General features: G+C 30.8%; 37 protein-coding genes and 3 tRNA genes. 18 read left to right on the top strand and 22 right to left on the bottom strand.

The window, feature by feature from the left end:
- The 6 genes from B0A78_RS15040 to metG form a co-directional block, all read right to left on the bottom strand.
- Nucleotides 1-169: hypothetical protein (locus B0A78_RS15040; RefSeq protein ID WP_133065775.1), on the bottom strand; the 169-nt coding region annotated here is incomplete at its 3' end.
- 4 nt (nucleotides 170-173) lie between these two features.
- Nucleotides 174-716: a heme NO-binding domain-containing protein gene (locus tag B0A78_RS00935; protein WP_014165762.1), complete on the bottom strand. Its 543-nt coding sequence runs from the start codon at nucleotides 714-716 to the stop codon at nucleotides 174-176.
- 5 nt (nucleotides 717-721) lie between these two features.
- Complete coding sequence (locus B0A78_RS00930) at nucleotides 722-1,135, bottom strand: response regulator (RefSeq protein ID WP_014165761.1); 414 nt, start codon at nucleotides 1,133-1,135, stop codon at nucleotides 722-724.
- 349 nt (nucleotides 1,136-1,484) lie between these two features.
- The gene (locus B0A78_RS00925) at nucleotides 1,485-2,171 is read right to left on the bottom strand and encodes an HAD family hydrolase (protein WP_014165760.1); all 687 of its coding nucleotides are present in this window, start codon (nucleotides 2,169-2,171) and stop codon (nucleotides 1,485-1,487) included.
- 249 nt (nucleotides 2,172-2,420) lie between these two features.
- Nucleotides 2,421-2,930, bottom strand: a complete 510-nt coding sequence (locus B0A78_RS00915) for a ferritin (protein WP_014165758.1) — start codon at nucleotides 2,928-2,930, stop codon at nucleotides 2,421-2,423.
- A 527-nt stretch (nucleotides 2,931-3,457) separates the two neighbouring features.
- Nucleotides 3,458-5,533, bottom strand: a complete 2,076-nt coding sequence (gene metG / locus B0A78_RS00910; RefSeq protein ID WP_014165757.1) for a methionine--tRNA ligase — start codon at nucleotides 5,531-5,533, stop codon at nucleotides 3,458-3,460.
- A gap of 609 nt (nucleotides 5,534-6,142) precedes the next feature.
- Here metG and B0A78_RS00900 point away from each other — a divergent pair.
- The 3 genes from B0A78_RS00900 (at nucleotide 6,143) to B0A78_RS00890 (ending at nucleotide 8,298) form a co-directional block, all read left to right on the top strand.
- On the top strand, nucleotides 6,143-7,045 hold the full coding sequence (locus B0A78_RS00900; protein WP_041253439.1) for a S66 peptidase family protein: 903 nt from the start codon (nucleotides 6,143-6,145) through the stop codon (nucleotides 7,043-7,045).
- Between the two features lie 67 nt (nucleotides 7,046-7,112).
- Complete coding sequence (locus B0A78_RS00895; RefSeq protein WP_014165755.1) at nucleotides 7,113-7,472, top strand: YraN family protein; 360 nt, start codon at nucleotides 7,113-7,115, stop codon at nucleotides 7,470-7,472.
- Nucleotides 7,473-7,635: 163 nt separating this feature from the next.
- On the top strand, nucleotides 7,636-8,298 hold the full coding sequence (locus B0A78_RS00890; RefSeq protein WP_014165754.1) for a hypothetical protein: 663 nt from the start codon (nucleotides 7,636-7,638) through the stop codon (nucleotides 8,296-8,298).
- 104 nt (nucleotides 8,299-8,402) lie between these two features.
- On the opposite strand, the gene mfd is transcribed toward B0A78_RS00890, so the two are convergent.
- Both mfd and B0A78_RS00880 read right to left on the bottom strand, forming a co-directional pair.
- Nucleotides 8,403-11,756: a transcription-repair coupling factor gene (gene mfd, locus B0A78_RS00885; protein ID WP_014165753.1), complete on the bottom strand. Its 3,354-nt coding sequence runs from the start codon at nucleotides 11,754-11,756 to the stop codon at nucleotides 8,403-8,405.
- Between the two features lie 5 nt (nucleotides 11,757-11,761).
- The gene (locus tag B0A78_RS00880) at nucleotides 11,762-12,391 is read right to left on the bottom strand and encodes a hypothetical protein (protein ID WP_065213875.1); all 630 of its coding nucleotides are present in this window, start codon (nucleotides 12,389-12,391) and stop codon (nucleotides 11,762-11,764) included.
- A gap of 117 nt (nucleotides 12,392-12,508) precedes the next feature.
- Here B0A78_RS00880 and B0A78_RS00875 point away from each other — a divergent pair, with 117 nt between their 5' ends.
- Nucleotides 12,509-13,462: an L-threonine 3-dehydrogenase gene (locus B0A78_RS00875; protein ID WP_014165751.1), complete on the top strand. Its 954-nt coding sequence runs from the start codon at nucleotides 12,509-12,511 to the stop codon at nucleotides 13,460-13,462.
- A 10-nt stretch (nucleotides 13,463-13,472) separates the two neighbouring features.
- Here the strand turns inward: B0A78_RS00875 and B0A78_RS00870 are convergent, their stop codons facing one another.
- Together B0A78_RS00870 and B0A78_RS00865 are read right to left on the bottom strand one after the other, a co-directional pair.
- Nucleotides 13,473-13,961, bottom strand: coding sequence for a nuclear transport factor 2 family protein (locus B0A78_RS00870; RefSeq protein ID WP_065213874.1), 489 nt, complete (start codon nucleotides 13,959-13,961; stop codon nucleotides 13,473-13,475).
- A 193-nt stretch (nucleotides 13,962-14,154) separates the two neighbouring features.
- A tRNA-Asp gene (locus B0A78_RS00865) sits at nucleotides 14,155-14,228 on the bottom strand.
- Between the two features lie 158 nt (nucleotides 14,229-14,386).
- On the opposite strand from B0A78_RS00865, the gene B0A78_RS00860 reads away from it, so the two are divergent.
- Nucleotides 14,387-14,767 (top strand): transposase, encoded by a 381-nt coding sequence (locus B0A78_RS00860; protein WP_077225528.1) that lies wholly within the window; start codon nucleotides 14,387-14,389, stop codon nucleotides 14,765-14,767.
- 85 nt (nucleotides 14,768-14,852) lie between these two features.
- Here B0A78_RS00860 and B0A78_RS00855 read toward each other — a convergent pair.
- From B0A78_RS00855 to B0A78_RS00825, 7 genes are all read right to left on the bottom strand, one after another.
- Nucleotides 14,853-14,926: transfer RNA gene (locus tag B0A78_RS00855), tRNA-Asn, on the bottom strand.
- Nucleotides 14,927-14,963: 37 nt separating this feature from the next.
- Nucleotides 14,964-15,037: transfer RNA gene (locus B0A78_RS00850), tRNA-Asn, on the bottom strand.
- A 71-nt stretch (nucleotides 15,038-15,108) separates the two neighbouring features.
- Complete coding sequence (gene rseP, locus B0A78_RS00845) at nucleotides 15,109-16,458, bottom strand: RIP metalloprotease RseP (protein ID WP_014165748.1); 1,350 nt, start codon at nucleotides 16,456-16,458, stop codon at nucleotides 15,109-15,111.
- Nucleotides 16,459-16,533: 75 nt separating this feature from the next.
- Entirely contained in the window at nucleotides 16,534-18,489 is a 1,956-nt protein-coding gene (locus B0A78_RS00840; RefSeq protein ID WP_014165747.1) for a M1 family aminopeptidase, read from the bottom strand.
- 82 nt (nucleotides 18,490-18,571) lie between these two features.
- Nucleotides 18,572-20,173, bottom strand: a complete 1,602-nt coding sequence (locus B0A78_RS00835; protein ID WP_065213872.1) for a fumarate hydratase — start codon at nucleotides 20,171-20,173, stop codon at nucleotides 18,572-18,574.
- A gap of 53 nt (nucleotides 20,174-20,226) precedes the next feature.
- Nucleotides 20,227-21,168, bottom strand: a complete 942-nt coding sequence (locus tag B0A78_RS00830; RefSeq protein ID WP_014165745.1) for a leucine-rich repeat domain-containing protein — start codon at nucleotides 21,166-21,168, stop codon at nucleotides 20,227-20,229.
- A 29-nt stretch (nucleotides 21,169-21,197) separates the two neighbouring features.
- Nucleotides 21,198-21,872 carry an SCO family protein gene (locus B0A78_RS00825; RefSeq protein ID WP_014165744.1) on the bottom strand — a complete coding sequence of 225 codons (675 nt, stop codon included), beginning with the start codon at nucleotides 21,870-21,872 and terminating at the stop codon, nucleotides 21,198-21,200.
- Between the two features lie 191 nt (nucleotides 21,873-22,063).
- Between B0A78_RS00825 and B0A78_RS00820 the strand changes: the two genes are divergently transcribed.
- From B0A78_RS00820 to B0A78_RS00785, 8 genes are all read left to right on the top strand, one after another.
- On the top strand, nucleotides 22,064-24,076 hold the full coding sequence (locus B0A78_RS00820; RefSeq protein WP_014165743.1) for a M13 family metallopeptidase: 2,013 nt from the start codon (nucleotides 22,064-22,066) through the stop codon (nucleotides 24,074-24,076).
- A gap of 180 nt (nucleotides 24,077-24,256) precedes the next feature.
- Complete coding sequence (locus B0A78_RS00815) at nucleotides 24,257-25,942, top strand: DUF6909 family protein (protein WP_097609292.1); 1,686 nt, start codon at nucleotides 24,257-24,259, stop codon at nucleotides 25,940-25,942.
- 244 nt (nucleotides 25,943-26,186) lie between these two features.
- On the top strand, nucleotides 26,187-28,472 hold the full coding sequence (locus tag B0A78_RS00810; protein ID WP_014165741.1) for a polysaccharide lyase family 8 super-sandwich domain-containing protein: 2,286 nt from the start codon (nucleotides 26,187-26,189) through the stop codon (nucleotides 28,470-28,472).
- 2 nt (nucleotides 28,473-28,474) lie between these two features.
- Nucleotides 28,475-29,026, top strand: coding sequence for a dTDP-4-dehydrorhamnose 3,5-epimerase (gene rfbC, locus B0A78_RS00805; RefSeq protein WP_014165740.1), 552 nt, complete (start codon nucleotides 28,475-28,477; stop codon nucleotides 29,024-29,026).
- Nucleotides 29,020-29,874 carry a dTDP-4-dehydrorhamnose reductase gene (rfbD, locus tag B0A78_RS00800; RefSeq protein ID WP_014165739.1) on the top strand — a complete coding sequence of 285 codons (855 nt, stop codon included), beginning with the start codon at nucleotides 29,020-29,022 and terminating at the stop codon, nucleotides 29,872-29,874. Before rfbC ends, rfbD begins: the two co-directional genes overlap by 7 nt.
- Complete coding sequence (locus B0A78_RS00795; RefSeq protein WP_014165738.1) at nucleotides 29,871-30,854, top strand: UDP-glucuronic acid decarboxylase family protein; 984 nt, start codon at nucleotides 29,871-29,873, stop codon at nucleotides 30,852-30,854. The genes rfbD and B0A78_RS00795 overlap by 4 nt, the downstream gene beginning before the upstream one ends.
- A gap of 3 nt (nucleotides 30,855-30,857) precedes the next feature.
- A complete protein-coding gene (locus B0A78_RS00790) occupies nucleotides 30,858-32,186 on the top strand; it encodes an exopolysaccharide biosynthesis polyprenyl glycosylphosphotransferase (RefSeq protein ID WP_014165737.1) in 1,329 nt (442 codons plus the stop codon).
- A complete protein-coding gene (locus tag B0A78_RS00785) occupies nucleotides 32,187-32,939 on the top strand; it encodes a glycosyltransferase family 2 protein (RefSeq protein WP_014165736.1) in 753 nt (250 codons plus the stop codon).
- Here the strand turns inward: B0A78_RS00785 and B0A78_RS00780 are convergent.
- A complete protein-coding gene (locus tag B0A78_RS00780) occupies nucleotides 32,936-34,246 on the bottom strand; it encodes a phenylacetate--CoA ligase family protein (protein ID WP_014165735.1) in 1,311 nt (436 codons plus the stop codon). The genes B0A78_RS00785 and B0A78_RS00780 overlap by 4 nt on opposite strands.
- A 90-nt stretch (nucleotides 34,247-34,336) precedes the next feature.
- On the opposite strand from B0A78_RS00780, the gene purD reads away from it, so the two are divergent.
- Complete coding sequence (gene purD, locus B0A78_RS00775) at nucleotides 34,337-35,617, top strand: phosphoribosylamine--glycine ligase (RefSeq protein ID WP_014165734.1); 1,281 nt, start codon at nucleotides 34,337-34,339, stop codon at nucleotides 35,615-35,617.
- A gap of 74 nt (nucleotides 35,618-35,691) precedes the next feature.
- Here the strand turns inward: purD and B0A78_RS00770 are convergent, their stop codons facing one another.
- Nucleotides 35,692-35,922, bottom strand: coding sequence for a DUF6341 family protein (locus B0A78_RS00770; protein ID WP_014165733.1), 231 nt, complete (start codon nucleotides 35,920-35,922; stop codon nucleotides 35,692-35,694).
- A 47-nt stretch (nucleotides 35,923-35,969) separates the two neighbouring features.
- Here B0A78_RS00770 and B0A78_RS00765 point away from each other — a divergent pair, with 47 nt between their 5' ends.
- Nucleotides 35,970-36,902, top strand: a complete 933-nt coding sequence (locus B0A78_RS00765; protein WP_014165732.1) for a DUF6427 family protein — start codon at nucleotides 35,970-35,972, stop codon at nucleotides 36,900-36,902.
- On the opposite strand, the gene upp is transcribed toward B0A78_RS00765, so the two are convergent.
- A complete protein-coding gene (gene upp / locus B0A78_RS00760) occupies nucleotides 36,897-37,550 on the bottom strand; it encodes a uracil phosphoribosyltransferase (RefSeq protein WP_014165731.1) in 654 nt (217 codons plus the stop codon). The two genes, B0A78_RS00765 and upp, sit on opposite strands and share 6 nt — an antisense overlap.
- A gap of 3 nt (nucleotides 37,551-37,553) precedes the next feature.
- Nucleotides 37,554-38,549 (bottom strand): glycosyltransferase, encoded by a 996-nt coding sequence (locus B0A78_RS00755; protein ID WP_225556526.1) that lies wholly within the window; start codon nucleotides 38,547-38,549, stop codon nucleotides 37,554-37,556.
- 30 nt (nucleotides 38,550-38,579) lie between these two features.
- Here B0A78_RS00755 and B0A78_RS00750 point away from each other — a divergent pair, with 30 nt between their 5' ends.
- Both B0A78_RS00750 and B0A78_RS00745 read left to right on the top strand, forming a co-directional pair.
- Entirely contained in the window at nucleotides 38,580-39,182 is a 603-nt protein-coding gene (locus B0A78_RS00750) for a DUF4254 domain-containing protein (RefSeq protein WP_065213868.1), read from the top strand.
- 81 nt (nucleotides 39,183-39,263) lie between these two features.
- A complete protein-coding gene (locus tag B0A78_RS00745; RefSeq protein ID WP_060381341.1) occupies nucleotides 39,264-40,292 on the top strand; it encodes a glycosyltransferase family 9 protein in 1,029 nt (342 codons plus the stop codon).
- Between the two features lie 30 nt (nucleotides 40,293-40,322).
- Here the strand turns inward: B0A78_RS00745 and B0A78_RS00740 are convergent, their stop codons facing one another.
- Entirely contained in the window at nucleotides 40,323-41,378 is a 1,056-nt protein-coding gene (locus B0A78_RS00740) for a ferredoxin--NADP reductase (RefSeq protein WP_065213867.1), read from the bottom strand.
- Nucleotides 41,379-41,551: 173 nt separating this feature from the next.
- Here B0A78_RS00740 and B0A78_RS00735 point away from each other — a divergent pair, with 173 nt between their 5' ends.
- Nucleotides 41,552-43,165 carry a galactose-binding domain-containing protein gene (locus B0A78_RS00735; protein ID WP_014165726.1) on the top strand — a complete coding sequence of 538 codons (1,614 nt, stop codon included), beginning with the start codon at nucleotides 41,552-41,554 and terminating at the stop codon, nucleotides 43,163-43,165.
- Nucleotides 43,166-43,195: the final 30 nt, after the last annotated feature.

The raw sequence follows: 43,195 nt of genomic DNA, 5'->3' as shown, positions 1-43,195 counted from the left end.
TTTGAAAATTAAATGATTTTATAAAATATGTGTTTAACTCAATTTCAGGCAGTAATTTATTTAATGTTTTTCCTAAACTTATGATTTTTAATTGGTCATCAATTAAAATATGAAAAGGAAAAATAGAATTAAACTCATCTACGTTAAAATTGAATTGAATATTATTCATAATTCTACCAACTTATATTAAAAATCTCGTGAGTATCCCCTTTATTACGGCTTTTGATGATTTTGATTTCAACAGGGGTTTTAAATAAAATACTTAAACCTTGAATCAGCCCTTTTACAAAAGCCTGTAAACCTTCTCTTATGGAGAAGTAGTGTAAGTTAAGACTTTTTTCGGAAATATCAGAGACTTTAAATTCAGGAGGAGTTAAATTGGGATAAATAAGCATAACTCTATTGTGAAATAAAGGAAGACTAATCAAAAAATCTTTTAAAGAAGTACCTCCTGACTCCATTAAACCCTGATACTTTTCCTGAGTTGTTTTTAAAATCCACCACTCTCCAAAAGTCGTGAGAACATCATCAACTGTGAGGTTTAACTCTTGAGCGGTTGTATTTGCTAATTTGTATGTTACATCGTCATCATAAGACTGTCCACTTATAAAATAGTCATGATTTATACCGCTCTTATTTCGGATTTCATTCCATTTTTGTTCTCCAAAATTGGATATAATTAAGTCCTGAATAGCTTTATTTACAATTCCATACATAAAAATCAATGTGAAATTAATTCATTACGACTCCAATACTCAAAAAGAGATTGAACTTTTTCAACATATTCATCATATTTTAGAGGCTTAATAATATAGCCTGCTATTCCTATTTTGTAACATTCTAATAAATCTTTGTGGTTACTAGAGGTAGAAAGGATTATAGATGGTATATATTTTAACCTTTCGTCTTCTTTCAAGATTTTTAGAAATTCAATCCCATTTAATTTTGGCATATTTAAATCTAACACGATTATATCGGGTAAAATGTCTTTGTTTTTTAAAATATCTAGGGCTTCGACACCATTATTTGCTTCAATAACTTTATGGACTAGATTTAATGAGTTAATTACCCTGTTGAATTTCATAACCTCAATTTTATCATCTTCTAAAAGAAGAATGTTTAGTAATTTTTTCATTCCCAAAAATTTATTTAATAAAAATTATTGTAGTAAACATTCAAAAATAATGATTTGATGAAGGTTGTGGAATCTTATTAGTTGATTGGTTATCATAAAAAGATTAATAACACGAATGTATCGACGAAGATTAAACTATATGTATTGTTTTTTTAGATACATAAAAAACTTTTCTTTTTTAATATAAGGAATACTATTGTTTAGTTGTATACGCAATGAGTGAGGGCACAATAAATTTGTGTATTTTAATGTACGGGAATAGCTAAAGGACAGTTGCTTACAGATTATAAGGTTTCAAATTTACTAATTCTAAGGAGGAATAAGTTGTGTCTTTATCTATCAAAATATTTTATTGAAGTAGGAGCAATATGTCTTTAATAGATTCAACAGCGCTAAAGTTTTTATGCTTAATTTCAAAGTCAATTCGTTCATAAGCCCAAGTAGTGTGATAAGGGATATGTATACCATGACCTCCTATGTTTAATACAGGTAGTATATCAGATTTTAAAGAATTACCTATCATCATAAAATTTTGAGCTTGTATATCCAATCTGCCTAGCATTTTAGTATAGTCAATCTCTGTTTTATCTGTCATTACTTCAATATGATGAAAATAATGACCTAATCCTGAATCATGTAGTTTGCGATGTTGGTCTTTTAAATCACCTTTTGTGGCTACAATTAATTTGTATTTATCTTTTAATTGTTTTAGTACCTCTTCTACTTCTGGAAGCAATTCTACAGGTTTTAGTAATAAATCTTTCCCTATCTGTAGGATTTTATTTATAATATTTCCAGAAATTTGATTTTGAGTTAATTGTAAGGCTGACTCAATCATAGAAAGAGTGAACCCCTTAATTCCAAAACCATATAGAGACAAATTTTTAATTTGATTGTTTAGTATTAATTGTAAAATTTCCTGATGTGAGGCATAGCTATGAAATAAGGTACAAAATTTTTCTTGGGCTTCGTCAAAGTAAGGTTCATTGTGCCATAAAGTATCATCTGCATCAAAAGCGATTATTTTGGAAGTCATGTTTAATGAGTTTAAGTATTTTTTTCAAAAATAGGTTATTTAAAATAAAAAGACTCCCTCATTTTGAGGGAGTCTTTATTTTTTCAATCAAATCAAACATAGGGCATCTTTTGCACCTTTTTGATTCTTTTTTTTTGTATTTTTCGCAGCATTTTGATTTACACTTTTCAGCTTTTTTGTGCAATCTTTCTAAAGCTTTTTCGTGACTATCTTTGCTTTTATTTTTTTCTTTTTTGCTCAAAACAAGCGTTATTTTGCTTCATTATTTTTATTTGTTATCTGAAGTATATCCCTATCAAATAAATACAATCCACCTTTATCATCACCGATCATATTTATTTTATCTAGAATAGATTTAGCTTGAGCTTCTTCCTCTATTTGTTCTGCTACATACCATTGTAAGAAATTATGTGTAGCATAATCTTTTCCTTCAAAAGTAATGTGAACTAATTCATTGATTGAATCGGATACAAATAATTCATGTTTGTATAATTCTTCAAACATTTCTTGAAAAGTACTGAAAGATGTTTTTGGCATTTTTAAATCGGTTATTAAGGCATGCCCTCCTCGCTCATTTACGTATTTTACTAATTTAAGCATGTGCATACGCTCTTCATCAGATTGTAAATACATAAAACGGGCAATTCCTTCAAAACCATGTATCTCTGCCCAACAAGCCATAGATAAATATACCTGTGAGGATTCAGCCTCTATTCTAATTTGTTTGTTTAACGCGTCTTCAATATTTTTTTGTAACATAAAAATAGGTTTGTTTACTTGGCAAAGGTATGAAAAAATGTGGTTTTATTGGTAGGTTACTTAATTATTTCCTTTAGATGACGGAGTATTTTGAAGGAAGAAAGGATTGTAAAGTAATAAATTACTTGTGTAGTTTAGTGTTATTGAATCCTATTGGATGTTTATACATTACCCGTTAAATCCAGATTATGTGTTAGACTTTGTGATGAAGATGAAAAGGCAAAGAAGACAAAAAGGCCTAGGAATTTCTTATGGTAGAATGGGTTTTGCTTCATTTAGGATAAAAAAGAAGTGCTTTTTTTAGATTCAAAGTTGTTTGATCTGTAATAAATTTCTAATGCGTAATTAAGGGTAAATGTGTTTTTCTAAAAGAGGGTATCCCAAAAGATTATAACTATAAGATGTTTGATGACAATAAAAAACGACACAGTCTTGATAACGTCATTTTTCTTATTATTTAAGACCAAACGGAATAGTTTAATTATACTTTTTGGAAACCCTCTATAATGTTTTAAAAAAAATATGTATTAAGCTATAGTAGCTCCATTTTCAACGCCTTCATTTTCAGGATTTACAAAAACTAATTTGCCTTCGGTATTTTGAGTTAGCAAAAGCATTCCTTGGCTTTCTACGCCGCGTAAAGCGCGTGGCGCTAGATTTACTAAAACGGTTACACGCTTACCAACCACTTCTTCTGGAGTAAAATGTTCTGCAATTCCTGAAACAATCGTACGAACATCAATTCCTGTATCTACTTTTAAAACCAACAACTTATCAGCTTTTGGCATTTTTTCAGCTTCGATAATGGTTCCTACACGTAAATCTATTTTTGAAAAATCATCAAATGTTGCAGTTTCTTTTTGAGGCATAATAGTATTTTTTGTTGAAGCTTTTTGAGCAGCATTAGCCGTTTTGGTTGCTTCTAATTTATCAATTTGTTTTTGTATTTCAGCATCTTCGATTTGGGCAAATAAAACATCTGTTTTTTCAGTTAAGATGAGGTGCCCTGCGGGTAATAAATCCGATATTTCAGCCACTTTGTTCCAATCTAGTTGCTCTAGATTTAATATTTTGGCTAATTTATTAGCTGTAAAAGGTAAAAAGGGTTCCGTTAATACACGTAAAGCAGCTGCTATTTGTAGAGCTACATACATTTGTGTTTTTACACGTTCTGGATCTGTTTTGACCATTTTCCAAGGCTCCTCATCAGCTAAATATTTGTTGCCTAAACGAGCTACATTCATCATTTCACCTAATGCTTCTCTGAATCTATAACGCTCAATAGAAGAAGCGATTACTGCTGGATAGGCTTTTAACTCTGTTAATGTTTGTTCATCAACTTCTGTAAAAGTATTTGGAGTGGGAACAATTCCGTGGTAGTATTTGTTAGTTAATACAACTACTCGATTGATAAAATTCCCAAAGATGGCTGCCAACTCATTATTGTTTCTTGCTTGAAAATCTTTCCAAGTAAAATCATTATCCTTTGTTTCTGGAGCATTAGCTGTTAGAGCATAACGCAATACATCTTGTTTTTCTGGAAAGTCAGATAAATACTCATGCAGCCATACCGCCCAGTTTTTAGAAGTAGATAATTTATTTCCTTCTAAATTTAAGAACTCATTAGCGGGTACATTATCGGGTAAAATATAATCTCCATGTGCTTTTAGCATGGCAGGAAAAATTACGCAATGGAAAACAATATTGTCTTTTCCGATAAAGTGAACCAATTTGGTATCTTGATCTTTCCAATAAGGTTCCCAATCTTTACCTTCCTTTTTTGCCCATTCTTTAGTAGAAGAAATATAGCCAATAGGGGCATCAAACCAAACGTATAGTTTTTTACCTTCGGCACCTTTTACAGGGACATCAATCCCCCAGTCTAGGTCGCGTGTTACTGCGCGAGGTTTTAACCCGTCATTTAACCATGAACTTACTTGGCCGTATACGTTTGATTTCCAATCGTTTTTATGACCTTCAATAATCCATTCTTTCAAGAAAGCATCGTATTGATCTAAAGGTAAAAACCAGTGTTTTGTTGATTTTAGAATAGGTGTTGTTCCTGTTATGGTTGATTTAGGATTAATTAAATCCGTTGCATTTAAAGAAGTTCCACATTTTTCGCACTGATCCCCATAAGCTTCTTCATTAGCACATTTAGGACAAGTTCCCATTACAAATCGGTCTGCCAAAAATTGTTGTGCTTGCTCATCAAATAATTGATCTGTAGTTTCCTCAATAAATTGATCCTCTTCATACATTTTTTTAAAAAAAGCAGAAGCCGTTTCATGATGTATCTTTGCTGAAGTTCTTGAATAATTATCAAAAGAAATGCCAAAGTCTTCAAATGATTTACGAATGATTCCGTCGTATTTATCAATTACCTCTTGCGGTGTAATACCTTCTTTTTTAGCTTTCATAGAAATAGCTACACCGTGTTCATCACTTCCACAAATGAAAGCCACATCTCTACCTTGTAAGCGTAAGTAGCGAGCATAGATATCAGATGGTACATATACCCCAGCTAAATGACCAATATGAATGGGTCCGTTAGTATAAGGTAAAGCTGCTGTAATTGTATATCTTTTAGGATTCGTTATCATAGTAAATCAATTTTTTAAAAACGATCTGAAACAAGTATAAGTTTAAGGTTGCAAAAATACTATTCTATTTTGTATTGAGATAAAAAAAGCATGAGATAAAAAAAAAAACTAAAAATTAAACATGAAAAGGTGTAAAAAGTACCAAATTAAAAGATTATTTTCTACCCAAAATTTTAAACTAAAATTTTTGTAGAGACATACCTTGCAGAGTTTGACTCATACTACAAAGCACAGGCGATTTCTGTGTGTTTATTACTTATTTCATTTAGAGTAGAACTATTTATAAAAGAATTCCTCCTTAATTCATTCTATACAAAGAAGAAATTGGTTGATTTATTGAGCCATAAGATAAGTTCTATTTCATTTTGGTTTTCAATGGTTTTCGAACCTATTTAGAAGAACTTAAATTTAGAAATAGCTGTAATTCTATGGTTTCTTTAAAACAAAAAATTAATCAAATTAGAAATATTAGTGTAAGTAAATATCTTTTCATACGTATTTGTTTTGGTTTATTATTTAGTTTTGTGATATGTAAGTGTTTTTTCAAAAAATATGAAATTTTACCTTTTATTTAGTTTAATCTTTAGTTATTCTTACTCACAAAAAAAAATGATTACACCACCGTATTTAAAAAAAGGAGATACTGTAGCTATTGTGGCTACAGCTCGTAAAAACCTAGATGATAATTTAAAACCAGCAATAGATTTACTAAAAAGTTGGGGATTGGAAGTGAAAATAGGTAGTACGATTGGTTTAGATTTAAATCAGTTAGCAGGAACTGATGAACAGCGTGCAAAAGATTTTCAAGAGCAACTAGATAATCCTAATATTAAAATGATTTGGTGTGTACGTGGAGGTTATGGAACTGTACGAATGATTGACTTATTAGATTTTACGAAGTTTAAACAAAATCCAAAATGGATTGTCGGTTTTAGTGATGTAACCGTTTTACATAGCCATTTGAATACAATGGGGTACAAAACCATTCATGGTATTATGCCTGTAACGGTAGCTAAAGCCACTAAAGAGGCAAAAGAATCTATGCGAATAGCATTATTTAACGATGAACAATTGGAGTACACTATTTTACCACATTTTATGAATCGTTTAGGAACAGCAAAAGGCGAATTAGTAGGAGGAAATTTGTCTATTTTGTATAGTTTGTTTGGTTCATCATCTGCTATTGACTGTACGGATAAAATTTTGTTTATAGAAGATTTAGACGAATATTTATATCATATTGATAGAATGATGATGAATCTGAAGCGAAATGGATGTTTAGAAAGCATTAAGGGAATTTTAGTGGGAGGAATGACTAAAATGAAGGATAATGAAATTCCTTGGGGTAAAGATGCACTTCAAATTGTAGACGATGTAACTAAAAAATACAATATTCCCATTGTTTTTGAGTTTCCAGCTGGACACATTAGGGATAATAGAGCTTTAACTTTAGGAGCTCAAATTGTGTTAGATGTAAATACAGAATGTTCTAAGGTTGTTTTTGAACGATAAAAAAGGAGTTGAATATAGATTGCAATGGTTCAAAAAGAATTATCGTTAATAAAAAACAAGAGCAGGTATGGCAGAACATAACGAAATAGGAAAGCAAGGAGAACAAATAGCGGTAGACTATTTATTAAAAAACGGGTATGAAATTCTACAGCAAAATTATCAAGCTAGAAAAGCTGAAATAGATATCATTGCTCGAAAAGATAATTGGTTAATTGTAGTAGAAGTAAAAACAAGAACTTCCGTTGACTACGGTAACCCTGAAGATTTTGTTGATAAAAAGAAAATAAAATTATTAGTAAAAGCTATAGATGAGTACGTTCAAGAAACAGATTTGGACCTTGAAATTCGTTTTGATATTATAGCAATAATAAAAAAAAATGAAATTCACACAATAGAACACTTAGTTGATGCGTTTTATTATTTTTAATAAAATACAAATAAATAAAACAATAAATTATATTTAACAAAAAAATATATTTATTTAGTCAATTATAAATATATTTGCAAGCCGTGAGGTTATTTATTTTATATTACACATTCTAAAAAACGAACTAACAATGAGTGAAAATTAAAATTTAAATTCCCCAGAGATGAAAACAATTTCTTCTGTAGTAGAAAACTACATCAAGTCCAAGCCATTTTTATTAAATGCGTTATCGCAAGGTATCATCAATCTTACTTCGTTAGCAAGATTAATCACTGAAGAGCTCGAAGCTGAATTAGGAAAAGATGTAAAACAAGGCGCTATTATTATGGCTCTCAAGAGACTGTCGGAAGATTTAAGCTTTCAGGTAAACCATAAAATCACGAAGGTTTTAAGGGAAATCGGTGAAATAACAGTTCGATCTTCTTTGAATGATTATACGTATTTAGTTTCTGATACCATTTTTCAGAAACAAGCCGAATTGATAACTGAGCTAAATAAACGTCAAGATGTGTTTTTTACTTCCTCGAGAGGTGTTAATGAAACGAACATAGTTGTTAGTGATTCTGTAAGTGAGCTTATAGATAAGTATTTCAAGGATGAAAGGTTAACTCAAAAATTAGAAAATCTTTCTTCTATAACTGTTAAACTTCCTAAGGAAAATACGGTTACTCCAGGTATTTATTATTTTATTTTCCAGCGTCTTGCTTGGGAAGGTATTGTGATATATGAAGTAATTTCTACCTCTAACGAATTCACGGTATTAGTAGATGATAATGTGGTGGATAAAGCTTTTAAAATAATTAAGGACTTAAAGTTAACAAAATAGAATTTTTTTCAACTAAGTAAGTGATTTTATCCAAACTCATCAAGAAAATTAATTTTCTTGATGAGTTTTTTTTAACTTAAACACTTTGTGGGATAGTGTGGTTTTTAAATCATTTCAATTAATTCCAATGCTTTTTTAATTGATTTTACATGTTCAAAAGTCAATAGCAAACGAAGTCCATTTTTAGTTTCTTTCTCTTTCATCTTGCAAAGATTTGCGTTTTGCTGTACAAATTGTAATACCTTGTGAAAACGAGAAGATTGGTAGTAATCACTTTGTTGGTCACCTACAAAATAACAAACCAGTTTACCTTGTTTTAATACTAATTTTTCAATTCCTAAATGCGTTGCTTTCCATTTTAAACGTAAGCTATCTAATAAGGCTAAACCGGATTTAGGTAATTTGCCAAAACGGTCTTCCAGTTGTTTTTGGTATTCTTGTAGTTTTTCTTCGGTTTTAATAATAGCCAATTCATTATACAAGCTTAAACGCTCAGTTACGCTGTTTATGTATTCATCTGGAAAAAGTAACTCAAAATCAGTATCAATTTGAAGATCTTTTACATATTCTTTCGTTTCAATATTGCTTTCTTCGGGATATAAATCTTTAAATTCGTTTTCTTTTAATTCCTCTATGGCTTCTTGCATGATTTTTTGATAGGTTTCAAAACCAATTTCATTGATGAAACCGCTTTGTTCACCACCTAATAAATCGCCAGCACCTCGAATTTCTAAGTCTTTCATTGCAATATTAAAACCACTGCCTAATTCGCTAAACTGTGTCAATGCCTGAATGCGTTTACGAGCTTCTTCAGTCATTACGGAATAAGGAGGTGTTATAAAATAACAGAAGGCTTTTTTGTTACTTCGTCCTACACGCCCACGCATTTGATGTAGATCAGATAACCCAAAGTTATTGGCATTGTTGATGAAAATTGTGTTCGCATTTGGTACATCTAGACCACTTTCAATTATGGTGGTAGCAACTAAAACATCAAATTCGCCTTCCATAAATGAAAGCATAATTTCTTCTAATTGTTTTCCTTCCATTTGTCCATGACCAATACCAACCTTGGCATTAGGTACTAAACGTTGGATCATTCCAGCAATTTCCTTGATATTTTCGAGACGATTGTTGATAAAGTATATTTGACCTCCTCTTTCAATTTCGTACGAAATAGCATCTCGAATGATTTCTTCATTAAATCCTATTACCTGTGTTTCAATAGGATATCGATTGGGAGGTGGGGTGTTAATTACTGATAAATCCCTTGCCGCCATTAATGAAAACTGTAATGTTCTAGGAATAGGTGTTGCTGTTAGTGTTAATGTATCTACATTGGTAGCAATCGTTTTTAACCTATCTTTTACGTTTACACCAAACTTTTGTTCCTCATCAATGATGAGCAAACCTAAATCTTTAAACTTAACATTTTTGTTTACTAATTGATGAGTTCCAATTATAATATCCAGTTTACCAGATTCTAAATCTTTTAGAATTTCAGATTTTTGTTTAGCTGTTCTAAAACGATTTAGATAACTAATATTTACAGGTAAGTCTTTCAAACGAGATTTAAATGTTCTAAAGTGTTGATATGCCAAGATTGTAGTTGGAACTAAAATAGCTACTTGTTTACTATTATCTACTGCTTTAAAAGCGGCACGAATAGCAACTTCAGTTTTACCAAATCCCACATCGCCACAAACTAAACGATCCATTGGACGTTCGTTTTCCATATCCGCTTTTACATCTTGAGTTGCTTTTAGTTGGTCGGGTGTATCTTCATAAATGAAAGAACTTTCTAGTTCGTGTTGTAAATAACTATCAGGCGCAAAAGCATATCCTTTATCTAAACGGCGTTTAGCATATAGTTGAATTAAGTTAAATGCAATGTGTTTAACACGGGCTTTTGTTTTTTGTTTTAAAGCTTTCCAAGCACCTGAACCTAATTTATATATTTTGGGTGGAGTACCATCTTTGCCATTGTATTTAGATATTTTATGTAATGAATGAATGCTTACATATACAATATCATTATCAGCATAAATTAGCTTAATAGCTTCTTGTGTTTTGCCTTCAACCTGAATTTTTTGTAAACCACCAAATTTTCCGATACCATGATCTATGTGTGTTACATAGTCACCTACCGTTAAAGAATTTAATTCTTTTAATGTAATATTTTGTTTTTTAGCATAGCCATTCTTAATAGAAAATTTATGGTAACGCTCAAAAATTTGATGGTCAGTATAACAGGCTATTTGATTTTCTTCATCAATAAACCCTTGGTATAAAGGGAGTACAATGGTTTCATAATCTTTTACAAAATGCTCATGTTGTTCTTCATCCATCGACTCAAAAATATCGTGGAAACGTTTCGCTTGTTGTTCATTAGCACAAAATAGATAATTTTTTAAATTATTTTGGCGATTATTTTTTAAATCCTCCATCAATAAATCAAATTGTTTATTAAAAGAAGGTTGTGGTTTTATATAAAATTCAAAAGTATTTTGAATTTTAAAAGTAGCTTTAGTGGATATTTCTACTACTGAAAAGTGTAATGCTTGTTTGATAAATGTTTCTTGATTTACAAACAATTCATTAGGAGTAGCGTGTTTAAGATCTTTAGATAATTTTTCAAAACTTTCTTCTGCTTTTGCAAAAAGTTTATCCAAATTGTTTAATAATAAATCCGTATTTTGTATAAAAATAGAAGTTTTAGGATTAATGTATTCTAAAAAGCTTTCGCGTTTTTCTTCTAATAATTTATTTTCAAAATTAGGAATTATTGTAATTTTAGTTTTAGTTTCAATAGATAATTGCGTACTTACATCAAAGGTTCTTATGCTGTCTACTTCGTTGCCAAAAAATTCAATTCGATACGGATTATCATTGGAAAAAGAAAATACATCTAAAATACCTCCACGAACCGAAAATTCACCAGGTTCTGTAATGAAATCAACGCGTTTAAAATCGTATTCAAAGAGTACTTCGTTAATAAAATCAATTGAAACCTTATCGCCTGTTGCAATTTTTAAAGTGTTTTTATCCAACTCTTTTTTGGTAACCACTTTCTCAAAAATAGCTTCAGGGTAGGAAACGATGACACAAGGTTTTTTCCTAGAATTAATTCGGTTTAACACTTCTGATCGAAGCAATACATTTGCATTATCAGTTTCTTCAATTTGATAAGGTCTTCTGTATGAGCTGGGATAAAATAGCACATCTTTTGCGCCAATTAATTGTTCTAAATCGTTTAATAAATAAGCAGCTTCTTCTTTTTCATTAGCTAATAATAAAAAAGTTTTATCTGCTTTTTCAAATAAGGCTTCTATAATAAATGATAGGGATGAGCCTAACAAACCTTTAAGATGAATCTTGTTGTCGCCACTTAGTAAAGCGGATATTTGATTGATCTTAGATTGATTGGAAAATAGCTGTTTTATATAATCGGTACTCAAAATAATTACTTTATTTCTTCAAATGATGGAACTTCTTCTACTTGTGGATTTTGAATGTCAGGTTTAACTAACGGCTCTAATTTTTTTCCACCAACGTGTTTAATCATATCTTCTTCACCTTCTTCCATTTGGATGTGATTACGACGTACAATTTCTTCGATTTGATCATTAAAAGCATTTACTTCTAAATTCAGGTCTGAAACCAGTTTTATTACCCGTTTTTCAGGAATTCGATCAATATTTAAGAACATATTTAGAGCCTTAACTTTTGTAATGATGGCCGAGAGCCTTACATTAATTTGAGGCTTTTGAAGTTTTATAGGAATTGTATTAGGCAAAAGATCTACTTTTTGTACTAAATTTTTAGTTTTTAGTTTAAAAGCACTAATAGAACTTTTAGGCTTTTGTTTTAATTCGTTGATAAACAAACGCCATTCATTCCAGTTTAAAGCGATAAATTCTGATTCTGGGGTTAATTTTCTTTCAGAAAAAAACCATGCTTTATCTAAAGAATTAAAAACCAATTCTTTTTGTTTAATTGATTTTTGAATTTCAATAGAGTTGTCTTGTTCTTCATTTTTACAAGAAAGAAGCAATAAGATCAATCCTAAATTATAGAGAAAAAAAGATTTCATTTTTTAAATTTATAGATTACAAAAGTACAATTTTTGTCTAATGGAAACTAAATGTATCACAGATCTTGAAAAGGCATACCTAATAAATGCTTATATTTGCCGACTAACTATTTATAAATGGACACGAAAATCTTGATTATTGGAGCTTGTGGACAAATAGGCACCGAACTGACACAAAAATTACGTCAAGTGTATGGCGTAGAAAATGTAATTGCTTCTGACATTAGAAAATTAGATATCGATGTAGTAAATAATGGAATTTTTGAAGTTGTAAATGCACTGGATTACAACCAAATAGAATTTTTAGTTGAAAAATACAAAATTACAGATGTTTATCTGATGGCTGCATTACTTTCAGCTACTGCTGAAAAAAATCCTGCTTTTGCTTGGGATTTGAATATGAATTCTCTTTTTCATGTTTTAAATTTAGCTAAGGCTGGAAAAATTAAAAAAATATACTGGCCATCCAGTATAGCAGTCTTTGGTCCTACAACTCCAAGAGAAAACACTCCTCAATACACCATTATGGAGCCTTCAACAGTTTACGGAATTAGTAAGCAAACAGGAGAAAGATGGTGTGAGTATTACCACAAACAATACGGAGTTGATGTACGTAGTTTGCGTTATCCAGGACTCATTTCGTGGAGTACACCTCCAGGAGGAGGAACTACTGACTATGCAGTAGATATTTATCATAAGGCAATTACAGAAGGTAAATTTACCTCGTTTTTATCTGAAAATTCAGGGTTACCTATGATGTATATGGATGATGCTATAAAAGCTACTATAGGTATTATGGAAGCACCTGCTGAAGATATAAAAATCAGATCGTCTTATAATTTAGCCGCTATGAGTTTTACCCCAGCAGAAATAGCAGAGGAAATAAAAAAGCACTATCCTGATTTTACGATTGATTATGCTCCTGATTTTCGTCAACAAATAGCAGATAGCTGGCCTGCGAGTATTGATGATTCTTGCGCAAGAAAAGATTGGAATTGGCAAAATGATTTCGATTTAGAATCAATGACAGTTGAAATGATCAAACAATTAAAAGAAAATATTTACAAATAGTTTTTGGTAATTATTTTTTTAACTTTTCAATTAAAGCGTCTTCTATAGGCGCTTTAATTTTGATTACTTCAGAAGTATTATCATTTGGTATTGTCATAGATAATACATAGTGTTTGATTTTCCAATTTTTACCCTCTTTAATAAGGACACCGCTACCTCTGCAAATTTTCATTTGAGTTTCTAGTAGTTCGTCAAACCAAGCTGTTTTTTTATCGGAAGACAAATAAATGGTTCTTTTTAAGGTTGAAAAACTCCATGCTTTTCCTTTGTCAAAATAAGGTTTAGCAAAATTCATAAAAGCTTTTTTATTCCAATTTTCTGTGGCATCAGTACCAATAAAAACGGATTGGTCTGACAGATCCTTGAAATAGAGGTCAAATTTTGCTTCTGAGGCAGCTTTATGCCAATTGTTTAGCAAAGTATTGATTTCGGTATTTTCTCTTGCTTGAGCTAAATATAAATAGGGTGTAAGTAGTAATAATAAAAAAGTTTTACTCATGTTAGTTGTTTTTATTCTAAAGAATCATAAATTTTGTATTCAAATAATTATTCTGATAAGAAGGATTCAGGCGGCAAGGGGGGTAATCAACGGGAATTAATTTGCTTAATCCCACAAGTTTTTGACTTGATCCACTAAATGAGTAGTGTAAAGTATTTAAAAAAAGAAAAGCCCTTCTAAAGAAGGGCTTTTGCGGTCTGGACGGGACTCGAACCCGCGACCCCATGCGTGACAGGCATGTATTCTAACCAACTGAACTACCAAACCTTTTGTAACAGTAACAGTGTTTCTGTTTTGTGAGTGCAAATATACGACTGTTTTTTAGATCTGCAAGCAAAAAAAGATATTTTTTTAAAAAAACTAAACCTGGAAAATGTAAATTGCTGATTGTTATTGTTTTGTTTTATTCATAATTTTGTTGTTTTATAAATAAAGGCTCTAAGTGGATAGCTAATCAACAAGAAAGAGCTGAAATTCTATTTGAACTATATCCAGAGATAAAAACAGCATACCATTTATCTCAACAATTAAGAAATATCTACAACACCAATAACGATAAAAATGTTGCAATGTTAAAATTAGCCCATTGGTATAGAACAGTAGAAGAATCAGGATTTAAAAACTTCAATATTGTTCTAAATACAATAACACTCAATTATCAATCAATACTAAACTACTTTGATAATAGAAGTACTAATGCAGCTGCTGAATCTTTTAATGCTAAAATAAAAGCCTTTAGAAGTCACTTTAGAGGGGTAAGAAAGATAGATTTCTTCTTATTCAGATTATCCAATCTTTTTGCATAATCCCCAACTTTTGTTCTTGATCCGATTTTGTTTTAATTTGTGATAGGTATAAATGAAAAAGTCGATACTTTTGTACCGACTTTTGCTCCCCCTCTTGGGCTCGAACCAAGGACCCTCTGATTAACAGTCAGATGCTCTAACCAACTGAGCTAAGGAGGAATCACCTCATGGGTTATGTATTTTTCGCTAAAACTTGCTCCCCCTCTTGGGCTCGAACCAAGGACCCTCTGATTAACAGTCAGATGCTCTAACCAACTGAGCTAAGGAGGAAGATTATTACCGTTTAGCGAGTGCAAATATAAGACAGATTTTTGATTATACAAGCACTTTTTGAAAAAAAATTAGAAAAATTTTTGAGCAATTATTTCAAAGATATCCTTTCCAAATGTTAATGCCATCAAACTCAATAATATAACCATTCCGATGGTTTGAACAACTTCTGCGGCTTTATCATTTAGTTTTTTTCCAGTAATCATTTCTGCTAAGGTAAAAAGGGCATGTCCCCCATCTAGACCTGGTATAGGAAGCAAGTTCATAAAAGCTAACCCAATTGAAAACATAGCGGTAAAATTCCATATAAATTCCCAATCCCATACAGTTGGCAGCATTTTAGTAATGCCAATTGGACTTTTTACTTTTTTGTAAGCACCTGTTTTAGGAGATAATAATAACTTGAATTCTTTTATTTTATATTTAATCTGGCTATATGATTCTTTGATTGCTTCTGGAATAGCCTGTAAAAAATTAAGCTGATTTGTTACTAAGTATTTTGCTTTCATTTCTTCTTCTGATGGCATTTTATTAGTAAAACCTAAATTTCCTTCCAGACTAACTTGAGCTTCTAAAGTAAGGATATTGCCACTACGTAGTATACCTAACTGTATTTTTTGATTTTTATAACTTTGTAAAGCATCTTTTAACTCATCAAAATATTTAATTGTATGGTTATTAATAGATACAATTTGGTCTGCTTTTTGCAATTTGGCTTTTTCTGCTGGTAATCCAGGAATGATAGAATCTACGACAACGGATTCTAATCTAGGAGAAATAAAGTTTTTACCTTCTGAAGAAATGATTTCTCTTCTATGTGTATCATTTATAGGTAAATCTAATTTGGTATTAGCTCTTTCTACTGTTACTTTATTTGCAAATAATACATCAATACCTGCTTTTCTAAGGTTTTCATTTACTGGTTCTCCATCAATAGCTATGATTTTATCACCATTTTTGAAACCAATTTGTTTACCAACTTCGCTAAATGCCAATCCACTTTGTTGTATTTTATTTGTTGCAATATATTTTTGACCATAATTGGTAAAGAGCATGATATAAATGAACCAAGCTAATACGACATTAACAGTTACTCCTCCAAGCATAACAATTAAGCGTTGCCAAGCGGGTTTTGAACGAAATTCCCAAGGTTGAGCGGGTTGAGCCATTTGTTCTTTATCCATACTTTCGTCCATCATTCCAGCAAGTTTTACATAGCCTCCAATTGGCAACCATCCAATTCCCCATTCAGTATCACCTATTTTCTTTTTTAATAAGGAGAACCAAGGATCCATAAATAGATAGAATTTTTCAACTCGTATTTTAAATAATTTAGCAGGTAGATAATGTCCAAACTCATGTAAAATAACGAGAACGGAAAGAATAAATAGAATTTGTGCGATTTGAATAAGTGTATCCATTTTTACTTTTTAGTGTTTCTATAAAAGCAAAAGTAAGACGAAAGTCTTACTTTTTTAAAAATATCTAATTGAGTATTATTTTTTTAAGAATTTTTTATGAGCTCTACCTTCTGTTGTTTCTATTAACACTTGGTAAACTCCGTTGTTTAGATGATGAATATTAATTTCTTTTTCTTGTGTTTTAAGTACTTCTTGTCCTAAATGATTTAAAAATCTAATTTTTTGCAATTGAATTGTATTGGGTATTTCAATTTGTACTTGATCATAACTTGGATTTGGAAATAAATTTATGCTTGTGGATAATTCAAAATTTTCATTTGATAAAGTAGCAGTGCTCCCTTTGGAAATAATATCATTATTTGGATCAAAAATTATGTTGGTTACAGAAGTTCCTATTGGCAAATCTACGGTATAGAACTGACCATTGAAAATATTGTTTAATTTTAAATCTAAATGCGTACCATTATTTAGTATTAATCTTATGGGTACAGGCATTTCAAAATAAGAAACATACCCAATTTGAGAAATATTAGTGATAGATTGTATTTGATTAATTTTTATTGTAGCTTGATTTGTTCCTGAATTATAAGCTTCTATGGTGTAAATAGGATACCCTTCCTTATATACCCAATCATCAAAAAATTCTTGTAAACTACTACCGTGAATTGCTTCTAAATGAGCTTGGAATTGAGGGGTGAGTGCATATTTATAAGCTAATATAGGATCATTTAAATAATTACGTAATGCTTGAAAGAAATTCGTGTCTCCCATTATATAACGCAGCATATGAGAAACCATAGAACCTTTGTTATAGGTGATTTGGTAGCTAAATATTCTGTTTACATCACTTAATTGGTAGTCGTATAAATATAAATTACCTTTTGTATTGGAAGTGATGCTATTAATTTTTGAAGATTTCCAGGCATCGAAATTTGCGGTACCATCTAAATTTTCTACTACACAACCTGACATATATTCGGTTAGTCCTTCATTTAACCATATATCTTTCCAAGAGCCACAGGTTACTTTGTCACCAAACCATTGATGTGCCATTTCGTGAGCGATTAAATTTCTGTCAAAATTCCCCATGAATGAAACAGTCGTATGTTCCATTCCTCCTGCCCAACTAAATTGTGCGTGACCATATTTTTCAGTATGAAAGGGATAGGCTCCTAACTTTGTTTCCAGGAAATTTATAATAGGTATTGTGTTTGCTAATGAATGAGTTGTATTTATATTATCAAATTCAGGATATATGTAATCTATTATTGGAAAAGTAGGGGTAGGAGGAATGTTATTACCTCCTGCTGTTCCTGTATTTTTAATAGAATAATTGGTTACCGCAAGGGCAACTAAATAAGCAGCAATAGGGTAATTATGATGGAAATGAGTGGTAGCATTTGGACCGTTAATGGTTCTAGATATTTGAATGCCGTTTGAAACACTAGTATATTGTAATGGTGCTGTTATGTATACATCAATACGTTCTAATTTATCATTTAAATCCTGTTTGCATGGCCACCAATCAGCTGATCCGTAAGGTTCCGAAAGCGTATATATAATAGGGACGCCATTGTGTGTAGACGCTGTAAAAGCATTGTTTTGAGAAGAAGGAAGGCCCGAATAATTTATTTCAATTGTTTCGTCATTTCCAATAGTAATAATTGAGGGAAGTGTAATTATGAGTTCACCATTTATGTTATGAATAAATGGCAAATCAGTATTTCCTTTTTTTACAGAGGATACAACCAAAGGTTTAGAAAGTTCTAAAGTAACAGTATTAAGGTTCTCTAACGCTTTAAATGTTAAAGTAACTTTACCGGTAATATTATAAATACTAGGATTAATATTAAACTCCAATTTTCCATAGATTAAATCATAATTTTGAGTATTAGGATTTATCTTTAGATTCATTTTTTTTGTTGCTGCTTTCATTTCAGATGCAGCTATTTGTTCTGTTTTATGTTCCTCATAATTTTGAGAAAAACCTAGAGCAGATAATAGTAAAAACAAGTAGGTTGCTTTTTTCATTTATTAAAGGTTTAGCGGACAAATTTAGGCAAAAATTAGTCCGCTAAATATAAATGATAAAAACGCTAATAAAGCTTATTTCTTACAAATTTGTAAAAAAATCATTTCCTTTATCATCTGTAATAATAAAAGCTGGGAAATTTTTTATTTCAATTTTTCTAACAGCTTCCATTCCTAATTCTTCAAAATCAACTATTTCTACAGAAAGGATATTTTCTTTGGCTAAAATAGCAGCAGGACCACCTATTGAACCTAAATAAAAGCCTCCATATTTATGACAAGCATTCATTACATCTTTGCTACGATTACCTTTAGCTAACATAATCATACTACCGCCTGCTGCTTGAAATTCATCTACATATACATCCATACGACCTGCAGTAGTAGGACCAAAACTACCAGAAGGCATTCCTTGTGGAGTTTTAGCAGGGCCTGCATAATATATCGGATGGTTTTTGAAATATTCAGGCATTGGTTTGCCTGCATCTAATAATTCTTTGATCTTAGCATGTGCAATATCGCGCGCTACAATTAGAGTACCATTTAATTTTAGACGAGTTTTTATAGGGTATTTAGATAATTCGGCCAAAACTTCTTTCATTGGGCGATTTAAATCTATTGTTATAGGGTCTTCTAAATGAGGAGCTGTTTCGGGCAAGAAGCGTTTTGGATTGGTTTCTAATTGTTCTAAGAAAATCCCTTCTTTTGTTATTTTTCCTTTAATGTTTCGATCAGCCGAACAAGAAACGCCCATACCAACAGGACAAGAAGCTGCGTGACGAGGCAAACGAATTACGCGCACATCATGTGCTAGATATTTCCCCCCAAATTGTGCACCAATAGCGCTTTCCTGACAAATTTTAAGAATCTTTGCTTCCCATTCTAAGTCGCGAAAAGCTTGACCTGACATATTACCCGAAGTAGGTAAGTTGTCATAATAACCTGCTGATGCCTTTTTAACAGCTGCTAAATTAGCTTCTGCCGAAGTTCCTCCAATTACAATGGCTAGATGATAGGGAGGACAAGCAGCTGTTCCTAAATCCATTATTTTTTCTCGAATGAACTCATCCATTGATTTTTCATTTAAGAGCGATTTTGTTTTTTGGTATAGGAAGGTTTTGTTTGCGGAACCACCACCTTTAGCTAAAAATAAAAACTCATACGAGTTTCCTTTTTTGGCATAAATATCGATTTGAGCGGGCAGGTTAGAACCTGAGTTTTTTTCCTCAAACATTGATATGGGCACAATTTGTGAATAACGTAAATTTTTATTTTGGTAAGTGTTAAAAATACCTTTTGATAACCATTTAGCATCATCAGCACCTGTAAAGATATTTTCCCCTTTTTTAGCCATTATAATAGCAGTTCCTGTATCTTGGCAAGAAGGTAATTCACCCTCCACTGCAACAACAGCGTTTTGTAATAAATTGTAAGCAACAAAACGATCATTGTCTGTTGCTTCAGGATCGTCAATTATTCTACGAAGTTTTTCTAAATGAGAAGAACGTAACATAAAGGAAACATCTTTCATTGCTTCTTCAGCTAATAATTCTAGACCTTTAGGATCTATACTAAGGATTTCACGATCTCCTAATTGTTCTACTTTTACGTAATCAGAAGTCAGTTTTTTATATTGCGTATCATCCTTTAAAATAGGATACGGATCTTGGTATAAAAAGTCCATTATATATGTTTTTGAAGGGTAAATATACTAATTTCTATAAAAATAGACGATATTTAGTCGGCTGTAGGTTTTTTTTGAGTTACTATTTTTTTTACTTCATCGGATTGTCCATAAAGCATTTTTTCTAGTAAAGGTTTTAATGATTCAGGAAAAGAAAACCACGGATTAGTGCCTAAATAAAGTTCCTTTAATAAGGATAATTGATTTAATTCTTCAGGCAGCGTACGTAATTGATTTTCATCTAAATCTAAATAGGATATCATAAGACATTTACCCATTGAAGTGGGTATTTTTTTTATCATATTTTTTTCTAAATTCAAATAACTTAATTTAGATAGGTTGCCTATTTCTTCAGGTAATACAGTTATTTTGTTTTGATTTAGATTGAGTGTTGTGAGGTTCATAAGCAGACCTATTTCCACGGGACATACTTCTATTTTATTTTTTTCTGCGTTTAGGATTTTTAAATTTCTCAAATTTTCAATGCCTGGGAAAAAAGTTTTAACAGTATTATTAGAAAAATTTAATTCTGTAAGATTAATCATACCTGCCATTTCTGCAGGTAAATCAGAAATTTTATTACAACTAATATCTAATTTTTTTAGCTTGCTTAGCTTAGCAACGGATGGTGAAATATATTCCATTTTATTTTTATTCAATTCTAGCTTTTCCAAACAAGTTAATTTGCATATTTCAATAGGAAAACGTTGAATAAGGTTATTGGTTAGATAAAGCTCTTTTAATTTAGTTAAATTGGCTATTTCAATTGGTAGAGAAACAATGGTATTGTTTTTTAAATATAATTTTTCTACATTCACGAAATTGCCAATTTCGGGTGGGATTTTGGTCATTTGTTTATTAGATAAATCTAATATTTTAACAGTAGCAGGGTTTTCACAAAATAAATCATTTTCTACACGTTGATTACTTTGTGCTTTTGTTAAAAAGCTAAAAAGTAGGAGTAAGCTTATTACTCCATGTAATGTTTTGGTCATAGTTTATAATTTGGGGGCTGTTTAAATTACTATTTTTTTTCTTCAGTACATAAAAATTCTATATCTATTAATAATTTTTCTACTTCTTCTCTTTTGGTGCCATCATAAAAACCTCGTACTCGTTTTTTTTGATCTATTAAAACAAAGTTTTCTGTGTGTACCATATCATAAAGCTCTTCTGGTTTACCTGTTTTAACTGCTAAATAGGATTTTCTAGCGATATAATAAATATCTTTTTTATTACCTGTTACCAAATTCCATTTGCCGCTAATTGCACCTTTTTCCAATGCGTATTTTTTTAAAACAGGAACACTATCTATATCAGGTGTTACAGAATGAGAAAGTAACATAACTTTTGGGTTGTTTTTAATTTTATCTTGTAACCAAGACATATTATTAGTCATTAAAGGACAGATAGTTTGACAACTCGTAAAGAAGAAATCTGCTACATAAATTTTGCCTTCATAATCTTTTTGAGTTACCGTTTTTCCATCTTGATTGGTAAAAGAAAAAGGGGGAATTAAATGCTTATTAGCAATGTGTTGTACTGTTGTATCTACTAGTTCAGGATTAACCATTGAGGGGGTATAAATAGGCAATGTTTTCTTAGGTTTTAAAACCATATAAAAAAGGGAAATACATAATACAGAAATTACACCTAATGTAATTAAAAAAATACGGTACTTTTTTATTCTATCAATCATAACTTAACTTTATACAAAGGTATAAATCCTAATTAAGGAGCAAATACTAATTTGTTCTTAAATTAGTTTTTTAGAACACAATCAAGTGATATTTTTGAGTATACTTTGTAACTTTTTTCTACAAAGTATACTAATCATTATTAAATAATATAGAAGAAACCAGAAATATGAGAAGAACTGTATGGAGCGTTATGACACTATTATCGTTGACTTCGGTAAGTGCTATCGCGCAAGAAAAACCAGGGATTAACCTGAATTACATGGATAAGAATGTAAAACCAGGAGATGATTTCTTTCGTTATGTAAACGGAGCTTGGTATGATAAAACAGAAATTCCCGCAGATAAAACACGTTGGGGAAGTTTTGATGAGTTACGTTTTAACACAGATAAAGACGTTTTAGCAATCCTTAAGGAAGCGGTATCTAAAAATCTAGAGGCAAAATCAGATCAAGGAAAGGCAGTAAATGTCTATAAAACCTATATGGATACCATTACAAGAAACAAAAGAGGAATCAAACCTTTACAGCCTTACTTAGCAAAAATTAATGCTATTAGAAATGTACAAGATCTCAATAAATTAATTACCGAACTAACACCAGAAGGAGGTATAGGATTTTATAGTGCAGGTATTGGTCCTGATGCTAAGGATTCTAATAAAAACGTAGTTTACATTAGTTTAGGTAGTTTAGGTTTGCCAGATCGTGATTATTATATTTCAGATGATAAAGATTCTAAAGAAAAACGCGAAAAATATGTTTTACACGTAACACGTATGTTGCAATTTTTAGGTGAAAAACCAGAATTAGCAAAACAAAACGCAGAGAAAATTTTAGCTCTAGAAATAGAAATGGCTAGACCTAGACTAGATAGAGTACAACGTCGTGATAGAAGGAATACATACAACCCAATGAGCGTTGCTGATTTACAAAAATTAACACCATCAGTAAATTGGGATGCTTATTTACAAGGAATAGGACTTGGTAAAATAGAACAAGTTATTGTTTCACAACCTAAATACATGGAAGCTTTAGAAACTATTTTTAAAGCTAATAAAATAGAAGATTGGAAGGCCTATTTACGTTGGATTTTATTAGATGAATCATCAAACGAATTAACTACTGAAATAGAAAAAGCAAACTGGGATTTTTACAGCAAAACCTTACAAGGTGCTTTAAAACAAAGACCCCGTGAAGAAAGAGCTTTACAAGTTGTAAATGCCACTGTAGGTGAGGCATTGGGAAAATTATATGTTGAAAAAAAATTCCCAGCAGAAGCAAAAGCAAAAGCAAAAGCAATGATTGAAAATGTATTTCTAGCTTTTGAAAATCGTATAAATAAACTTCCTTGGATGACTCCAGAAACACGTAAAGGAGCGATTGATAAATTACGTAAGTCAACCATTAAAATTGGATACCCTGATAAGTGGAAAGATTATTCTAAACTAGAAATTGTAGCCAAGGAAGCTGGTGGAAATTATTTTGAAAACATGAAAAATGTTGCAAAATGGGCCTATCAAGAGGATATAGAAAAATTAAATAAACCTGTTGATAAAACAGAATGGGGTATGTCTCCGCAAACAGTTAATGCGTATTTTAACCCTACCTATAATGAAATTGTATTTCCAGCGGCTATCTTACAACCGCCATTTTATGACTATAAAGCAGATGAAGCAGTAAATTACGGTGGAATTGGAGCCGTAATAGGACATGAAATTTCACATGGTTTTGACGATTCAGGTTCTCGTTATGACGCTGATGGAAATTTAAAAAACTGGTGGACAGATGAAGATTTAAAACAATTTACAGGCTTAGGAAATGCCTTAGCATCGCAATACAGCGCTTTACAACCACTACCAGGTATTTTTGTTGATGGAAAATTTACTCTAGGTGAAAACATTGGCGATCTAGGAGGGGTTAATGCTGCTTATGATGGATTGCAATTATTCTTAAGTAAAAAAGGTAGACCTGCTACAATTGATGGTTTTACGCCAGAACAACGTTTCTTTATTTCATGGGCAACTATATGGCGTTCTAAAATGAGAGATGAAGCAATTAAAAATCAAGTAAAAACAGATCCTCACTCTCCAGGAATGTATCGCGCTTATATACCACTTACAAACGTAGACGCTTTTTACCAAGCTTTTAATATTAAAGAAGGAGACAAACTCTTTGTTAAACCTGAAAATAGAATAAAAATTTGGTAGTTTAAACCATTTGAATAATATCATAAGCCCTTGAAGTAATTATGCTCTTCAAGGGCTTTTTTTATTTAGATCCGAAGTGTTAAAATAAATACAATATTGGGAAGTACTTTGATTCTTATCTGTTTTTATTATAAATTGCCGAATAAAATCGTACATTCGCAGGTTATAAAAATATAAATGATGATAGAAATCAAGAACATTTCGCGCTCTAGAGCGCAAGAGTCGTCGGCGGCTATCGAACGACTGTACATTACCATGAGACATTTGTTTAACAGAGGTTTTTACAAACCAATGGGCGTTTCAGGGGATACTTTACGCGAAGCTTTATTAGAACTTCGTCCAGAAATTTATGGTTCCATTGCAGAAGAAAAAGTAGAATTAAACGGCTTGTTGTATGTAATTGAACGTTTGCCAGTAGGAATTGAAGAATGTCGTTATATCAACCTAACTTCCGATGAAGGGTATTCTAATTCGCATTTTCAACCAATTGTTCCTCCTAAACGTCGTAGAAATTGCTATCGAATAGACGATGAACAAATGAATGTAGAAATTACAAGAGGACGTTCGGATATCTATGATATTTTAACACACTTGACTTTTATTTTTATCGAATCACACAAAATTAAAGATCGTGTATTAATTGATGATGAAGGAAGAGTTTCAAGGGATTGGCAAAAATTAGAACAAGCGGCATTACAAACAAAAAAATTAACATTAATAGAACGTGAAAAAGCTATTTCGCACGCAGCTAATGTGTTAGGAAGAACTTTTGCTGAAGTAAATAGCATTTATGATTCTTTTGGAAACGCATCACAACCAGATCGTTTCTTACATGTAATTTATTGGTTAGGAAAATTAGCAATAGAAGAAGTAGTTGATAATAACAAACGTACAATTACTTTCAGTCCAATTTTAAGAGAACGTTTAGGACACCATATTTATGGAGATATATGGGCAACTAATATCAAAAAAACCTTAGCAGATAATACATTATTAGAAAGACCTATTCATATTATTAGTGCTAATATGCACAGCGTAATGAATTCGGTATTTGCACCTTATGTTTTAGCTTCTAAATACAAAGGAAAAGGAGAATACCAAATTTATGAAGACTTATCGGCATCTGGTAATAAAGAACTGCGTAAAAAAGTAGAAGACTTTGCTTTGCAAAATGGTATGATTTCAATACCCGATACCTCAGGAACTAATATTGATGTTCAGATTTTTGATACAGCTAAGTTTGATTGGAAAAAAACAGCTTTCCCTCTAACAAATAGCACGGCTCAAGCTCCTGTTCTAATTGTAATGGATTATGCTTTTGGAGAACAAGCCTTTGAAACAATTGATGAATTATTAAAACCTTATAAAACAGAAAAAGGAAAAATATTTCTGAACGTAGAATCTGTTTCTATTATGGGTAAAGCGGGGATTCTTGAAGGAGGTAAAGGTGATATTATGATTCCTAACTCGCACGTTAATGAAGGTACAGCAGATAATTATCCTTTTGAAAATGAACTAACAAAAGAACTATTTGAAGGAAACGATATCCCAGTTTACGAAGGTCCTATGATAACCGTTTTAGGAACTTCTTTACAAAATAGAGATTTGCTTAAATTTTTCCATGAATCTACTTGGGCAGCCATAGGTTTAGAAATGGAAGGAGCGTATTATCAAAAAGCTATTCAATCAGCTTCCAAAATACGTAAAAGCATCAATCATCCTGATGTAAAAGTACGTTATGCGTACTACGCATCAGATAATCCGTTAGAAACAGGAAGCACACTGGCTTCAGGAGGATTAGGAACCACAGGTGTAAAACCCACCTATTTAATTACAATAAAAATCTTAGAGCAAATATTCAGTTAAAATACACCTTTGCTTTTACTTAAACTGTATACTAAACAATGATTAATGGAATCAAAAATCATTCATAAAAATTTAAAATGATCTCTTATTTTAAATGAATGATTTCCGTTAAAAAACTTTAAAAAAATAAAAGTACTACAATATGTATTCCTTATTGTACATATTGTAGTACACAAATAAATCAAATAATAATAAATTAAAAACAAGCACTTATATAGGGCTGTTTTTGTAATTCACAAAAATTATGAGACAAACAATTTTTCTATTTTTTCTGTTTGCATTAGGAATTAATGCACAGAACAATGATTTTGATAAAATGCTAGACAATATTAAAAGCGAATACACTCAAAATCCAACTAAAAAGAATATTGATGCTTTTAGGATACTTTTAAAGACGGATGGTTCTTTTAGTGATATTGATTATACAAAAAAAGACAAAGATTTAAGAAGTCATCTTAGTAGAATATCTCGTTTAGCCCAAGCGTATTCAAATTCAAGTAATACATATTATCAAGATCAATCCGTTTATAACGATTATGTTAAATCTATAGAATTTTGGATTACCACAAATCATACACCTTCAAACTGGTGGTATAGACATATTGCATATCCTAAAGAGATGAATAAAGGACTTGTTTTTGTAATTGAAGAAATCAAAACCAAAAATCCAACTCTTTATAGAAAAATTATTGATTATCAAGAATGGGCTTATTTACAACAAGACCACATGGAAGGAGCTAATGGTGCAGATAAAACCATAGGGGCATTTGTTGCAGCAGTAGCAGAAAAAGATGCAAATTTACTAACACAATTTAGTGATTTGATGAAGAGATTAACATCTATTCAAGAAGGAGGAGAAGGTATTGAAAAAGATTATGGATTTTATAGCCACAGTGGTAACGGTAGACAGATATACACTTTTGGATATGGAAAAGAATATTTAAAGTCAGTACTTGATTACTTCGTATTTACAAAAGGAACACAATACAATGTTCAAACGTTAGTTAATTTAGAAAAAATGGTAATTGATCATGTTCAATACCTTTTTCATGCAGGAAATTACGATCCTAACCCAACAGGAAGATATAATAATACTTTCGAGTACATGGATGATCTAAAAAATATTGTAACTAAAATGGTTGCCTTAAATACAGCTAATAAATCCGCATTACAAGATGCCCATGATAGAATGTCAGGACAAAAAAAGGATTTAGAAGGAAATAAAATGTTTTGGAGAGGAGATTATATGGCACATAAAAGATCAAATTTCTTATCTACAGTTCGAATGACTTCAACTAGAACAGTAGGTGCTGAAGCAGGTAATAATTCAGGGAATTATAACTATTATGCAGGGGCAGGAGTGAATTACACAATTCATACAGGAAATGAATACAATGGAACATATTTTTCTAAATTTAATCCAAGACAATTTCCAGGAACAACTGTTGAACAAAACACAATAACATTACCTGTACCTAATTGGGGAAAAGAGGGTAAAAACAACAATGATTTTGCAGGAGGAGTATCTGATGGGAAAAATGGAGCATCAGCTATGATCTATGATAAACAAGGCATAACCGCTAATAAATCATGGTTTTTTATAGGAAATCTAGTACTTGCATTAGGTTCAGAAATATCTCAAACGAATGGAACTTCGGATGTGTATACAACGCTTAACCAAACAAATTTAGACGCTTCTAAATTGTCATATTTTCAAAATGGTACTCGTTTTCAGCTAAATGCTAATGCTAACATGACAAATAATGCCAATACATTTGTCTTATCTTCTGGTATTGGTTACGTACCTTTTGATAGTAATAGATATACCGTTTCTACTGAAAATGATCTTTTTAAAATGTATATAAATCATGGTGTTAATCCTAGTAAAATAAACTATGCGTATTTATTAATGCCGAATGTAACTGATTCTAATATTGTAAGTGAAGCAGCAAAAGCAAAAAACAATTTAAAAATTGAATCTCAAAATGAATCTTGTCATGCCGTATATGATTCTGCTACTTCTCAATATTATATTGCTTTTTTTAAACCATATACCTTAAATTTGTCAGGTGGATTAGTTGTTAAAGTAGATAATCCATGTATGATAATAATAAATAATAATGCTGGTAAATTTTATGTTTCAAATCCATACGGTGAAAACGCAACTTTCCAAAATATAAAATTGTCTATTACTAAAAATTCAAGATCTTTGTTTGATAATAATATTCAAATCATAAAAACAAATGAAAGTGGTAAAACATTTGAATATGCTTATTCAAGTCCTGGTCCTATAACAGCAAGATTAAATAATGGTTTCTCTTCAGAAGAGAATACTAATATTGTTAGATCAGAAGGAAAATTAAAGATCGAATCAAAAGATATGCGAAATGTGGAATTATATACTATTAATGGTAAATTAATATTTTCTAAATCCAATATGAATGCAAATGAATTAGTTATAGACGTAGCTGGTAAAGAAGGAATTCTTATATTAAAAATTAACGAAAATAAAACAATAAAGATATTCTAATAATGAATTTTATAGAGACCAAACTAAGAGGTTGTTTTGTATTAGAACCTAAAGTTATTCATGATGAACGAGGTTATTTCATGGAAAGTTTTAATCAAAACACTTTTAATGAAGGAATAGGGAAAGAAGTAAAATTTGTACAAGACAATCAATCATATTCTTCAAAAGGAGTTTTGAGAGGTTTACATTACCAATGTGGCGAATATGCTCAAGCTAAATTAGTACGAGTACTAGAAGGTGAAGTATTAGATGTAGCTGTAGATTTACGTCCCGATTCCGATACGTATGGTCAATCTTATAGTATCTTATTAACGGCTGAAAATAAAAAACAGTTTTATATTCCAAGAGGATTTGCTCACGGGTTTATTGTATTGAGTAATAAGGCCTCCTTTTTTTATAAATGTGATAATTTTTATAACAAAGAAAGTGAAGGAGGACTCATTTATAACGATCCAACTGTAGCAATTGATTGGGGTATACCTGAATCAGAGTTGATTATATCTGGAAAAGATAAAATATTACCAACTCTAGAAAATGCTCGAAAAGTATGGTAGTTTTAGTAACAGGAGCTTCAGGACAACTAGGCCAGTCATTACAATTTATTGCATCTCAGTACGCTGAGATGCAATTTATTTTTGCTAGCTCACAAGATTTAGATATTACAAATCAAGATCAAGTAGATACTTTTTTTGATAATAATAAAATAGATTTCTGTATAAACACAGCTGCTTATACAGCTGTAGATAAAGCAGAATCAGATCAAGAAAAAGCATATTTAGTTAATGTCATTGGTCCTAAAAACCTAGCAATTGCTTGTGAAAAAGTAAATGCAACATTAGTTCACGTGTCAACTGACTTTGTTTTTAATGGTTCAAATAAAGAACCTTATTTTGAAACAGATCAGACCAATCCCTTAGGAGTGTACGGACAAACCAAGTTAGAAGGAGAAAAAGAGGTAATAGTTAATTGTACTAAGTATTTTATTATTAGAACTTCTTGGGTATATTCTCAGTTCGGAAATAATTTTATGAAAACAATGCTTCGATTGGCTCAAGGTCGTGAGGAACTAAATGTAGTGGCAGATCAAATAGGAACACCAACGAATGCTGTGGATTTAGCGGATGCAATTCTAAAAATTTTAGAACAACAATCGACCACCCATAATTCATTTGGTATCTATAATTTTAGTAATGAAGGGGTCTGTTCTTGGTTTGATTTTGCAGTAGAAATTTTTAAACAAAATTCAATATCTATAAAAGTAAATCCAATACCAACAGAAGCTTACCCAACGCCCGCTAAAAGGCCTAAATATAGTGTGTTGGATAAAACAAAAATTAATACTAATTTTAAAATTAGTATTAAAGATTGGAAAGAAGCATTATCGCAAACAAAATTACAATGAAAAGAATTCTTATAACCGGAGCTGCAGGATTTTTAGGATCTCATTTATGTGATCGTTTTATCAAAGAAGGTTACTATGTTATTGGTATGGATAATCTGATTACAGGAGATTTAAAAAACATCCAGCATTTATTTAAACTTGAAAATTTTGACTTTTACCATCACGACGTTTCAAAGTTTGTACATGTTCCAGGAGAATTAGATTACATTCTTCATTTTGCCTCTCCAGCATCGCCAATTGATTATTTAAAAATTCCTATTCAAACCTTAAAAGTAGGTTCTTTAGGAACTCATAATTTATTAGGATTAGCTCGAGTAAAAAAGGCACGTATCTTGATTGCTTCCACTTCCGAGGTATATGGCGATCCGTTGGTTCATCCTCAAACGGAAGATTATTTTGGGAATGTAAACACCATAGGACCTCGAGGGGTGTATGATGAAGCGAAACGTTTTCAAGAATCTATTACCATGGCATATCATCGTTTTCATGGATTAGAAACCCGGATTGTACGAATTTTTAATACCTATGGACCTAGAATGCGTTTAAACGATGGTCGTGTAATTCCCGCTTTTATTGGTCAAGCGTTGAGAGGTGAGGATTTAACTATTTTTGGAGATGGTAGTCAAACACGTTCTTTTTGCTACGTAGATGATCAAATAGAAGGAATTTACCGTTTATTGCTGTCAGACTATCCTTATCCTGTAAATATTGGTAATTCTGATGAAATTACAATTAAAGATTTTGCAGAAGAAATTATTAAGCTGACAGGAACAGATCAGAAAATTGTATACCAACCGCTTCCAGAAAATGATCCTTTACAACGTCAGCCCGATACAACGAAAGCAAAAGAAATTTTAGGATGGGAAGCTAAGGTATCTCGTAGTCAAGGTATGAAATTGACGTATGAATATTTTAAATCACTTCCTAAAGAAGAATTATTAAAAGAAGAACATAAAGATTTTAAAGAGTATATCCGTTAATAAATGGCAGTAGGTAGATACTCAAAATATATTAGACCTATTTCTTATTTAGTCGACTTTCTTTTGATTGTTTGGCTGCTGTTGTTATTTCCTGTTCTTACATTTAATCTAAAAGAAATCATCTCTTTACTTGTTGTTTGGACGATTACATCTAATTTTACAGAGTTTTACGAAGTATTTCGTTTTACAGCTCCTGTTAAAATATTTTTTAAGATTATTAGACATTTATCAATATTTTCTTTCGTATTTATTACACTTATTTTTATTTTAGAAAAAGGAGTTACTCATCAATTAGTTTTTAAATACCTTTTTTGTTTAACCCTTTTTGTTACTTTTTTTAAATTCGGGATATATTATTCTTTAAGGAAATATCGTCAGCTTTTAGGAGGTAATTACAGAAGAGTAATTATTATAGGTAAAAAAGAAAAAGCAATAGAATTAGCTGATTTTTTTAAAGAAAATAAAGACTTGGGGTATAGATTATACTCAATGATTTCTGAGAACACTTCTTTTTTAGAACTAAAAAAAATAATTAAAGAACAGTCAATAGATGAAATTTATTGCGATTTGAATAGTATTTCAAAAGAGTATTCAGATGATGTCATTGCCTATGCGCACAACCACTTTAAGACCATAAAATTAATACCCGATAATTCCGCACTTTCTCATAATATGTCTTTAGATTATTATGGATATATTCCTTTGATTTCAATTAGAAAAACACCTTTGGAATTATGGTTTAATCATTGGATAAAGCGTTTGTTTGATATCCTTTTTTCATTTTTAGTTATCCTTTTCGTGCTTTCTTGGCTTATTCCTTTGATTGCACTTTTAATTAAATTAGATTCTAAAGGACCTGTTTTTTTTAAACAAGAAAGACACGGAATTAATAATGAGAGTTTTTATTGTTTTAAATTTCGTTCAATGAAAATTAATAAATTGGCAAATATACAATTAGCATCTAAGGGAGATGAGCGTGTTACCCCACTCGGTAAATTTTTAAGAAAATCAAGTATAGATGAAATGCCTCAGTTTATTAATGTCTTATTAGGAGATATGTCAGTGGTTGGTCCTCGCCCTCAAATGTTGAGTGTTAATGAGGATTATGCTAAGCGTTTTGATAAATTTATGGAGCGCCATTATATCAAACCAGGAGTTACAGGCCTTGCTCAAATTAAAGGATGTCGAGGGGAAATTCTTACGGATCAAGACGTAGAAGACCGATTAAAATTTGATTTGTTTTATATTGAAAACTGGACCCTTTTACTAGATATAAAAATTATTTTAGTGACTCTTAAAAAATTCATTTTAGGAGATGAAAAAGCGTACTAAATGGATAAATTAGTTTCTATTATAACGCCAACGTATAATTCTGAACGATATATAGCAGAAACCATACGATCGGTTCAATCTCAAACTTACACAAATTGGGAAATGTTGATTGTAGATGATGGTTCTTCGGATAAAACAGTCGAAACCATTCTTAATTTTATGGATAAAGATAATCGTATTAGTTTAACCAGATTAGCTAAAAATTCAGGTGCATCAAAAGCAAGGAATGAAGTAATCAAATTGGTAAAAGGAGATTATATGACCTTTTTGGATGCAGATGATATTTGGTTTTCTTCTTTTATTGAAACAAGTGTTAAAACAATACAAGAAACTGGGATTAATTTTGTTTTTTCGTCATACAAGAGAGCAAATGAAAATTTAGAATTTGTTTATTCTGATTTTATAGTTCCACAAAAAGTTACTTATACAGATATATTAAAAACAAATTCAATCAGTTGTTTGACTGCTTTCTTAAATGTAAAAGTATTAGGCGTAAAACAAATGCCTAATATTTTGAAAAGACAAGATATGGGATTGTGGTTGAAATATTTAAAAGAAATACCCTATGCTTATGGTATTCAAGAACCACAAGCAATTTATAGAATCAGACAAAATTCTCTATCTCGAAATAAAAAAGCACTGGTAAAATATCAATGGCAATTTTATAGAGAGGTTGAAAGATTATCTTTTTTAGAATCTGCTTATTATATGATTCAATGGACTATTAGAGGTTTTTTAAAATATAGAAATTAAAGTTGACTTTGAAATTGTTTTAATTTCCCTCTCTTATTTCTTAACAATACACTTTTTCGATTATAAATAAAATTTAAATCAGGTTCTAAATATAAATTGATCGCCTGATTTATTTTCTGAATTTGTTCTAAACTTAATTCTTTTTCACTTACGTAATCAATTTCAAACGTATTGAGTTTGGTTTGTTTAATAATAAATTCTTTTACATTTCCGTCATCTTCTATGATGCTTTTTGTGACATAATAAAAAGTAAGACCAGGTGATTTTTTACCACTTGGTAGAATAGCTATATCATTAGTTCGTCCTACTAATTTTTTTAGTAAAGGTCTTGTAGGAGAACTTTTTTCATCAATAATCCCTATATCTCCTATATCATACCGTATAAAAGGATGTGCTTTGTTATAGAGAGAGGTAATGACGATACGTCCTTCTTGACCAAAAGGTAATGTTTGCCCCTTTTCATTTACTATTTCTACAAATAATGTCTCATTATTAAGTTGCCAAGTGTTATTTGTGTCCTGAAAAGCAATTAAATCTAATTCCGAAGCACCATATTCATTAATTACAGGAATACCAAATTGTTTTTCTATTAAATTTTTATCCTCATCAAATAGCATTTCTGAAGTTACAATACAAACAGTTAAAGTAGGACATACCTCTTTTAAAATTATATTTTTTCGTTGTAAAAATTTACCAAAAAGAACTATTGAACTCGTATAACCATTGATATAATCAAATTTCTTTTTTTTAAATTTTTGTAAAATATTTTCTAATACAGCATCTGATAAATCAAAAATTGGGAATCGATACCGATTGCTTAAAAAATCTTTGATTCGCTCCTTAACATATCCTGAAAAATCTAAAGGAATGCCATAAAATCGCGCTTGATAACTTGTATTAAAATTAATCCCATGCCAGCTAAATCGGTAAATTATAGATGCCCAAGTAAGAGCATGAGCGTATTTGTCCTTTGCAAAAACAAAAGGATCTCCACTAGAACCAGAAGTTTTATTTTTGAAAACATTTTTCTCAGTAAAACCTTTAGAGAGTCTTTCTTTTAGCGGTTTTTGTAGATCTTTTTTGGTCATTAGAGGAATATCTTCCCAATGCTCAATATGTGTATTGCCTATGAAGTTTTTGTAATAACTATTATTACGTAAGTGATATTCTAGAATTTCTTTTTTTCTTTTTTCGATAAATTCAACAGGTGATTTTTTAGAAAGAGCAAGGATAGCGTCAAATTCCGCTTGTGCTTCTTTTATAGGAAAACCATTCAATTTTAAACTCCAATCGAAAAAACGAAACATATTTCTTTTTTTCCAAAAATAAGAAAACAAGTGTTTTCATAATAATTTTAAACGGACTATTTTTACAACTTAAAACAACAACACAACACGATGATAATTTTACTTTTAGGTTCAGGCGGAAGAGAGCACGCTTTGGCTTGGAAAATGCTCCAAAGTTCAAAATGTACAAAATTATTTGTGGCACCAGGAAATGCTGGAACGGCGCAAATAGCAACCAATATTTCTGTTAATCCATTGGATTTTAATGAGGTAAAGAATTTTGTAATTGAAAACAAAGTTGAAATGATCGTAGTAGGTCCAGAAGACCCATTAGTAAATGGTATTTATGATTATTTTAAAAACGATTTAGAATTACAAAATATTCCTGTTATAGGCCCCTCAAAAATAGGGGCTCAATTAGAAGGGAGTAAAGAATTTGCAAAACAATTTTTAGTAAAAAATAATATCCCAACGGCTCGTTACGAAAGTTTTACTAAAGATACGGTTGAACAAGGATGTAAATTCTTAACCACTTTAGAAGCGCCTTATGTATTGAAAGCCGATGGTTTAGCAGCAGGCAAAGGAGTTTTAATACTGAATGATTTGGTAGAGGCACAACAAGAATTACGAAATATGTTAGTTGATGCTAAATTTGGAGACGCTTCTTCAAAAGTAGTGGTTGAAGAATTTTTAGACGGTATCGAGTTAAGCTGTTTCGTTTTAACCGATGGAAAATCATATAAAATTTTACCCACAGCTAAGGACTACAAACGCATAGGCGAAGGAGATAAAGGTCTAAATACTGGAGGTATGGGAGCCGTTTCGCCAGTGCCATTTGCTGATGCCGTTTTTATGGAAAAGGTAGAAACCCGTATTGTGAAACCAACGGTTGAAGGTTTGCAAAGAGAAGGGATTGATTACAAAGGATTTATTTTCATTGGATTAATCAATATAAAAGGAGAGCCTATGGTTATAGAGTATAACGTACGTATGGGAGATCCAGAAACAGAAGTAGTAATGCTTCGTATTAAATCAGATTTAGTAGAATTATTTCAAGGAATAGCAAAAGAAGAGTTGGATTCAGTTATTTTAGAAACAGATGAAAGAGCAGCAACTACCGTAATTCTAGCTTCAGGAGGGTATCCAGAAGAGTATGAAAAAGGAAAAGTAATATCCGGAATCGAAAATGTAACGGATTCTATTGTTTTTCACGCAGGAACTAAAAAAGAACAAAAAACTGTAGTAACAACTGGAGGACGCGTACTGGCAATTTCTTCTTACGGGACAACTTTTACCGAAGCTTTGACCAAGTCATACGATAGTATTGCCAAGATTTCTTTTGAAAAAATGTATTTTCGAAAAGATATAGGAAAGGATCTAAATACACTATAATAAATACAAAAATCGACAGTTTTGTATAGCTGAATATAATAAAAAATGCCACAATCAGATCGTGGCATTTTTTATTATTTTAAGAACGAATGAGCGGTCGTATCTTGTTGGTCTTCGTTACTATCTTTGAATATTTTTAATTGTTTAATCCAATACCAAATATAATAACAAATAATAGCCCATAATACCCAGTTAATAAGGTTTGCAACCCACCAGTTTTCTAACTCCGCGGAGCGCATTAAGTCGTGTGGAGCAAGTAAAATAGCTTCAAATAACCATTGAATTGCTTCAAAAATTGATTTCATCATGACGAATGTATTATATTTACACAGCAAAAATATAAAATATACTTATGATTACAAGTGTTTTTAGTAAATCTCGACCAATAAATTATGTAATAGTTATAATTTTATTGGTAGTTAGTTTTTTGTTTTACCAATTCAATATCAGTACGTCAGATCTAACAGCAATACAGATTGGACAAAAATTGGTATTATTAGTATTATTGGTGGGGTCTTTGTTAATTACTAATTTCATTACAAAGAAAAACGGATTAAGTAAAGATAACAGTTATACCTTTTTATTGTTTTTTATTTTTTTAATTTTATTTCCAGATACATTATCGGATCTTAAATTAATTCTCTCCAATGCTTTTATACTATTGGCTTTACGAAGGTTAATTTCTATGCATTCTATGATTACACCTAAAGAGAAGATTTTTGACGCTTCCTTGTGGGTTTTTTTGGCTTCATTAATTAATTTTTGGTGTATATTGTTTTTGTTACTCGTTTTTTCCTCTATTATACTCCATGTGTCAAGAGATTATCGTAATTGGCTTATTCCTTTTATAGCTTTTTTTACTGTTTTAGTTATTGGATTGATGTTTTCTTTAGCCTTTTATCCTGAATTTTTAACATTATACCCTCAACAGATTTATGTTGATTTTACCGTAAAAGATTTAACCAATGTTTTTCAAAATATAGCGGTAGCAATTTATGTAGTAGCTTCTTTAATTGCCTTTGTAAGTATGTTGTTCATTTTACAGAGTAAGATGTCTCATCTAATATCTTCTTACCGTAAAGTTATATTTGCTTTTATAATAGGGTTAGCAATTTATTTTGTAATGCCTGAAAAACATAATAGCTACTTGATATATACTTTTGTACCCGTAGCTATCATGTTGACCAATTATCTAGAAAAAATCAAGAAAATTTGGTTAAAAGAGGGAATAGTCCTTTTGTTAGCATTAGCTAGTTTGGTGACTTATTTGTTACAAATATTATAGTTTTTCACCGTATGCTAAATCGCCAGCATCGCCAAGGCCTGGAACTATATAGTTTTTTTCGTTTAATTTTTCATCTATAGAGGCAATCCATAAATGCGTGTTTTTAGGTAAGTTTTTTTCTAAGTACTCTATACCTTCTGGAGCTGCAATGACTACTGCTATATGAATTTCTTTAGGTTGGTGTTCTGAATATAATTTGTTCAGCACCGCAACTATAGATTGTCCTGTTGCTAACATGGGATCTATAAGAATAAGGCTTTTGCCTTCAAAAGAAGGAGTCGCTTGGTATTCTACTAATATTTCAAAGTGGTCATCATGATTATAATGGTGTCTATAAGCTGATATAAAGCCGTTTTCAGCCTCATCAAAGTAGTTCATAAAACCTTGATGTAGGGCAAGTCCTGCACGAAGGATAGAACATAAAACAATAGAGTTCACTAATTTTGTAGTATGTTTTATTCCAAGGGGTGTTTTTACCTCAATGTTTTCATAATGGAATGTTTTACTTATTTCGTAGGACATGATTTCACCAATGCGTTCTATGTTTCTTCTAAAACGCATACGATCCTTTTGTATGTTTGTATCTCTTATTTCGGCTAAGAAATGATTTAAAACGCTATTTTGTTCAGAGATATGATGTATTTTCATAGATTAAATTTGATTGGTTTTTTCAAAATATTTTTTCATGACAAGTAAGCCTATTATTTTTTCTCTTTTTGAATCATAGAATTGCTTGCAGTATGTGTTTGCATTTTTAATAATTTGATTTGCTTCCGAAGGATTTTCTATATAATAATTTATTTTTTCTTCCAAATTAGAAAAATCAGCATTAACTTCTATATAGTGAAAATCAGGAATTAATTTTCCTTCCATAAACCATGTTTCGTATGTAGGTTTGGGCATTACAGCAATTGAATTAGATGACATAACCCATTTTAAATTACTAGCCACATCATTGCCTTCTAATGCCATAATAAATTTGTAGTCTAGATGTTCCCATAATGTTTTTTTAGGAACTTTCCATTCTTTTTTTGTCACGTTTTTTGAAACATCTCCAAGATCAAACAAAGGATTGCTAAAGAATTTATTCATAAAATCTATTCTTTGTTGCTTACCTATTATTTTGCCTCTAAATATTATTTTATTGATTTTTTTATCAAATGTCTTACCATCTTTTAAAAAAATAAAATGTCTTACCTTATCAAGATTTAATAATATACTATTTTGATTATTTCCCAAAATAGGTCTACTTTTTAATATAGAAGGTTCATTAGGGATGTGAGTTATATCTCCATAACAACTAAAAAACTTAAGACTAGGATTGAAATATCTTGTTATAAATTCTGTATCGTAATAGTATACAGATCCAGCTTTTTCTATTTTGTTATCTTTTAGTCGCTTAGCGTTTGGAGGTAAGCTGTTGTTTTTATTTAATTTGTTGTAATAATTTACCCTTTCAAGTATATAATCTTTGTCTGGTCTTGTATTAAAATCTATAATTAATTTTGGATATTGACTCCTAAATATAAATTTTGGCACGATATTTAAAAGAATATTGCCTAGGTAGTATTTCCATTTAGGATTTTTTCCACTATTAAATAAAAAATTAAGGTTCATATAAGATGAATTAATTTCGTAAAAATACATAATTTTGTGGAACATTTTAATAACGTACCTATGTTCGCAGAATTTGCTTTTCCTATATTCGAAAGAAGTATTCAAGAGTATCATATAAAAGACGATGTTTATCAAGAAATTACAAATCCTTATGAGAAAGGTTCTATAGAACATTTGTTGTATGCAAAAAATTGGGTGGACACCGTTCAATGGCATTATGAGGATATTATTCGTGATCCTCAAATTGATCCCATAGCAGCTTTAGATTTAAAACGTAAAATTGATGCTTCAAATCAAGTGCGTACAGATATGGTAGAATACATAGATAGTTATTTTCTTAAAAAATATGAGACTGTTCAGGTAAAAGCAGATGCCCGTATTAATACAGAAAGTCCAGCTTGGGCTATTGATAGATTATCTATTTTAGCTCTTAAGATTTATCACATGAATGAAGAGGCTACTCGATTAACAGCTACAAAAGAGCATAGGGCAAAATGTCAAGAAAAATTAAGTATTCTTTTAGAGCAAAAGAAAGATATGTTTATTTCAATAAGTCAATTGATCGAAGATATTGAAAAAGGAGATAAGTACATGAAGGTTTATAAACAAATGAAGATGTACAACGATGAAGAATTAAACCCTGTTTTGTATCAAAATAAATAATGATTCTAATTTAATTTCAGAAAAACATTGATAAGATAAGTTCTTTACATTATCAATGTTTTTGGGTTTTAAAAAAATATTATGAAGCATCTATTGATTATTCGTTTATCAGCTATGGGAGATGTTGCTATGACAGTTCCTGTTTTAAGGGCTTTATCCTTAAAACATCCCGAGTTGAAAATTACAGTAGTTTCACGTCCCTTCTTTCAGCCTTTTTTCAACGGTTTAGAAAATGTTAGTTTTTTTCCAGTAGATCTGAATAAAAAACATAAAGGAATGATTGGACTTGTCCGATTATACAATGATTTGAAAAAATTAAATATTGATGCTGTTGCTGATTTTCATAATGTACTTCGTTCAAAAGTTATTAGAGGTTTATTTGCAGTCAATGGAAAAAAAGTAGCATTTACAGATAAAGAACGTAAGGATAACAAGGCATTAACTCGACCTAAAAATAAAGTTTTTGCTCCTGTAAAATCCATGTTTGAAAGACATAAAGATACGCTTGTTCGTTTAGGATTTTCTTTTGATCTATTAAATCCTCAGTTTCCAGATAAAGCCTTATTATCGGATCAAATTCTTGGTATAACAGGAAATAAAATGAATAAATGGATAGGAATAGCACCATTTGCTCAGTATGAGTCTAAAATATATCCATTAGATTTGATGCAAAAAGTTGTAGACGGCTTAGCAAAAGAAACGATTAAAATATTCCTATTTGGAGGAGGAAAAAAAGAAATAGAAAAATTATATCAACTTAAGAGAGATTATCCCAACGTTCAGGTAGTTGCAGGTAAAATTAAGCTTCAAGAAGAATTAAATTTAATTTCTAATTTAGATTTGATGCTTTCTATGGATTCAGGGAATGGACATATCGCCTCTATGTTGGGAGTTAATGTTATAACACTTTGGGGAGCAACTCATCCTTATTCAGGCTTTAGTCCTTTTAATCAACCTTTAGAAAATTGTCTCACAGCTGATAGAGAAAAATATCCAATGTTGCCAACTTCCGTTTATGGCAATAAAGAAGTAGAGGGGTATGAAGACGTAATGCGTACTATAGAACCAGAAATAATAATTAATAAAATTAAAAAGGATTTAGATTTATAAACAACCCAAATCCTTTTTCAAAATTATTTTTTATACATCATCAAAATCAATACTGATTTCAGCAGATGTTGGGTGCGCTTGGCAAGTTAAAATTAAACCATCTGAAATCTCTTTATCACTTAGGATAGAATTTTTCTTCATAATAGCGCTTCCTGAGGTAACTCGCGCGATACAACTACTACAAACACCACCTTGACATGAATAAGGAGCGTCCATACCTTGTTTTAAGATAGCTTCTAACAATGTTTGTTTTGTAGACATTTCAAAAGATTCTTCATCACCATCTAGTGTTACTGTAATCTTTGTGTGTTCAAAAGTGTCAGAAGAAGATGAATTATTTTCAATTGTTGGTGAAGTTGAAAATAATTCAAATTTTATATTTTTTTCTGCTATACCTTTTTCTTTTAGAGTACTATTAACATCATTGATCATTTCCTCTGGACCACATAAAAAATATTTATCAAACTCTTGACCAATATGTTTTTCATGAATTGTATGAACGACTGATTTATTAATTCTACCTGCTAATTGTCCTTCTATTTCTTCTTGACTGTACACATAGTGTACCGTTAACCTGCCAAGAAATTGTTTTTGCAATTCAGCTAATTGATTGTGAAAAATGGTTTCATTAGATGTCTTATTTCCATAAACTAACACGAAAGAACTTTTAGGTTCTTCTAATAAAACGGTTTGCAAAATAGACATTACAGGAGTGATACCACTACCAGCCGCAAACCCCATGTAGTTTCGTTGACGATCCACTTGTGGTTCAAAACAAAAACGTCCTTCAGGCAAACCAACATCTAGTATGTGTCCTTCTTTTAATTGTTCATTTGCAAATTTTGAAAAGGTTCCGTTTTTTATAGCTTTAATTGTTACACAAAATTCTCCAGAAGAAGGAGCGGTACATAAAGAATATGCCCTTCTTATTTCATGACCGTCTAAAGTTAATTTAATTGTAACGTATTGTCCTGCTTTAAATTGATAAAAATCTTTAAATTCTAAAGGAACATTAAAAGCTATTGAAATAGCATTAGGAGTTTCTCTTTTTACTTCTTTTATAGATAGTTTATAGAATATTGACATAAGTTTTGTTTTATACTACAAAGGTAAAAAAATATTAACTTTTATAAATTGTAATTTATAAATGTAATAATTTAATAATATTACTTTAAAAGTCCTTTTTGCTCTTTTTTTTGGACTTTTAGAATAAAATTTAAAAAGGATTTTTGTTTTATATTTGAAAAAAATAAATATCTATGAAAAAAATTTACTTATTATGTGCTGCTTTTTTTACAAGCTTATCAATAAAGGCACAAGAAACAACCTTTTTTGTACATGCCCATCAAGATGATGCGGTTTATTTTTGTGGTGTACCACTATTTGATAAAGTAAGCTCAGGTGTTAAGACAGTTGCAATTGTAACGAGTGCTTCAGATCAAGGAGCACATGATGGTGTTTATACCCCTGATGCTGGGGTAGGTATTAAAACACCTTTTTATGAAGCTCGTGATAACGGTTACAAAAAAGCCTTAGAATATTGTTATACGAATGGAAACTTGCCTTTAAATTTCAATGAAACGACTACAGAAGTGTTAATGGCTGGTAAAAAAGTACGCAAATGGACTTATGGAAATAATATTACTATGTATTTTCTGGATTTACCAAACGGAGATTGTTGTAGTTTGAATATGAATGGTTATTCTGCAAATAATTATCAAAGTATTGAAAAATTAAAAAAAGGAAGTATATCGACTATCACAAATGTTACGGGTACAGCAACTTATACTTGGTCAGAATTAAAAGAGACAATAAAAGCTATTTTTAATACAGAAAAGAGTACCACATCAAATGTTTATTCTACAGATGTAGATATGACAATTAATCCTGGTGATCATGCGGATCATTATATTACGTCAGTTTTAGCACTAGAAGCTATGGATGGTATAACTGGTTTTAATTCGAAATTACACACAGACTATCAATTATCAAATTTAGACATCCCTTTACTTTCAAATGCTGAAATTATAAAGAAAGTGTCTACATTTGGAGCGATGATATCTGGAATTGTAGCCAAAGGATATAGACCTAATAGACACTTTGGAACAAATTATGAGAAATGGTTCTTAACAGAAAGTATAAGAGATGTAGCAGATATTCATGCACAATTAGTAAATCTTAGCTCAGATTTAGGTGGGAATCCATATGCCGCCACTAATAATATTGCATTAAACAAAACAACAACAGTTAGTGGTTCAGATATACCATCAACAGATGGTCCGAAAGCGAATGATGGAAATATTGATACTTATTGGGGGAATACAGCTTATCCACAGTGGTGGAAAGTGGATTTAGGTGCTAACTATAATGTTAATGATATAACTGTAGTTAACTATTTTAAAGATACTAGATATTATAAATATACTGTTTTTTCATCTATTGATGGAGTAAGTTGGACTCAGGTAGCTGACAAATCTGATACTTCTAATGCTACAAAAGCTGGAAATACATTTACCTTTGATAAACCAGTTCAAGCTAGATATTTCAAGGTAGATATGAGTTTTAATTCCGTAAACCAAGGTGTTCATATATCAGAATTTATTGCTCATGGAGATTTAGTAAATACTAAGGTAAGATCTGTAAATAAAAATGTTAAATTTAGTTTTAAAAATCCAATAAAAAAAGGTGAACAATTAACTATAAATTTTGAAAAATTAGAAGATAATGAGGTTCAAATTTTTGATTTAACAGGGAAAAAGGTTTTCAATAAAAAAAGCAAAGATAATTCAATAACTATTGATACTGATATGTTAACCAAAGGTACATATATTTTAGATAGTAATAATTCGAAAAGTAAACTTGCTATTGAGTAGAAAAATTATAATCTTAAAAGTCCCAAAAGT

Source organism: Flavobacterium columnare NBRC 100251 = ATCC 23463 (genome assembly GCF_002530675.1).
Taxonomy (GTDB): Bacteria; Bacteroidota; Bacteroidia; order Flavobacteriales; family Flavobacteriaceae; genus Flavobacterium; species Flavobacterium columnare.
This window is presented reverse-complemented; position numbering and strand designations above follow the sequence as displayed.

Coding starts and splice junctions, on each gene's coding strand:
- B0A78_RS00915 (WP_014165758.1), bottom strand. CDS start 2,930: ATGTTACAAAAAAATATTGAAGACGCGTTAAACAAACAAATTAGAATA.
- B0A78_RS00895 (WP_014165755.1), top strand. CDS start 7,113: ATGGCAGAACATAACGAAATAGGAAAGCAAGGAGAACAAATAGCGGTA.
- B0A78_RS00890 (WP_014165754.1), top strand. CDS start 7,636: ATGAAAACAATTTCTTCTGTAGTAGAAAACTACATCAAGTCCAAGCCA.
- B0A78_RS00740 (WP_065213867.1), bottom strand. CDS start 41,378: ATGTCAATATTCTATAAACTATCTATAAAAGAAGTAAAAAGAGAAACT.
- B0A78_RS00830 (WP_014165745.1), bottom strand. CDS start 21,168: ATGACCAAAACATTACATGGAGTAATAAGCTTACTCCTACTTTTTAGC.
- B0A78_RS00930 (WP_014165761.1), bottom strand. CDS start 1,135: ATGAAAAAATTACTAAACATTCTTCTTTTAGAAGATGATAAAATTGAG.
- rseP (WP_014165748.1), bottom strand. CDS start 16,458: ATGGATACACTTATTCAAATCGCACAAATTCTATTTATTCTTTCCGTT.
- B0A78_RS00780 (WP_014165735.1), bottom strand. CDS start 34,246: ATGTTTCGTTTTTTCGATTGGAGTTTAAAATTGAATGGTTTTCCTATA.
- B0A78_RS00735 (WP_014165726.1), top strand. CDS start 41,552: ATGAAAAAAATTTACTTATTATGTGCTGCTTTTTTTACAAGCTTATCA.
- B0A78_RS00870 (WP_065213874.1), bottom strand. CDS start 13,961: ATGAGTAAAACTTTTTTATTATTACTACTTACACCCTATTTATATTTA.
- B0A78_RS00790 (WP_014165737.1), top strand. CDS start 30,858: ATGGCAGTAGGTAGATACTCAAAATATATTAGACCTATTTCTTATTTA.
- B0A78_RS00745 (WP_060381341.1), top strand. CDS start 39,264: ATGAAGCATCTATTGATTATTCGTTTATCAGCTATGGGAGATGTTGCT.
- B0A78_RS00765 (WP_014165732.1), top strand. CDS start 35,970: ATGATTACAAGTGTTTTTAGTAAATCTCGACCAATAAATTATGTAATA.
- B0A78_RS00840 (WP_014165747.1), bottom strand. CDS start 18,489: ATGAAAAAAGCAACCTACTTGTTTTTACTATTATCTGCTCTAGGTTTT.
- B0A78_RS00820 (WP_014165743.1), top strand. CDS start 22,064: ATGACACTATTATCGTTGACTTCGGTAAGTGCTATCGCGCAAGAAAAA.
- B0A78_RS00755 (WP_225556526.1), bottom strand. CDS start 38,549: ATGTATTTTTACGAAATTAATTCATCTTATATGAACCTTAATTTTTTA.
- purD (WP_014165734.1), top strand. CDS start 34,337: ATGATAATTTTACTTTTAGGTTCAGGCGGAAGAGAGCACGCTTTGGCT.
- metG (WP_014165757.1), bottom strand. CDS start 5,533: ATGATAACGAATCCTAAAAGATATACAATTACAGCAGCTTTACCTTAT.
- B0A78_RS00900 (WP_041253439.1), top strand. CDS start 6,143: ATGATTACACCACCGTATTTAAAAAAAGGAGATACTGTAGCTATTGTG.
- B0A78_RS00795 (WP_014165738.1), top strand. CDS start 29,871: ATGAAAAGAATTCTTATAACCGGAGCTGCAGGATTTTTAGGATCTCAT.
- B0A78_RS00815 (WP_097609292.1), top strand. CDS start 24,257: ATGATAGAAATCAAGAACATTTCGCGCTCTAGAGCGCAAGAGTCGTCG.
- rfbD (WP_014165739.1), top strand. CDS start 29,020: ATGGTAGTTTTAGTAACAGGAGCTTCAGGACAACTAGGCCAGTCATTA.
- B0A78_RS00925 (WP_014165760.1), bottom strand. CDS start 2,171: ATGACTTCCAAAATAATCGCTTTTGATGCAGATGATACTTTATGGCAC.
- B0A78_RS00835 (WP_065213872.1), bottom strand. CDS start 20,173: ATGGACTTTTTATACCAAGATCCGTATCCTATTTTAAAGGATGATACG.
- B0A78_RS00935 (WP_014165762.1), bottom strand. CDS start 716: ATGTATGGAATTGTAAATAAAGCTATTCAGGACTTAATTATATCCAAT.
- B0A78_RS00875 (WP_014165751.1), top strand. CDS start 12,509: ATGGACACGAAAATCTTGATTATTGGAGCTTGTGGACAAATAGGCACC.
- rfbC (WP_014165740.1), top strand. CDS start 28,475: ATGAATTTTATAGAGACCAAACTAAGAGGTTGTTTTGTATTAGAACCT.
- B0A78_RS00770 (WP_014165733.1), bottom strand. CDS start 35,922: ATGAAATCAATTTTTGAAGCAATTCAATGGTTATTTGAAGCTATTTTA.
- B0A78_RS00785 (WP_014165736.1), top strand. CDS start 32,187: ATGGATAAATTAGTTTCTATTATAACGCCAACGTATAATTCTGAACGA.
- B0A78_RS00810 (WP_014165741.1), top strand. CDS start 26,187: ATGAGACAAACAATTTTTCTATTTTTTCTGTTTGCATTAGGAATTAAT.
- B0A78_RS00880 (WP_065213875.1), bottom strand. CDS start 12,391: ATGAAATCTTTTTTTCTCTATAATTTAGGATTGATCTTATTGCTTCTT.
- B0A78_RS00825 (WP_014165744.1), bottom strand. CDS start 21,872: ATGATTGATAGAATAAAAAAGTACCGTATTTTTTTAATTACATTAGGT.
- B0A78_RS00750 (WP_065213868.1), top strand. CDS start 38,580: ATGTTCGCAGAATTTGCTTTTCCTATATTCGAAAGAAGTATTCAAGAG.
- upp (WP_014165731.1), bottom strand. CDS start 37,550: ATGAAAATACATCATATCTCTGAACAAAATAGCGTTTTAAATCATTTC.